This window comes from Erwinia sorbitola (genome assembly GCF_009738185.1).
GTDB lineage: Bacteria > Pseudomonadota > Gammaproteobacteria > Enterobacterales > Enterobacteriaceae > Erwinia > Erwinia sorbitola.
Genome location: NZ_CP046509.1, coordinates 2,684,124 through 2,741,794 on the forward strand (window position 1 = coordinate 2,684,124; position 57,671 = coordinate 2,741,794).

The following is a 57,671-nucleotide window of genomic DNA, read 5'->3' on the forward strand; positions in this document are numbered from 1 at the left end:
CTCAATGGTCATACCCGGTCGCCACTGATCTCGCGGTTTCAGTTGGATGGTGGTTTCCATCATCTCCAGCGGTGCCGGATCGGTTGCGGTTTCCGCCCGGCCCGCCTTGCCAAACACCGTAGCGACTTCCGGAACGGTTTTGATCAGCTTATCCGTGGTCTGCAACAGCACGGCTGCCTGTGCGGGTGAGACGCCCGGCAGCGTCGACGGCATATAGAGCAGATCCCCTTCGTTAATTTCCGGCAGGAACTCTCCGCCCAGCTTACCAATCGGCCATAGCACGCTAAACATCGACAGCGCGGCCACCAGCAGCGTCATCTTCGGCCAGTGCAGTACCTTAAGCAGCAGCGGATGGTAGATGCGAATCAGAAAACGGTTCAGCGGATTACGGTTTTCCTGCGGGATTTTCCCTCTGATCCAGTAGCCCATCAGCACCGGAATGACCGTAATCGCCAGCAGTGCGGCCCCCGCCATGGCGTAGGTTTTGGTAAATGCCAGCGGGCCAAACAGCCGCCCTTCCTGCCCTTCAAGGGTGAAAATCGGGATAAACGAGAGGGTGATAATCAGCAGGCAGATAAACAGCGCCGGGCCAACTTCCACCGCAGCATCGGTGATCACCTTCCAGCGGGTTTCCGAAACCAGCTGCTCGCCAGGGTGCTTATGCTGCCACTCTTCCAGCCGTTTATGGGCATTTTCAATCATCACGATGGCGGCATCCACCATCGCCCCGACGGCAATAGCAATCCCCCCCAGCGACATGATATTGGCGTTCAGGCCCTGGAAGTGCATGATAATAAACGCGATGCACAGCCCCAGCGGGAGCGAGATAATCGCCACCAGCGCAGAGCGCAGATGCCAGAGGAACAGCGCACAGACCACGGCAACCACAAGGAACTCTTCCAGCAGTTTATAGCTCAGGTTATCAATGGCGCGGTCAATCAGCTGGCTGCGATCGTAGGTGGTGACGACCTCAACCCCCGGCGGCAGACTGCCTTTCAGCGCCTCCAGCTTCTCTTTAACCGCTGAAATGACCTGCCGCGCATTTTTACCTGAACGCAGGATCACCACGCCTCCGGCCACCTCACCTTCACCATCCAGCTCGGCGATACCCCGGCGCATTTCCGGCCCAATCTGCACCCGCGCCACATCGCGCAGATAGACAGGGATATTCTTCTCACTGGCTTTGACCACAATATTGTTAAAGTCGTCGAGGCTTGCCAGGTAACCGCTGGCGCGAACCATATACTCAGCTTCGGCAATCTCTACCGAAGAGCCGCCCGCCTCCTGATTCGCCGCGTTCAGCGCCTGATTGACTTCAGGCAGCGTAACGCCAAACTGCACCAGCTTCATCGGGTCAACCTGGATCTGATACTGTTTGACCACGCCGCCGACTGACGCCACTTCCGCCACATTGGGGATGGTTTTCAGCTCATATTTAAGGAACCAGTCCTGCAACGAACGGAGTTCCGCCAGATCGTGTTTGCCGCTGCGATCCAGGAGCGCATATTCAAAAATCCAGCCGACCCCGGTGGCATCCGGCCCGATTTCGGCGCGCGCCCCGGCCGGCAGCTTATCCTGAACCTGGCTGAGATACTCCAGCACGCGGGATCTGGCCCAGTACAGATCCGTGCCGTCTTCAAAAATCACATAGACGTACGAATCACCGAACTGTGAGAAGCCGCGTACGGTTTTGGCCCCGGGAACGGACAACATGGTTGTCGTCAGCGGCCAGGTGACCTGATTTTCCACTATCTGCGGAGCCTGCCCCGGATAGCTGGTTTTAATAATCACCTGCACATCGGAGAGGTCGGGCAGCGCATCAACCGGGGTGTTGGCAATAGTCCAGGCCCCCCACAGGCTGAGAAACAGCGCGCCGAACATTACCAGAAAACGGTTGGCTACAGAGCGCCTGATAATCCATTCAATCATTGCTCTCTCCTCAGTGGCCGCTGTGCTGATGGGCTGAATGGTCTGCCATTCCCGGCATATCAGGCATCACATGTGTATCCGGCATCGCGTGTGTGTCCGGCATCGCGTGGGACTGCATATCATGCGCCCCCGTCATCGTGTGATCGTGCACTTCAGGCATCTGGTGCGTATGGTTGTCCGCCTGACGCATCCGCTCCAGCGCGCCGGAGATGCTCGCTTCCGAGTCAATCAGGAACAGGCCGTTCATCACTACCGACTCCCCCTCCGCCAGACCGGCGCTGATGCCCGTCTGCTGTTGCGATTCATGCTGAACCTTGACCGCCCTGGGGACAAAACGGCCTTCAGCATCAACGGTAATCACCCGCTGTTCACTGCCGTTATCAATCACCGCCTGCGACGGGATCAGCAGCATCTGCTGGCTGCGGGCATTGAGCGTCAGGTAGGCGTTCATACCCGGCTTCAGCAATTCTGCTTTATTATCCACCTGCAATCGAACCTCCAGCGTTCGGGTTTGCGGGTCAACGCTCGGCAGCACCTGCCATTTCTCTATAGTGAATGTCGTCTCAGGATGGGCGGGTACGGAAATTTCGAACTGTGGGGAGTCCTGTAATAACCAGGCCACCGAGGCCGGGAGTGCTGCGCTGATCCACACCGGATCCATGCCCTGAATGCGTGCCACAACGCTCTCTTTGGAAATATTCATCCCGCTGCGCAGATCGAAAGCGGTGATCACCCCGTCAATCGGTGCTTTTATGGTAAAGCGGGTCTGGATCTGGCGCGTCTGGCGAAAGCGCTGGATATCGTCTTCAGGCATGCCGCCGAGTCGCAGGCGCTCCAGCACCCCTTTCAACTGAGCCGCAGAGCCGCCGGTACTGGAAAGCAGCAGATATTCACTCTGCGCCTCGACCCACTCAGGCAGGGTGATTTCTGCCAGCGGAGTCCCTTTTTTAACTTTGTCTCCCACCGTCAGCGGGTACACTCTTTCAATAAAACCCGCCGATCGCGCCTGCACAATCACAAACTGATAGTCGTTAAAGCTGACGGTAGCGGGAAGCGTTTGTCTGTACGTCAGCTGTCCACGCTGAACTTTTGCCGTTTTCACCCCGAGGTTTTGTACCTGAGTGGGATCGATGCGCACTCCTGCGCTGTTTTCAGCGCCGCCTTCATCGGCGTATTTCGGCACTAAATCCATATCCATAAACGGAGATTTTCCCGGCTTATCGAAGCGGGTATCAGGTTTCATCGGGTCGTACCAGAACAGGACTTTACGTTCAGCTGGCGCATCTTCCGTTTTATGCGTAGCAAAAATTGAGGGATATGCCGCCATTGTAATCAGCCCCCCTGCCAGCAGGCCGAGCAGCCCCACCGTGGTATATTTGAATTTTACAGACATCATGTGTAATTCCATTCAACAAGACAGAAACCGGGCGATGTGCCGCAGCAGAGCACCACATCGAATAATTATTTTTATCCTCAGCTGGCTTATTCAGCCCAGCCGCCGCCTAACGCGGTGAACAGCGCGACTTCATTCACGTCACGGGCATAAATCAGATCGAGGATGTTCTGCCGTGTGGCAAACAGCGATCGCTCCGCATCCAGCACTTCGATATAGCTGACCGAGCCGCTGGCGTAGAGCCCCTTCGCCCGTAACAGCGTGATATTCAGTGAGTCGAGATAGCGTTGCTGTGCGGCCAGCTGCCCGCTGAGGCTTTCCCTCTGAGCGAGCGCATCCGCCACCTCTTTGAAGGCGTTCTGAATTTTCTGCTCATAGGTCACTACTGACTGCTGCTGGCGCACTTCGGCCAGCGTCAGGTTGGCTCTGTTACGCCCGGCGTTAAACAGCGGGATATCAATCCTGGGAGCGAAACGCCACAGGCCACTTCCGGCAGTAAACAGGTCGGATAGCTGCGGGCTGGTGGCTTCGATGCCACCGGTCAGGGAGATGCTGGGGAAGAAAGCGGCACGGGCAGCGCCGATATTAGCCTCTGCGGCCTGAAGCTGATGTTCGGCGGCGAGGATATCCGGCCGTTGCAGCAGGATGTCGGATGAGAGATTAGCTGGCAGTTTCACCGGATTGAGCGCCTGTTCAGCCGGAGCTTGCCGTGCCGCTTCGCTGTAGCGGCCCACCACCAGCTGAAGGGCACTGTTTGCCAGCGCCTGCTCCCCTTCTCGTTTGGCGATCTCCGCCTGGGTGCTTTCGATGGCTCCCCGCGCCTGTTCCACGGCCAGTAAGGTGGTGCTGCCGGTGATCAGCTGTTGCCCGACAAAAGCATACGATTGCTGGTAGTTCTTCAGCGCCTCACGGGCGATGCTTAACTGCCCGTCAGCCAGCCGTTGACTGAAATAGCGCTGTGAGACATCAGCCACCAGCAGAATATGTACCGCGCGCTGCGTCTCTTCACTGGCAAAGAAATTCTGCCGTTCCGCTTCGCTCATATTCTTCAGCCTGCCGAAGAAATCCAGCTCAAAGCTGAGTTCTCCGCCCGCCGAATATTCCCGGCTGGTGCCGCGCTGAGAATTAAGACCGCTCTGCCAGTCGAGGCCGGATTTAGCATTCAGCTGCGGATAGCGGTCAGCATCGGTCACATTGTAGCGCGCGCGTGCCTCCTGAACATTGAGCGCCGCCATTCTCACATCGCGGTTATAGCGCAGGGCGTCGCTAATCAGCGTCTGTACCTTATGATCGCTAAAGAAGTTCCGCCAGCCGGTATTCTGATAGCCTGCGGTTACCGGCACCAGCCCATTATGCGAACGGGAAAATTGCTGCGGAACCGGGCTCTCCGGGCGCTGATGATCGGGCGCCAGGGAAGTACAGCCCGCCAGAATAAGCGTGGTACAGAGAGTCAGCTGTTTTAAGGTCAACATGGTGCTTTACGTCCAGAAAAAACGGGTTAAGTCATGCAAATGCATCACCAATCAGGATGAAAATGAGATTAACCAGGTGACTCTGTTCGACGGGTGACTGCTTAATGACAAAACGGTCATTTTCAGTTTAATTCGTTGATATCGCACTGCCGGTCACTAAAATGGCAGCATAATTTCGACATTTCCGAGGACGCGTGAAAATACTTATCGTTGAAGATGAAGTGAAAACCGGCGAATACCTCAGTAAAGGATTAACTGAGGCCGGTTTTGTTGTCGACCTGGCTGATAACGGGTTAAACGGCTACCACCTGGCCATGACGGCGGATTACGATCTGATTGTGCTGGATATTATGCTGCCCGATGTTAACGGCTGGGATATTGTCAAAATGCTGCGGGCGGCCAATAAAGGCATGCCGGTATTACTGCTGTCGGCGCTGGGCACCATTGAGCACCGGGTAAAAGGCCTGGAGCTTGGGGCGGATGATTATCTGGTTAAGCCTTTTGCTTTTGCCGAGCTGCTGGCGCGGGTGAGAACCCTGCTGCGCCGGGGGGCGGCGGTGATCGTCGAAAGCCAGTTTCAGGTGGCGGATCTCTCCCTCGATCTGGTGTCGCGCAAAGTGATGCGTAAAGGCAACCGTATTACCCTCACCAGTAAAGAGTTTACCCTGCTGGAGTTCTTTATCCGCCATCAGGGCGAAGTGCTGCCGCGTTCGCTGATTGCTTCGCAGGTCTGGGATATGAACTTTGACAGCGATACCAACGCCATTGATGTGGCGGTAAAGCGCCTGCGCGCCAAAATGGATAATGACTATGAACCCAAGTTAATTCACACCGTGCGCGGCGTTGGCTATGTGCTTGAGGTGCCCGATGCGGATTAGCTGGCAGCACCGCCCTTTCTCTCTCGCCACCCGTCTGACCTTCTTTATCAGCCTGTCAACGACGGTGGCTTTTGTCGCTTTTACCTGGATGATGCTGCACTCGGTAGAGCAGCATTTTGCCGAGCAGGATATCAACGATCTACAGCAAATCAGCATGACGCTGGAAAATATCCTGAAAACACCGGACACCCCTGAACAGCAAAAAGTTGCACGCCTGAGTGACGCGCTCAAGAGCTATCGCAATATCTCGGTACTGCTGAAAAATCAGCAGCAGCAGGTGCTGTATCACTCCCATGACGGGCCAGATTTACTGAGCGTCCCGGAGCTACCCCAGGCTGCCGGGGAGCAGGTTATTGTCTGGTCAGGGGTGAATAAAAACCACGAGGCCCACGGCGGCGGCCCCACCACCTGGCGGCTGATTAACGCCAAGGTGACCAGTAGTGAAAACGGTAAAGCGGTGAGCTATCACATGCAGATTGCGCTCTCCATCGATTTTCATCTGCACTATATCAATCAGCTTAAACACAATCTGGTGCTGATCGCCGCCGCCATCAGCCTGATGATTATCATTATTGTGTTAATCGCCGTGCATAAAGGGCATCAGCCTTTGCGCAACGTCAGCCAGAAAATTAAAAATATCAGCTCTGAAAATCTTGATGTCAGACTCGATCCACGGCGGGTACCAATTGAGCTGGAGCAGCTGGTCATCTCTTTTAATCAGATGCTGGCACGCATTGAAGATGTTTTTACCCGCCAGGCCAATTTTTCCGCTGATATCGCCCATGAGATCAGAACGCCGATAACCAACCTGGTTACGCAGACCGAGATCGCCCTGAGCCAGCGCAGAACAGAGCAAGAGCTGGAGGATGTGCTCTATTCAAATCTGGAGGAGTATCACCGCATGGCCAAAATGGTCAGCGATATGCTGTTTCTCGCCCAGGCGGACAATAACCAGCTTATTCCTGAACGCTCGCTGCTGGATCTGCGTTCAGAAACGCTAAAGGTGTTTGAATTTTTTGAAGCCTGGGCGGAAGAGCAGGAAGTCAGTCTCACCCTCGAAGGCAGCCCGGCCCTTATTGAAGGGGATCCGCTAATGCTGCGCCGTGTGATTAATAATCTGCTGTCCAACGCCATCCGCCACACGCCGCGCGGTATGGCGGTTACCGTCAGCATCAGCTCCCGCCATGCATGGGTTGACCTGACCGTGGAAAATCCAGGCCCGCCCATCCCGCCGGAACATCTGCCAAGGGTATTTGACCGCTTTTATCGCGTCGACCCCTCACGGCAAAGAAAAAGTGAGGGCAGCGGCATCGGGCTGGCGATCGTAAAATCTATTGTCACCGCTCATCAGGGGAAAATCAGCGTGGCCTCCGATGCGGTTTCCACGCGCTTTACCCTCTCCTTCCCCCGCTACCGCCAGCAGGCCGGCTAGCCAAGGCGGCTGGCTATCATTCGTAACTGTTCAGCGATCTGTTTGAGATCCTGCTGCTGCTGCCCGAATGCCGCCGTAGAGCTGCGTATCACCAGCCGCGCAGGCAGAATGGAGGACGAACGGCTGTGATCGTCTTCGCTGGCCTGCAAAATGCGCTGTACCGCCTCTTTGCCCTGTAAGTCGAGATCCAGAGAAACGGTGGTTAATGCCGGGTGGAAAAACGCACTCTCATAGGTGTCATCATAGCCCACCACCGACACCTGCCCCGGCACCGTCACGCCGCGCTGATGCAGTGCGCTGAGTACGCCTAATGCCATCTGATCGTTCCCTACCAGCAGCGCGCTGAAATCCGGGGTTTCACGCAGCATCTGTAATATTCCGCTGTAACCGCTCTGAGCATCCCAGTTGCCGTGAATCACGCTGACGGGCTTGAGGCCGTAACTCTCCAGGGTTTCCAGCCAGCTCTTCAGCCGCAGCCTTGCTGATACCGAATCTGCCGGGCCTGCCAGCAGCGCAAATTCGCGGTGCCCCTGCTCATAGAGATACTTCACGCTGGCACGGGTGCCGTCAGCCGGATTAAACGAGACGTTAAATACCGAGCAGTACGGATCGACGTCGAGAAACAGACAGATAATGTCCTGGTTCTCCTGCACGATGCGCTCGGCACAGTCGGTCTCCAGCGGTACGTTAATAATCACCTTATCCACCAGCTGTGACTTCAGCTCGTTGATAGAAACCTGCAAACTTTGATTGACGTTCTCATCAATCATGGCGATCAGCACCTGATAGTCCGCCGCGTTAGCATAACGTTTGATCGCCGCCGCCACCTGGGAGGGAGCATGCAGCGCCAGCGAAGTGGTCACCAGGCCAAGGGTGGTGCTCTGCTTACCCACCAGCTGTTGCGCCAGACGATTCGGCACATAGCGCAGCTCCTCAATCGCCTTTGTTACCTTGCTGCGCGTACCTTCCGAGACGTTTGCAGACTTATTCAGCACCCGGGAAACCGTCTGATATGACACCCCTGCGTGACGGGCGACATCCTCCAGGGTGGCGCTTTTTGATTTCATGTTTCTCTTCCCTGTTTACCGATGCCGGAATTGTATCACAGCGCGAATGCTGACCAGGTTAAGTCGGTCACACTGTGATAAATACATACAAAAGTCAGACGTTCACATACACAATTCGGTGATCAACCTCACCAATCGTTACAATTTACGGCTAAATACTTGCACTAAATCACACAATTTCGACACTCCATTTGCGTGAAGTTCATCTCCGGGCGTTTACTGTCGCCAACGTGTGAACGTATGACAAATATAAACAGAGGGTGAGATGAACACAAGACTAACAGCTACCGCTGTGGCACTTGCCGCAGCACTGACTTCTCCTGCGTTGTATGCCGCTATTGATAACATCGACTTTCACGGCTATCTGCGCGGTGGCGTGGGCGTTTCACGCGACGGAGGCATAGAAGAGTGGCAGAAAAATAAAATTGGTCGTCTGGGTAACGAAGCCGATACCTACGGGGAAGTCGAGCTGGGCAGCGAAGTGTACAAAAAGGATGATGTCAGTTTCTATGTTGATTCCATGGTCAGCATGTTCTCTGACGGCTCTAACGATAATGAAACCACCTTTGGTGACGATGCGCAGTTCGGCCTGCGTCAGCTGAACCTGCAAATTAAAGGCCTGATCCCGGGAGATAAAAATGCGGTGATCTGGGGCGGTAAACGTTACTACCAGCGCCACGACCTGCATATCATTGATACCAAATACTGGAACATCTCCGGTTCAGGTGCCGGTATTGAAAACTACACCGTTGGCCCGGGGGCGGTTTCCGTTGCCTGGATCCGGGGTGACGCCAACGATGTGGATTACCGCACCGATGGTGATAACGACGTCAATATCAACTATCTGGACGTACGTTATGCGGGCTGGAAGCCGTGGAACGGCGCATGGACGGAGTTTGGTGTTGACTATGCCATGCCAAACCCAACCAACAAGCAGGAAGAGTACGGCGGCTTATACGAAGCCGATAACGGCGTTATGCTCACCGGTGAAGTCAGCCAGGATATGTGGGGCGGCTATCAGAAGCTGGTGCTGCAATACGCCAATAAAGGACTGGCGCAGAATATGATTTCACAGGGCGGCGGCTGGTACGATATGTGGAATGATACCCGCGATGCCAAAGGCTACCGTGTTATCAACACCGGCCTGCTGCCGGTCACCGACAGATTTTCGCTGAATCAGGTGCTGACCTGGGGCTCGGCGGACAACATTACCGCCTTCACCGATAAGAGCACCCTGCTGTCAGTAGTGGGCCGCGCACAGTATCAGTTTACCGACTATGTCCGCGCTATCGGTGAAGCAGGCAGTTTCTGGCAGAAAGACGAAAACAAAGACGGCAGCGACTACAAGCAGGCGGGACAGAAATATACCCTGGCTCTTGGTCTGGCTGCCGGCCCGGAGTTTATGTCACGTCCTGAGCTGCGCATCTTCACCTCTTATCTGAATGACTCAGAACAGGGCCACAGCTTCCAGGACGGCACCGCCAGCAACACCTGGAACTTCGGTGTGCAGGTTGAAGCCTGGTGGTAATACGCTAATCAACGCCTTCATCATCATTGGATAAGTACTGGATCGTCATTTTGGATAACCGTCACCGGTTATCCATTTTTTTTATGGCTGACGGAAAAAACGAGCTTCCATCAGCTCACGCAGCCGATCGGACTGAGTGCCAAAAATAGCATGCACCTCATGGCCGAGTATCACTACACCAATCGCCCCCGCCTGCTGTAACCCATGGGTATCGACCGCTGACAGTGATTTCACCGTTACCCGCAGCCGGGTCAGACAGGCATCCACCTGCACGATATTTTCACGCCCGCCAAAACAGGTCATCAGGCGATCCAGCAGCTCGCTCTCATCGCTGGCGGCTTCGCCCGCTGCCGTCTCGCGGCTGAAGTATTGCTTAAAAAGTTTCAGACTTACCATAGTTTCAGCTCCTCTCAGATATAAAAAAAGCGGGCTTACGCCCGCTGGTTAAACTGCTGGTTACAACGGCGCGCGCAGCACGCGACAGCCCCACGGCGGCAGCGTCAGAGCACCTGATAGCGGCGTACCCTCTATCAGATCGCTGATCCCCTGCGGCAGGGTGAGCGTCTGCACCCGCTCGGTGAAGTTTTGCAGGAAAATAAACGACTGTTCGCCATCGGTACGGCGATGGGCAGTAACCCCTGGCGGGAAGTCCACTGCCAGCGCACGCGGCAGTGCCAGCTTCGTTATCAGTGCGCCGTAGAAATCACGGTGGAAAGCACGGTCGTTACGGGAAGCGATATACCAGGCCTGACCTGCACCGACGCTGTTAACCGTCAGCGCCGGTTTACCGGCATAGAAATCGCTCTGGTAGACCGCCAGCGCGCTGGCCCCTTCCAGATGAATATGTTCACAAAGCTCACGCGCCTGCCAGGCACCCTGGAGACCCAGCGCATTGCCTTCGATGGCACGCACTCCGTTGGACTCTTCGTCCGTCAGGCTGTCGATCTCTTCCGCCCAGATCCCCAGCAGCGGACGCAGCGGCCCCGGGAATCCGCCCAGATAGCAGAGGTCGCTCTCGTTGACCACCCCCGTCCAGTAGCTGGCAACAAACTGCCCGCCCCGACGCAGATGCTGCTCCACACGTTCAGCAAAGCCGTCGCGCACCATATAGAGCATCGGCGCGATCACCAGTTCATAGCCGCTGAGATCGGCATCGGCATTAATCACATCTACCGCCACACCCTGCTCCCAGAAGGCACGGTAATGCTCGGCCACGGTGCGTTCATAGTGCAGACCAATATTGCGCGGTCCCTGGGCGTTATCCATCGCCCAGCGGCTTTCCCAGTCAAAGATAATCGCCACTTTTGCTTCTACACGGCTGCCCAGCACCGGCGTCATCGCCGCCAGCATCCGGCCCAGTTCGGACACTTCACGCCCGATACGCGTATCAATATGGCCGACGTGATCCACCACCGCACCGTGGAATTTCTCCACCGAGCCACGGCTTTTACGCCACTGGAAATACTGCACCGCATCCGCACCGTGTGCCACAGCCTGCAATGAAGAGAGAATATGCATTCCCGGCTTTTTCAGCTTACTGGTGGGCTGCCAGTTAGTCGCGCCAGGAGTGGACTCCATCAGCACAAAGGGCTTGCCCTGCTTCAGGGTGCGCATCAGATCGTGATACATGGCGGTATAACAGGCGAGCGTGGTTTCATCCTTCTCGTTATGCCAGGTGGGATAACTGTCCCAGGAGATAAAATCAATCGCCTGCGACAGCTTCCAGTAGTCGTAGTCGTAGAAATATTCCATAAAGTTAGTGGTAGCGGGCAGCTCAGGATTCACCGCTTTCAGCGGTTTAATCTCTTCGGCGCAGAAGTCGGTGACCTGGTCGGTCATAAAGCGACGCCAGTCGAGATTCAGCCCGTGAATGGAGACTTCCCCCTGCGGCGCGGGTGAAGCAATCTGCGACCAGTCGCTGTAGGTGTGGCTCCAGAAATCGCTCCACCAGGCGTGATTAAGCTGCTCAAGGGTGCCATAGCGGCGCTGTAACCAGCCGCGAAATGCCTGCTGACAGCGGTCGCAGTGGCACTCTCCGCCATACTCATTCGAGATATGCCAGCCAATAATCGCCGGATGATGAGCATAGCGCTCCGCCAGCTGGCGGTTGATCGCCTGCACTTTTTGCCGATACACCGGCGAGGTCATGCAGTGATTATGCCGCCCGCCGTGCAGCGCTGGCACCCGGTCACGTCCGACACGCAGTACTTCAGGATATTTTTGCGACATCCAGGCCGGGCGAGCGCCACTTGGCGTGGCGAGAAATACATGAATAGATTTCTCATGCAGTTTTTCCAGCACATTATCCAGCCAGCCAAAATCATAACGCCCCTCTTCCGGCTCCAGTTTTGCCCAACTGAAAATCCCGACGGACATCACATTGCAGTGTGCCTGCTGCATCATTTCGACGTCTTTATCAATGATACCCGGCGTGTTTGCCCACTGTTCGGGATTGTAGTCGGCACCATGCAGCAGCGTGGTCACTCCGGCTGACAGCGGTGGAAATTTATTCATACCTGTTCCTCAAAGGTGTCAAAGACACCGGCCCGCAGGCCGGCGAATTAATGAAAAGCCTGCACTGACGGCAACACTTTGCCTTTGCAGTCAAACAGCGCCTGATTCTCACGCGCATTACCCTGTTTCCACTCGTCATGGATATACTTCATCCCTTCCGGCGTGGCCCAGGTGTTGCCCGCAGCGGGGATCCATGTCGGTTCCCAATACACCACGCCCTTGCCACGATGGTTGGGCACTGCCAGTACTGCCTGGATCAGATCGTGCAGATAGGCCGCCTGGCCCGCGACGCTGGCCGGGTAACCACCGTCTTTCTCTTCTTTCGCCTGGAAGCTGTTTTCGGCGCTGTCGCAATTTTCCAGCGTGTAACCGTAGGCTGCTTCCACCACCATCACGTCTTTCTGATAGCGCTGGCTGATATCGTCCATATTGGCTTTCAGCGCGCTGATCGGCCCATTCCAGTAGGTGTACATCGACAGGCCGATAACATCGAACGGCACCTGACGACGGGTAATTTCATCGAACCACCAGCGGAACATGTCATTTTTAGTGCCCTCCGCCAGGTGCAGCATAATTTTCACCTGAGACGGGTCGCTGAGATTCTCACGCAGGCCCGAAATACCGGCTTTCAGCAGCGCGGCCAGACGGTCAAACTCACCGCCGTTCTGCCCCCAGCTTTTGCCTTCCGGCCACAGCATCCCGCCGTTCAGTTCGTTGCCGATCTGCACGATTTCCGGCAGCACCCCTTCCGCCTTAAAGCGCGCTATGGTGTCGCGGGTGTAATCATGAACACGTGTTTCCAGCTGCGGGAAGGTGAGTTTTTCCCATGCTTTCGGTTTGAACTGTTTGCCCGGATCCGTCCAGAAATCGCTGTAGTGCAGATCCAGCAGGATTTGCATGCCCGCCGCTTTGGCACGCTTCGCCAGCGCCAGGGTGGTGTTGAGATCGTTGGTGCCGCCGCCGTAGGCTTTGCCGTTAGCGTCGTAAGGGTCAACCCACAGACGCAGACGAATAGTGTTGATGCCGTTGGCCTTCAGAATGGCAATCGGATCCTGTAACTGGTTGCTGGCGTTGTAGAATTTCGCGCCCTGCTTTTCCAGTTCCGCCAGCGTGGAGATATCAGCCCCTTTCACAAATCCGGCAGGCACCGGCCCGGTTGGGCTGACCAGCGGCGTATTCGCGGCGAAAAGAGGCGTCGCCCAGGCCAGCGCCAGGGCGAGTAATAACGTTTTTGGTCTCATGATTTATCCCTTTGTACTTCCCGAGGTCAGGCCGGAAACGAAGTATTTCTGTAACGCCAGATAGAGGATGGCCACCGGAACGGCAATCAGCACCGCGCCCGCAGCGTAGGTGGTGTAACTGGCACCCATTTTTTGCGATACCAGGTTGTACAGCCCGATGGGCAGTGTGAACTGCTCAGGGCTGCGTAAAATGGTGCTGGAGAGGATGAAATCTCCCAGCGGCCCGGTGAAGGAGAACAGCGCGACGACCGCCAGAATCGGCTTCGACAGCGGCATAATAATCTCGATAAAGATGCGGAAGTTCCCGGCCCCGTCCATGCGCGCGGACTCATCCAGATCCTTCGGAATGGCATCCAGATATCCCTTCATCAGGTAGGTATTCATCGGGATCATGCCGCCAACATAAATCAGCACCAGCGCCAGATGACTGTTAATTAATCCCAGCAGCTGCGACAGCACAAAGATGGCAATCAGCGCCGAGAACTGCGGGATCATCTGCAACAGCAGGAACAGCATCAGGCCGTTCTGCCGCCCTTTAAAGCGAAAGCGCGAAAATGCATAGGCAGTGCAGCTGACGCTGATTAAGGTCAGCACCATGGTAAAGAAGCTGATTTTCATCGAGTTCCAGTACCAAGTCAGGTACGGCACCGTGCCGTTAAACAGATCGCGATAGTGCTGTAATGAGGCATTCTCCGGCACAATCGAACTACTCAGCAGGCTGTTGCCTGCGTTCAGTGAGGCTCCCACCGTCCACACCAGCGGATAGATAATGATGGTCGATACCATCAGCACCACCAGCCAGGTGAGCGACAGGCGCACCCATTTTTCGCGTTTAATACTTACCGACTTCGCCATAACTGTTCCCTTACGCCATCTCATCTTGTTTAAACGATTTGGTGGCGCGGAACTGCCACAGCGCCAGACCGACCACAAAGATCGACAGCAAAATCGTAATGGTTGCGGCAATTGCATATTGCGACGACGACATCGTCAGTTTGTAGATCCACGAGACCAGAATGTCGGTGCCACCCGCGTTCGAACCCGCCACTGCCGGGCCGCCGTTGTTGAACAGATAAATGATATTGAAGTTGTTAAAGTTGAAGGTGTACTGGGTGATAATAATGGGCGCAATGGCATACATAACCAGCGGCAGCGTGATGGTACGCAGACGCGTCCAGGCGCTGGCACCGTCCATCATTGCCGCTTCGTACAGATCGTCAGGGATCGCCTGCAATACGCCGGTAGTCATGGCGAAAACAAACGGGAATCCAAGCCAGGTCTGCATCATGATCAGCGCAGTTTTGGTCCAGAACGGGTCAGTCATCCACGCCTTCGGTGCAATGCCGAAGAAGTCGAGAATCGCGTTATTGATCACGCCAAAACTGTCGTTAAACATACCGGCAAATACCAGAATGGTGACAAAACCCGGCACCGCCCATGGCAGGATAAAAATGGTGCGGATCAGCGGCTTAAAGCGCAGATCTTTCTGGTTCACCAGGATAGCCAGCATCACGCCGACGCTACACTGTAGCGTGGTCGCCAGCAGCGTCCAGACCACCGTCCATTGCAGCACGTCGAAGAAGGTAGAGCGCCAGATAGAGAGGGTGAAGATATTGACAAAGTTCTTCAGCCCTACCCAATCCACCAGCTTCGCAGGCGGCGTGTGATAGAGGTTATAGTTGGTAAAGGCGATAGCGAAACCAAACAGAATGGGAAACACCACCACAAAGACCAGCAGGATAAACCCGGGGGTGATCATCAGGTACGGGAACCCTTCGCGCAGCAGGATCTGGTACTGCTTTCGCACGCCGTGCAGCTGTTGCCCCGCATCGCGACGGCAGCCGTTCAGCCATGCATCGCGTACCGACAGCCCCCAAATCGCTACGCCAAAGGCGATGATCAGCACGCTGATAATCCCCTCGGCCAGTAAAAAGATGGAGTTATCGCGGGGGACTTCTTCCCCCAGCGTTGCCAGCCCCCACAGCCCCTGCTGGAGGAAATTATGAAATACACCGATAAAGCTGGTGAGCAGGATCAGGAAACAGAGTCCTTTTGCCCACTGACGGTGGTAGAACTGGCCAAAACCGGGTAACAGCGCCAGCATTACCCCGGTCAGGGCATGCTGTCGTGAGCGCTTGTTAAGCATCAGTTTTTCACTGGGGGAAATCATCACAGAATCATCCTTCTTTATTCGGGCCGCCGGGCGACAAAAGCTTACTGATTGCTGGCCTGCATAGCGTCAATCTGCATGGTGATCTGCTTCACGGCATTATCCAGCGCCACTTTTGGCTCCTGCTTACCGGTTACACTCAGTTCCAGAGCGGCATTAGCGGGCACCCACACTTCCTGCATTTCCGGTACGCCCGGCATAGCAACGGCGCGCGCTGCCTGAACCGCTACAGCATTGGCTTTCTCATCGTTTTTGATTACCGGATCGTTCATCAGCGCAATAACCGGCGGGATTTCCTGAGTTTTCTGGAAGCGTTCTTTCACGTACTGTGGCTGGTTAATGAACTGGATAAACTGCTGCGCCAGCGTTTTGTCCTGACTCCAGGTGGAAACCACATAGCCCTTCACGCCGAGGAAGGAGCTCATCGGTTTGCCGTTAGCCAGCTCGGGGAGTGGCGCAACGCCATAGTTTATGCCTGCCGCCTGATAGGGCTGGAATGCCCAGGGGCCGTTGATCACCGCCGCCGCTTTTTTCTCAGTAAACAGTGAGTCGATGGCGTTCAGGCCGTTATCCCCGAGGATACCCGCAGGCAGCAGGCCCTGAGTGAAAAAGCTCTTCAGATAGGTAACAGCCTCAACGCTGCCCGGGGTGTTCAGCCCGATATCATGGGTGTTCAGTCCGCCCTTACCGTCTTTACCAAAGATATAGCCGCCCATCGGTGCGATAGCGCCCCAGCTGTAGTAAATCTGGTCAAATTTGGCCAGCAGACCATACTTTTTCGCCTCACGCTGTTTCTGTGAGAAGACGCGGTAATCTTCCAGGGTTTTCAGCGGAGAAGGCAGCAGGTCTTTGTTGTAGATCAGCACCAGGGTTTCCACTGCTTTAGGAACGCCCCAGACCACTTTATTCTGGGTAAAGGCGGCCATCGCCGAGGGGGTATAGGCCGCCTGCTGTGCGGCATCCACGGTTAACGGTGACAGCAAGCCCTGCACCACCGCAGCGCCGAGCTGGTCATTAGGGATCACCAGTACATCTGGGCCGATACCGGCCGGGCCATCCAGGCGCAGCTTCTCGATCTGCTGGGCAAACGGCATTTCCTGCACTTTCACTTCTACGTTAAATTGCTTCTGGAAATCAGCAATGGCGGTTTTAATGCCATCTGATTTTTTAATATCTTCCCAAACGGTGAGCTGCTGGGCTGCCTGTGCGGCCTGCCCAAGAATCAAAGCTGACAGAAGCAAAGTGATGCGGGTTTTGACTTTCATTGCTGACCTCATGTGAAGGTATAACATTTGTCTGTTTTTTATGCCGCTGAATTTCTTACCAACAGTACGCAAGGCCCGGATTATGCAACTTGCAGAAGGGAGAGTGTCACAGCGCGTCGATGTCATACGCTACGCGGAAGCGCGCATCCTCTCCACCCTGTTGTCGCTAATATGTGATCGGTATTACAGAAATCAAAATCGGCTATAGGGTGCTGTGCATCAGGGGTTTATAGTCACGCCAGACGCCACAAGGGTTCGCGTGATGCAATGGTAAATTGTAATACGTAATACATTTTTCATTAAAACCCCCTTTTCGATGAGGATCCGCATGTCCAGCATCAGACTAAGAAACGTAGGTAAGCGTTTTGGTAAAACAGAAACGCTCAATAATATTCAACTGGATATTGAAGACGGCGAATTTACCGTTTTTGTCGGCCCCTCCGGCTGCGGAAAATCCACTCTGCTGCGGCTGATTGCCGGGCTGGAGGAGGTGAGCGACGGTGAGATCCTGATCGGCGATGTCGTGGTAAATGATGTTGCGCCTGCCCATCGTGGCGTGGCGATGGTGTTTCAGTCCTATGCGCTTTATCCGCATATGACGGTAGCGGAGAATATGGGCTACGGGCTGAAGGTTAACGGCGTTGCCAAAGATAAGATCCGTCATCAGGTGGAGATGGTGTCGAAGACGCTGCAACTCTCCCATCTGCTGGATCGCAAGCCGAAGGAGCTTTCCGGCGGACAGCGCCAGCGTGTGGCCATCGGCCGGGCGATTGTGCGTAATCCGCAGGTATTTATGTTTGATGAGCCGCTGTCGAATCTCGATGCGGAGCTGCGCGTCGATATGCGTCTGCATATAGCCAAGCTGCATCAGGAGCTGAAAACCACCATGGTTTATGTCACTCACGATCAGGTGGAAGCCATGACGCTGGCCGATAAAATCGTGGTGATGAACTACGGTAAGCTGGAGCAGGTTGGCTCGCCGATGGAGCTTTATTACAACCCGGTGAACCGCTTCGTTGCGGGCTTTATCGGTTCGCCAAAGATGAATTTCCTGCCAGCATGCGTACAGCATTGCAGCCCGCAGGGGCTGATTGTCACTGTGAATGAGGGGGCGAATACGCTGACTCTGCCCGCGCCGCAGCGTTTACTGCAACCGGGTGATGAAGTGACGCTGGGCATCCGCCCGGAGCATCTGCGCGTTAACAGCGATGCCCCACTTCAGCTGGATTTCCACTGTGAAGTGGTGGAGAGACTGGGCAACAATACCTATCTGTTCGGCCAGGTTTATGGCAATGACGGCTTTAAAATGCTGCTGCCTGGAGATGTTCATTTCCGCCCTTACCAGATGCTGCGCCCGGCGTTTTACCCACACCAGTGCATGGTATTCGACCAGGACGGCTTACGCATCAGTAACGAGATCCCCCTGCCGCAGGATCAGGCTGCCTGAGTGCGGTAACCCTGATGCGGCGTGACCGTATCAGGGAGGTTACCGGCGTGCTCAGGCAGGTCTCATGCCGGGCGCGGGTCTGACAGCACCCTCAGCCCGCCGTCAGAACCAGGCTTCCCACATCGCACCCACATTAAATGAGTCCAGCTGGGTATTATCGTCGCTGCCGTTAATCCGTGCGGTGCGTTTATTATCCACTTCGCCACCGGTAACGTAGAAGCGCAGCATCGGGCGGAACTCCGGCCCCATGGCGATGGACACGTTCTGCGACAGCGTCAGCTTCCAGCCGTGGTTATCACCGCCCTGATCGTAATCTACGCGTTGATAGCCCGCTTCCAGCCAGGTTGAGTGCACGTCATTCCACCAGTACATTGGCCGCACAATGGCCCCGTAGTTACGGCGGTCGTCACTGCTGTCGGCGTTGTTTGAGTAGTCGTGGAACGCCAGCAGATACTCCACCTGCGCCTGCCGGGTAAACTTGTAGTTTCCTTCAAAGCTGGCGTAAATCGCCGTCAGCTCATCGGTTTTATTGAATACGCTGTTATCTGCATTATTTGAGTAACGGGTAATCACTTTATTCACGCTATTCTCACCGGTATGACTGAGCACCACGCCACCCTGCCAGGCCTTCAGACGCTCTTCGCTCTCCACCGCTTTTGAGTCAAAGCCATAGTTGGCGTACAGCTCCAGATCGAGCGGGCCAACCTTCATACCGTGGATCTTGGACGTTACCGCATAGTTACCTTTATCGCCGGTGCCGGAACCACCGGTACAGGTGATCCGCGAGGGGTTGGCTTCATCTGACAGTACTTGCGGGTCGCAGGATTCAACCGCCGCCACCGTTGCCACATCAAACTTCACGCCGCCGATATCAAAGTTTTTTACCCCGGCACCCTGGCCATCATGGTTCATCCAGAAGTAGTCGTTGATCCCCTGCTGCGGACGCTGATGGAAATCTCGCCCGGCCCAGAGATAGGCATTGGGGTTTGACTCAAACAGGTTGGTCACCCCTGCGTAGGCTTTCTTGAGGTTTACCTCGTCGCCCCAGTGGTCGATCATGACGTTAACGTCCCAGATTGCGCCGCTATTACTTTTGAAGGCTTTGGAGAGCTGGAATTCGCCGCCGTTGCCTTCGTTACCCAGACGGCCAATGGCCGAGGCACCGTTATAGGAGCCATCCACGCCGACAAATTTCTGGTCGCCGCCCTGGAACTGCGCACCGTAGCGGGCGTAGCCGGTAAACTGCACGCCAAACGGGATCGCCATATCCGGCGACTGCGCGGTAGTTTGTGGTTCGGTAATCACATCGGCTTTTTTCGCCACGGCCTTGTCTGCTTTGGCCTGGCGTTCTGCCAGCGCTTTATCAACGGCGTGGTCAATTTTGGCCTGACGTTCCGCCAGCGCTTTATCCACCGCTTTTGCCACGATGGCGTCAATCTGTTCCTGAGTAAATTCTTGTGCTACCACCGATCCAGAGCAAAGCGCGGCCATGACCGCCAGTGTGACTGGCAATTGATTGAATATTTTCATGATTATCTCAATATTACCCACCCCACTCTCTGTGCGTCACAATGCCGCGCAGAGAATAGTGCGTGAATGATGTTATTTTGGATAATAGTCGTCTTATAATGGTTTAAACAACACCAACCCCGCCACCAAAATAAGATGATCTCTTTATAATTTATAAGGGCACAGTCGAATTAAATTATTCCGGTATTTAATATTCCTCTCTGATTTCAATTAAGGGTTATTAGCGCTGGTAAAGATGGATTATCTCTTCAGATAATTCACGTGCCAGCAGCGAGGTCATCAGATGATCCTGTGCATGCACCATAATTAAGGTCATCGGCTGACGGCCTTCTCCGGCATCCTGCTCAATCAGTTTGGTCTGCATCTGATGGGCCTGGCGGGAGAAGCCATCCGCCTCCAGCAGCAGCGCTTTCGCCCTGGGAATATCGCCGCCGCGTGCGGCGTGCAGCGCTTCAAAGCAGAGGCTGCGCGACTGCCCGGCGTTAACGATGATCTCCATCACCGCCTCTTCTAACTCAATCATTGTTATCACCCTCTTCATTAAAACCATTATCAACGGCGGTGCGTGCAAACCACTCTCCGCTTTTTTTCACCGTGCGCTGCTGGGTCGCCAAATCAAGCTGGACAAAACCATAGCGATTTTTATAAGCGTTACACCATGACCAGTTATCAATAAACGTCCACATGTGATAGCCGAGGCACTGGCTCCCTTCACTGATACCTTTATGCAGCCACTTCAGATGCCCGGTCACAAACTCAATGCGATATTGATCATTAATCTGACCATTCTGATTAAATCGCTGTTCATTCTCCACGCCCATTCCGTTTTCTGAAATAAAGCAGCGGGGATTATCATAATTAACGCGCAGATTAGTCAGAATATCGTAAATACCCGGCTCATAAATTTCCCAGCCGCGATAGGGATTCATTTTGCGCCCTGGCATTTCGTAGTTATCAAATAACCACTCCGGCATAAACGGTGATTGCAGATTAACTGCACTATCGCGGCACTTCACCCGACGCGGCTGATAGTAGTTAATGCCGAGCAGATCGATTTTACCGTCGGCGATCAATTCGGCGTCTCCTGGCTGGCAGGCTGGCAGCTGATCGTAGCTTTGCAGCAGCGCCACCAGATCTGCCGGATACTCACCGCGCAGCACCGGGTCAAGGAAGCTGCGGTTAAACAGCAGGTCTGCATGGTGTGCCGCTTTTACATCCGCCGGATGCTGCGAGCGCGGATAGGACGGCGTCAGGTTCAGCACAATGCCAATCTCACCCGGGTACTGCCCGGCGCGAAACGCACGTACCGCCTGCGCATGGGCCAGCACCGTATGGTAGGCCGCCGTGGCAGCGCGTTTGAAATCCACCACGTTGGGATAATGGAAGTCGTAAAGATAGCCGCCCTCCACCGGTACAATCGGCTCGTTAAAGGTGAACCAGTGCAGTACGCGATCGCCAAACAGCTCAAAACAGAGGCGCGCATAGCGGCTGAAGGCCTCCACCACCGCTCTGCTCTCCCAGCCACCCTGCTGCTGCATCACCAGCGGCATATCAAAATGGAATAGCGTGATAAATGGCTTAATGCCCTGTGCCAGCAGTTCATCAATCACATTATTGTAAAACGCCACCGCCTGCGGGTTGACCTCCCCGGTGCCATCGGGGATCAGCCGTGACCAGCTGATAGACGTGCGGAAACTGTTATGATTGAGCTGCTTCAGCAGGGCAATATCTTCGCGCCAGTGCTGGTAAAACGTGGAGGTATCCTGCGGCCCCACCTGCTGGTGAAAGCGCGTTGGCTGCTGCTGATACCATCTATCCCAGGTGGTTTCCCCACGGGCATCCGGCTGGCTCTCCCCTTCTGTTTGCAGCGCGGAACTGGCGCTGCCCCACCAGAATGCTTCAGGAAATTGATATTTCATCGATTCACTCTCCATATTGATCAGTTACTGCTGACGGTTCCGGTCAGCGGTGCGCTGGCCTGCGCTTTTTGCGCTTCAGTTTTCATTAATGAGCGCTCGTAGGCACGCAGGAATGGCAGATACATCAGCGCCGACATCACCATACAGATGACGCACATCACCACCGGGCTTAAGGCCCAGTTAGCTGCCCAGGAGGCACCAATTGGCGCAGGCGTTGTCCACGGCGTCAGCGAGACGACCTGTGCCAGCCAGCCAAGACGGGTGGCACCATAGGCGAGACAGGCGTTCACCATCGGTACGCACACGAACGGGATAAACAGCATCGGGTTCATGATGATTGGTGCGCCAAACAGGATAGGCTCATTGATATTAAAGAAGCTCGGCACCACGCCCATTTTGCCGATAGTCCGCAGATGGGTAACGCGACTGCGCAGCAGCAGGAAGGCCAGCGGTAACGTTGACCCCACGCCGCCGATCAGCAGATAGTGATCCCAGAAACCCTGCAAGTAGATATGCGGTAACGCCGCTCCGGCAGCCAGCGCAGCCTGGTTGGCCGAGAGATTCGCCATCCAGAATGGATTCATAATCCCGGTCACAATCAGCGCACCGTGGATCCCGGCAAACCAGAAAATCTGGCACAGCAGCACCGACAGCAGAATCGCAGGCAGTGAATCAGACGCGGATACCAGCGGCTCCAGCAGATGCATTATCGCCTGCGGCATAATCATCCCGGTTTGCGCAGCGATAAACAGATTCAGCGGATGCAGCGTGCCCATCACCACCACTACCGGGATCAGAATTTCAAAAGAGCGCGCCACACCGGTCGGCACCTCTTTCGGCAGGCGAATGGTAATGTTGTTCTGCTTCAGCCAGGCGTAGATCCGCGTTGAGTAGATAGCGGTGATCAGCGCGGTGAAGATCCCCTGCCCGGAGAGATATTGGGTAGAGATATGGCCGTCCGCATAGGGCGCAGCCACCAGCAAGAAGGCCATAAATGCCAGCAGACCGGACATTACCGGATCAAGATTAAACTGCCGTCCGAGGCTGGCTCCAATGCCAACGGAGATGAAAAAAGTCATTACCCCCATACTCAGGTTAAACGGCAGCATCAGCTGCTCACGGTAGGTCAGCGAGAAATCCAGCCAGGCGCGGGCAAAGCTGTTGGTGGTTTCTGCCGAGAACGGCGGGAAGATAAACACCAGCATAAATGAGCCGATGATCATAAACGGCAGCGCCGCGGTAAATCCGTCGCGGATAGCGATAACATATTTTTGCTGGCCCAGACGCCCCGCCAGCGGGGTGATTGATTGCTCAATCACAGCAATCATTGACTGATATAACGAACTCATATGAACACCTTTTAGTGTGCCGCGTTAATCAGCGACAGCGCGAAGTCCAGCACCTTGTCACCGCGCTGCATTCCGTAGTCCATTGGCTCAATGGGCTGAACGGGAATGCCGTGAGTGGCAGCCTTTTCCGACAATGTTTTCAGCATATATTTAACCTGTGGTCCCAGCAGCACCACCTGATAGCGCGGGAATTCAGTTTCAAATTCCGCCACACCATACGCCTCAATTTCGACCGGTATTCCTCTTTCATTGGCTGATTCGACCATTTTTCTCACCAGCAGACTGGTGGACATCCCGGCAGAGCAACACAGCATAATCCTGTACATCGATTGTCGTCCTCAAATGTAATGAAACGTGAATACAGAAACGATTGGACACCATACGGAAACCGTTTTCCATTTAACTAAAACAGAAGTGTGACACTCATCATAAAGGTGTTCGTTATAGGGTTTTTTCCTGGATTGCCGTCACAAAAAATAGTGCTATATGGATAACTTTTGAGGTGATATGGAAATTCGGTTTCCATGGAAAAAGGAAAGCCGTATACTGGCGCTGGCGATATTCTGCGCCATTATTGATGGGTTTTTGCAGGCTATTTCGTGGTGTCAGGGGAGAAAAATGTCAACAATCAATGATGTATCGCGTTTAGCTGGGGTGTCCAAAGCCACAGTCTCACGGGTATTGAGCGGATCGCGCGGGGTCAAAGAAGCCAGCCGTCTCGCGGTGCTGAAGGCAGCAGAGGAACTCAGTTACCGCCCCAATGTCATCGCTCAGTCATTACTGTCGCAGTCAACCGGCTGCATTGGTGTGATCTGCGCGCAGGAGAACATCAACCAGACCACCGGCTATCTCTACGCGCTGGAAAAACAGTTGAGCCAGCACCAAAAGCATCTGCTCTTACGTTTTGCCAGCAGCAGAGCGGGCGTGATCAATGCGCTGGATGAGCTATCCTGCGGGCTGTGCGACGATGTGCTGATTATTGGTGCCCGGTTCCCGCTAAATATTGCCGATGACAATGTTATTCTTATTGACTGCGTCGATGCCGATACGCCAAACAGCATCCAGTTTGACCATGCGTTTGCCGCAGAAACCGCCTGTAACTATCTCATCAGCCAGGGACGACGCCAGATAGCCTTACTCCATCCGGAGTCCAGCGGCTATGCCGATCAGGTGCTGCTTGGCTATAAGCTGGCGCTGGAAAATAACTTCCTGCCGTTTAACCGCAATCTGGTGTTTATGGACTCCACCACCTCATCCGTTGCGGTACAGGTGCTGCTGAATAACGCCACTACCGTGAATTTTAACGCGCTGCTGGTGGCAGATGAGCAGGAAGCGCAGCGGGTGATCACCCAGCTTCAGGCGTTTAACAAAGCCGTGCCGGGAGACATTATGATCTTCAGCCTCGCCGGTTCGCTGGATCTGCCTGGTATCCCGTCCATTCCATCGATTGAATACTCTATGGATGCCATGGCGGCGCGCATCGTCAGCTGGCTGACGGAAAAAACCCAGGATATGCTCGGAGCCTGCGTGCTGCGCGGGGATCTGATCATTCCGGATGGCCGTAAACGTTAGCCCGGCGCCCCGGCATTCTGAAGCAGAACCGCTGTTGGTCGCTGTCAGAATGCCGGGCAACGCGGTTATTTGCCAAAACTCTCCGCTTCCTGCTGCTCCTTTTGATGATGTTCTTTGTGCGCCTGCGGATTAACCAGTTTCAGGTTATCTAAATTCAATGCCAGATCGGGATTGTCGGCGCGGCGCATTTCATGATGGACTTCAGCGTCTGGCTGCAACGGCTGGCCTGACATTTCGCAGTGAGTTGTGCCATCACGGGCGATTTTTTGCTGTTTCAACTGCTTTTGGCCGCGGCGAATGGCAACTTCACTGACGGCCCGCAGCTGTTCTGACGTTGGGTTATCACGCACCACGCTGAGACAGTCCGAAACGTGTTTTAAGCGCTCACGTTTATCCGCAGCATGTGGCTGTTCAATACGCACATCAACCTCTTTGCGCAGAGCCGGGAGGCGCACATAGTGTCTGCCACCGGCAGAAAATTTATCATCATTTTCAAGGTCAGAATAATACCGCTTTGCTCCAGGTTTGTCGGTTCCCAGCACCACGGGCAGTGACGCAATGTCCAGCGCCGTTTTCCCCTCCGCATCTCTGACCGCACAGTGAGCAATGGTGGTTTTAATTTTTTCCCCGGCGCGGGGTTTCACCGTATCCGGGGTTTGTGGAAAGTGCAGTTTCTCAATTTCGAGGGGCTTAACCACGATCTCAGAATTATTTGCCATTGTCGCAGCCTCCTTCACAGGAGAGCGCGTCAGGCTGATCCAGCAGCGGATCGTCAAATTCCAGCTGAGTCATTTCGGCATACATCTCTTGCAGACGGTGGAATGCCCGCTGGGTTCTTTCGTCACCGCAGGTATCCTGACGAAGAATAAAGGCGATACGGTTACGCCATTTTCTGGCTGCACTTGCTCCGCAATCTTGATAGAACTCATCCTTTACACCCAGCTTCTGCTTACGCTCTTTGCCATTAGCGTGCTCCAGCAGGTAATAGATGTGTTCCTGGCGGGGATTAACAAAGACCTGCTCTTCACGGATAACATGCTGCTTGATCCATTTAATATCCTTAAGCAACTCCTCATAGCTGCCCGCTGCCAGTGTTGCTGACGGAGGCAAAAAGGATTTCAGCTGTGTGACGATCTTTTCAACGGTGCCAAATTTTTCCAATTCATCGGATGTGTTAGCGCCAAAGAGTGAATTAGCCATTTTTTATCCTGCTTAGTTAGGGGGGGTAGACCTGCAAAATCAAGGTTAGAACAGAATGCTGACGGGAGTAAATAGAGGTTAAATAGCCTGTATAAATGAATTCACCCTTATGAAAAGGGACAGAATTATAAAAATGATTGATTTCATCATCCCTGCATTGTTCGATAAGCGGTAGTATGCTTAATAAAGAGCGGTTCAAAGAATATAACTGGGGCTTTTAAAATGGTTGAGCGGGAAACGGGCGAAGAACAGCAGCAAACGGGGAGTTCAGGTTGCGAAAAAAATATCGAACTTTTTTCCTTTTTAAAGCAGAAATTCGATATAGATCAAAAAAAACTGAGCAAAAGTTACAGCAACGCGCAAAAAATGGCCTGGGAACAGGTGTTGCTGTTGCTGCTATATAGCCGTCAGTTTTGCTATGGCGAGGGGTCAGAGACACGCGGAACCTGCATTCTGCCGCGTATGAAGCTTATCGCCATTACCATACAATGCTGTAACGAGATAGCCGCTAATGACGCAGATAAAACTACGGCGTTTTCCCTGCTTCATCAGATCCTGGCGTGGCTGGACTCTGGTGAGGGGTGCTTTGCTCTGGTAAAAAACCTGATAAAAGAGAGTGAACAGGATCCTGAAAGCAAGCAGAGTGAAGCCTTTGGGCGGTTGCTGCACCAAATTGAACAACATGCGGTAACCTTCCCGGCATACGGTTACAGCAAGCGGCCACTCTATTCACACTATGCGCTGTATAAGTCCCTTACCGACCCCATAGCAGCGATGCAGAAATTGCTGGCAACAGGCGATGCCGTTAATGACTCTTTGGTACCTGTCATTTTTTCATCTATCCAGAAATACCTGCATGACAGATACCATACTGCCCCTTATCACTCTTTTAAGCATACGTTGGAAAGCGAAATTTATGATGCCGGCAAGGCCATCGATTCGGCCGACGGGCTAGCTGATTTCTGCCAGCGCTACCCTGAGGCTATCGAGAAAAAAGCGCTGTTAAGTATGATCAAGGCAACGCTATTCGAACCCTTTTCATGGCGGGTACTGGATGCTTTTGATCTGTTCGCTGTGCCACAGAATGAAAAAAAGAACTTATCTTTCACCCATTCTGTTTTCCGCGATGTCTGCTCTATCAGTACGCACGACCAGGCGTTACAGCTCGGTTTCAGGAGTGGTTTACTGAAAAACCTTATCCAGCTCGGATTAATCGATGAGGTAATGAAAGAGGTTAAAGAGAAACTGCTACATTTTGCTGGCGGTAACACGCATGAGGTGTGGCGGGCAGATACCCCGGCACAGGATTATGCTCAGGCCTTCGACCAGCTTGACCGCTGGTATTATCACGGTAAAACAGAGCTGTTCAGCTCGCTGGATCAGCTGCCAAAACTCATCGGCTCGCTGATTGCTACCGACATTAAACTACGTCAGGGTTTATTTGACGACCGTTTGCGCGTCTCGCCATTGAGTCATCTGCCTGCCAGACTGTCGGCGCAGCAGATAGCAAGCCTGTCTACCTCACTGATCCACGCCTGCCTGTACCGCAATAACCCTGCGGCGTTACTGGTTACAAAAGCCTTCTCTCCCCCGTCTCTGAGGAGCACTGCTGCGGCCCAAAAAGATCTACCGGCGGAGCAGCGCCTGACGCAAGCGATTGAGGAGTTCATCCTGCTGGTAAAACACTCCTCAGCGGGAAACGGTTCAGGTTCAGTAAGTGAATATAACAACAAAATGATGGCTGAATGGGCGGATTGTTCCAATATTAAATCCGCAGTCGAACGTATAAAAAAAGCCCATAATTATCTTCTCCCTCTGGCCGGAGAAAATATCAGGGGGATCAACGCTTATCGTTATATTTTAAATCAGAGATCGCAAGGCCTCACCGGCACCGTTCCCTATCCGATTAATACACCGTTTCCCCTGCCTTTGTGGTCTTCTCTTTTTCGCTTCCAGCCTGAAGATAAACCGGCCACCGCACTCCCGGAAGCAGCAGCCGATTAAGCAGCAGCCGATCAAACTACCCGGCGAACCGGGTAGTTCTGCGTTTTACCTGCGCCAGCCAAGGCCCGGCGCCACATGCTTGAGGATAGCTTCAATGGTGTGCGCGCAGTAGTCCACGCCGAGCTGGTTCGGCACGGTTAGCAGCAGGGTGTCAGCTTCTGCGATGGCTTCATCCTGCGCCAGCTGTTTGATCAGCTGATCCGGCTCGGCGGCATAGCTACGGCCAAAGATAGCGCGCGTTTTTTCATCAAGATAACCCACCTGATCCCCTTCCCTGCCGCTGTTGCCGAAGTAGGCGCGATCCATCTCATTCACCAGCGCGAAAATACTACGACTGACTGAAACACGCGGCGTACGCGTATGCCCGGCCGCCTTCCACGCTTCCCGATAGGCGCGGATCTGCTTCGCCTGCTGTATATGGAAAGGTTCGCCGGTTTCATCATCCTTCAGCGTCGAACTTTGCAGGTTCATCCCCAGCTTCGCGGCCCATACGGCGGTCGCATTGGAACCCGCTCCCCACCAGATACGCTCGCGCAATCCTTCAGAGAACGGCTCCACGCGCAGCATCCCCGGCGGGTTAGGAAACATCGGCTGCGGGTTTGGTTTAGCAAAGCCTTCACCACGCAGCACATCAAGCAGCACTTCGGTGTGACGACGCGCCATATCAGACTCATTTTCACCTTCCGCTGGCTGATAGCCGAAATAGCGCCAGCCATCGATAACCTGTTCAGGGGATCCACGGCTGATCCCCAGCTGCAAACGGCCACCGGAGATCAGATCGGCGGCCCCGGCATCTTCCGCCATATACATCGGGTTCTCGTAACGCATATCGATAACCCCGGTACCAATCTCAATACGGCTGGTTTTCGCTCCCACGGCCGCCAGCAGCGGAAACGGTGAACTTAGCTGACGGGCAAAGTGATGAACCCGAAAGTAAGCGCCATCTGCCCCCAGCTCTTCGGCGGCGACGGCCAGATCGATCGACTGCAACAGCGCATCCGCCGCTGAACGGGTGCCAGACTGCGGTGAAGGCGTCCAGTGTCCGAATGACAAAAATCCGATACTTTTCATGGGTAATATCCTTAAGGCGATGATAAATAGCTTGAAAGCACGCTGTCTGCCAGGTCATATCACCTTTTTTTGATAACGCCTTGAGCCATCGCCAAAAACGCTCAGGGCGATACATTTGGAATAATCATAACTGTAGTGGCTGGTGAGCGTCTTATTTGTCTCAAAAACGGCGTCACTTACCGTCGCTCCACCCATCCACTGCTCCATAAACAGCGGCAGCCATCGCATGGTCAACATTGGATCCAGCGGCCACGGAGAAGAGATGACGGCGGCACAGCCATTGTCGAGCAGTTCTTTCGCCAGGCCAATGGTGGTTGCCGCTTCCGGATGATTATCAAAACGCCCTGAGCTGCATACAAACAGGATCACCACCCCACACTGACGTAAACGGGATGAAAATGTGCTGAAATCAATCCGCAGATCGCCTTCATCGCTGATACTTCTGAACACATGTTCTGCATCCGTTACGCCGCCGTGAGCGCCAATAATCACCAGCTCTGAATTTTCAAATCCTACCGGCAGTGCACTGTCGCCATTATGAGCCACATTCCATTTATCAAAAACGCCCCCTTCCTGTGAAAATTCATCAGCCATGGCTTTTAACGTCTGCCCCGCCAGATCGGCAGTCGATATCCAGCTGACCAGATTGCCGTTAGTTTTCACCGGCGTGCGGCGGGTCTGTTCCAGCCATGCCAGCGACGGTGCGCAGGAGATGGCGGCCTGGGTTCCGGCCAGCCCCGACGGAAGGGGTATCAGATTAGGCACCAGCGACTGAAGCTGGACATCTAAAATAAGCACGCTTTTTTCGTGGAAATCAAAATCGAAGCGGATAAATTCCGTGCTATCAAAAAAGAGATTGGGGGTGGTCTCCGCATCATAGAAACCATATTGATATGGGAATTCCTTTTTCCATTGATTGAACGCGGCAAAATCAAAATGCCACAGGGAGGAGTCTATTTCCTGCCCGTCCATACCGGGTAACCAGCACAGCAGCGTCCCGTGTTTATGATCATCAAGAACCAGCAGATAGACGGCTACCTTATTTTCCAGCGCACAGGCTGCGGCATAGTCTGCGGGGGCATCAATGCGCTCATAGCGGGGGTAAGGGTTACTGTAGAGATACTCGCTGTGCAGCGAATAGGAGCTATCCGTTAACAGCTCTGCGGCAAAAGCACGATCCTGTAATGGCATATCAGGGTTACGGCGCAGTAATAAAGCAGCGTAAATGTGCAGCGAGTTGTCATCCCAGGCCCTGTCTCCGGCACTGCGTGATGATGATGAGATCAAATTATAGAGGGCAAAAAGGTTGTTAATATTACTTTCGCGATAAAAGGCAGTGAAGGCATTTAACAGCTTATCCGGAATATTCATCGCATCGCTGATGGATATCATCTGTTCCAGCACCGCCTTAAAATCATCATCTGCTGTATAATTGTTGACGGCTAACACATCAGCAATTTGCAGTGACAGGGTGAGTATCGGTGAGAGATTATCCGCATGCACGACCTCTTCTGAAGCAATACCTGTTGCCAGGCTGACCACTTTTTCAGCGATTTCACTATCAAAAACATCATCGCTACACAGCTGATTAAAACAGAGTGTAAGATCCATAAAATCATAGATTTTTTTATTTTTGATATACAAATTATTATTGAATTCTTGCAGGATGCGACGCGAAAAAGTGACAGCGTCACGTGCGAAGTTTACCGCCTTAGTATCGCGAAAAATTCTTACAGCAAGATTAGAATAGGTGAAAAATTCATCAATGGTCATCTCGCTTCCTGACATGGCACAGTTGAGATAGACCATTGCCGGGTGATTGTTGCCCTGACGTTGATAAATCTCTGCTGCGGCCAGCCATGCATGACGCTGACGCTGAGGGTCATCGCCCGCCAGTTGAAGTGCCTGCTCGGCCAAATCACGCGCCGCCTGAGCATATCCCTGGAGCGACAGCACCGCCCCAACATTTTTAATAATATCCAGATCCTGATAGCAAGGAGCAGCTAAACTGGCAGCGCTGTTGGCAATGGAGATCAGGGCATTAATATTATTTATTTCCCTCTCATTTTGCAGATCGCCGGCCATTTTAAGCATCAGGATATGAAGCCCTTGCAGGAACGCCCGCAGTTCAGCGCGGTCACCGGTCAAAATATCCGCAGGAACCAGGTGTTTTCCTGCTAAAACAACTCCAATGCGGTCATAATAATTCAGCGCATCTTCCACTTTGCTCATCACGGTCTCAAGAGGCATGGTTACCGATGCTTGCGGCTCCGCGTGACTCAGGTTTAATTCCCTGCCAGAAAATTGATTGCGGGTGATCAAAATAAGCAAAAAATGTCCAAAAGAGTGCGACACATCCCAGCTGAATCTGTCGATAAAACGTTCCCGCAGATAAGGGTTGACTGAGAGATGCGACAGTTTATCAATACTTTTTTTCGTAAAACTGATTATCGCCTCACTGACAATATCAGCCTGTTTTTTATCCTCATCGGTATTGGATTTTTTCCGATTAAAAAACCATTTCTTCAGAATACGATCGCTATTGTTGATAAAGGTCTCATCATCCAGCACCGGCTCATAGAATAGTGAAACGGCAATCGCAGTCAGGTAATCCTGATGTTTTACCGCCCACGTCGAGGCAATGTGATTAAGAAAATGGACAGTATCGGGATCATTGATATCTTGTGTCTGAAGGAATGCCACAATATCGCCATCGCCTTGCTTAAGCCATGTTATAAACTGAAGTAATAGCTGATGTTTCTTCTGACTGAGTTCATCATCACGCAGGGAAAAAAGTTCGGCGGCGCGCTGGTAGTTCTCCTCTCTTAGTGCAGAGTTGATATCTCTGTAATTCAGCACCAGAGATCCGGGATAGCTCTTCTCCAGTTTTTTGATCAGTTCAGCTGAGATATCGCTGCACCCCGCCAGCCCGGCAAGCTGTACTCCCTTTTCAATCTCATCCTGATCTGCCAGTTCCTCTGCAATTTTCTTCAGAATTTTTCTCGCCGCAGGATAACTTTCCGCCCCTACACAGACATCCACCATATTCAAACCAGAGTGCGTCGAGAAATCGCTGTCGATGTCCAGATTTTTGAGCATTTCATGCAAATGGAAGGCGTACATTTTATTATTGTTATTATTAAACTCATTGAAGATTTGAATAAATACAAATTTTGGATCTTTAATTTCCTTGCATCTTTCAATAGCCTCTTTTGCGCTGTTGATGTGGTTATCTTTAAGGAAATCCTGCGCCTCATTAATAGCATCAAACATCTTCTGATGACGTTCACCGCCAGCATAGAAGTCAAAAATAGAAAGCCTTTTTATATCATTAACAAAGGTATTGAAATCATCAGATGCGACAACAGGAGCGAGCCTACTATGGCAGGCAACATAACCTTTTTTGGTGAACTTATCATCGCCGGTTTTGAGGACATTCAGCAAATCGACGATCTGCTGCTTATCCTGCGGAAATCCGGGCTGATTAAATCTTTTTTCAAAAAATGTTTCACTGCCTGAAAACTTCTCTGCATCAAAGATAATACAGGCGCTCTTATCCGGCTGCTGATTAATACGGACAATCAGCTCTTGAATGTCTGCGGAGATCTTTTCTAACAGAATAAACTCTGCCAGACCATGATTTCTCAGGCTAAGATTAATATTTTCAACAAAAGGGTGTAGCGAGTTAACGACATCATCGTCGACGCAGTAAAAATAGAGTTTGCTATACAGCCTTTCACCACTTTCGCTAAACGCAATATAGTAAAGTTTATGGGTTATATGGAGTAAATAATCACGAAAATGAAAATCATGAATAAAATGTAAATCCAGGTCGCTATAGCCAGGAGGATTGATATCAAAATATGATCCAAAACAGCTATTAAAAATATCACTGAGCTCTTTGCTTTGTTCCATGCCCGTAATCCTTTATAAATCTCATGAAAGATGCATAAGATAAATTTATCAGAACAGCCCGAAAAATGTCTATAAATCTGCGCGCTCCAGCGGTTGACAAGGATTGTAATCAAAAATCAAATATCGTATAACAGGCTCCTCCGAGGGGTGTCCTGTGATGGGCTGAGATGGCGTAAGCCGAACCCTTTGAACCTGATCTGGGTCATGCCAGCGAAGGGACGGGTTGGCAGTCACCTCTGCCTGTTCACACCTCCGCCTGCCCGGATCTCCACTTAACTGAGGGGATTCTGTGTCTTATCGTATTCAACCTGTAGATTTCAGCCACGGCCTGTACGGACGTTTACGCCAGCAGGCGGGAAATGACTGGCAGGACTACGTTGCACATCCGTTTATTCAGCAACTTGCCCTGGGCACGCTGCCTGAACGCGCTTTCCGCCGCTATCTGACTCAGGATTATCTGTTCCTGATCCACTTTGCCCGTGCTTACGCCCTGCTGGTAAGCAAGCTGCGCACGCTGCCGGAGATGCGTGCTGCCACCGCCTCGCTAAATGCCATTGTCGCCGAACTGCCGCTGCACCTGGCCTACTGCGAAAGCTGGGGCATGAGCGAAGCGCAGATGATGAGTGAAGCGGAAGCAGCGGAAACCATGAATTACACCCGCTATGTACTGGATATCGGCCACTCTGGCGATGCCCTCGATCTGCTGGTAGCGCTGCTGCCGTGCGTTGCAGGTTATGCGGAGATTGGCCTGCGCCTGCTGCACGACCCCGGGACGCTGCTGGAAGGCAGCCCTTATGCCTCCTGGATCCGTAACTACGGCGATGCTGACTACCTTAACGGCGTGCGTGCTGCCCTCGATCTGCTGGAAAGCGTTGCCCGCCAGCGCGGGGCGGAGAGTCGCTTTAGTGAACTGTCTGAGATTTTCGTCACTGCCACGCGTCTGGAATCCGCCTTCTGGCAGATGGGACTTAACGCGGCCACCCCGACGTGATGGCGATTCACTCCGTTACCCCGCCCGGTATTCAGGTGCGCGATCTGACGCTGTGCTTCGGCCAGCGTCAGATCTTCGGCCCCCTCAGCTTTGATATCCCGGCCGGGCGTTTTGTCTCCTTGCTGGGTGCCAGCGGTAGCGGTAAAACCAGCCTGCTGAAGATTATCGCCGGGCTGGCAGCACCTGCATCCGGCACGGTGTGCGGCAGTGACGGCCTGCCGCTGCCGGGCCGTATCGCCTATATGGGGCAAAAAGATCTGCTCTATCCGTGGCTGTCGATTATCGACAACATCACCCTTGGTGCGCGCCTGCGTCGGGAAAAAGCTGATGCCGGGTGGGCGACACATCTGCTGGAACGCGTCGGGCTGCAAGGTCACGCAGATGACCATCCGGCCGCACTTTCAGGAGGGATGCGACAGCGTGCGGCGATTGCCCGTACGCTGTATGAACGCCAGCCGATTGTGCTGATGGATGAGCCGTTCTCGGCGCTGGATACGCTGACGCGGGCGAAGATTCAGACGCTGGCCGCCGAGCTGCTGGCCGACCATACCGTACTGCTGATCACACATGACCCGATGGAAGCCTGTCGTCTGAGCCATCATCTGCTGGTGCTCTCAGGCGCTCCTGCCGCGATAGATGACACTCATACCATTGGCGGCCTGCCGCCCCGCGCCGCAGACGATGCCGAACTGCTGAAAAGCCAGGGCGAGCTGATGCAGCAGCTGCTAAGGGCCGCAGAATGAGCAGTAAGATCACAACCAGCGCCCGCGGGCTGATCATATTCATCGGGCTGCTATTGCTATGGTGGCTGGCGACGTTAAGCGATATTCCCGCCTTTCTGCTGCCTTCACCCGCCGCTGTTGCCCGCGCCCTGTGGAATGGCCGCGCTTTTCTCGCTTATCACAGTCTGATTACCGCCTCGGAGGTGCTGATCGGACTGGTGCTGGGGGTGATGCTTGGCTCGCTTCTGGCGGTCGGCATGATTATCTTCCCCCGCCTGCAACGCTGGCTGATGCCGCTGGTGCTGACCAGCCAGGCGATCCCGGTATTTGCCCTCGCGCCGCTGCTGGTGCTGTGGTTTGGCTTTGGTATCAGCGCCAAAGTGGCGATGGCAGTGCTGGTCATTTTCTTTCCGGTTACCTCATCTTTCTTTGACGGTATGAGGCGGGTAAATCAGGACTATCTCGATCTGGCCCGCACCATGGGCGCTTCGCGCTGGTCGCAGCTGCGGCATATTCGCCTGATGGCCGCCCTGCCCGCTTTTGGCTCCGGCCTGCGTATGGCCGCCGCCGTGGCACCGATTGGCGCAATTATTGGCGAATGGGTGGGATCCGCTGAGGGACTGGGCTACGTCATGCTGAATGCCAATGCGCGGATGCAGACCGACCAGTGTTTCGCCGCGCTGTTTATCCTGGTGCTGATGACCGTATTACTCTGGGCGACTGTCGATGCCCTGCTTCACCGCCTGATTAACTGGGCACCTGAATAAGCGTTAATGACATTAAAATAATAAGGAATAGAGTATGTTAAAGAAAACCTGCGCTGCACTACTGCTCTGCGGAACCTTTACCTCACCGGCCTTCGCCAGTGAAAAGCTGACGCTGGTACTCGACTGGTATATCAACCCGGATCACGCGCCAATAATGGTCGCCGATCAGATCGGTGCCTTTAAAGCCGAGGGGCTGGATGTGAAGATTATTCCGCCATCGGATCCTTCCCTGCCGCCGCGCCTGGTGGCGGCTAAACAGGCCGATCTGGCTATTACCTATCAACCACAGCTGCACTTCTTCGCGGATGAAGGCCTGCCGCTGGTTCGCGTTGGCACCCTGATCAATTCGCCGCTCAATACTGTGATAACGCTGGATAAAAGCATCACCTCCCCGGCGGGCCTCAAAGGCAAGAAAATTGGTTATTCCGTCAGCGGAATTGAGCAGGCCACGCTCAACACCATGCTCCAGCAGGAAAACATCAGCCTTAAAGATACCCATCTGATTAACGTCAATTTCCAGCTTTCCAGTGCGCTGCTGGCGGGTCAGGTTGATGCGGTAATTGGCGGCTACCGTAATATTGAAGCGCAGGAGCTGAAGCTCCAGGGAAAAGATCCGGTGGTGTTTAACGTGGAAGATTACGGAGTTCCCGCTTATGACGAGCTGGTGATTGTCGCTAATCGCGATAACGTTAATGCAATAAAAGTGAAGAAATTCCTCACTGCATTGAAGAAGGGCAATGATTATTTGCAGGCGCACCCTGATGCGAGCTGGCAGCTGTTCGCTAAAGCACACCCGGAGCTGAACACCGAACTGAACCATATTGCCTGGCAGAAAACCCTGCCGTTGTTCGCGAAAGATCCGGCACATCTCGATGTAAAACGTTACGAAGCCTACGAGCAGTTCTTATTTGATAATAAGCTGATTAAGAAAATGACTCCCGTAGCGCAATACGCGGTAGAACTACGCTGAAAATGGGGCCAACCATGGGTAAACCCCGACCACATGGCTAACACTTTAGCCCGGACGCGCTGACGTCCGGCTATTGCTGGCCTGTACGGGTAAACCGGTGAAAACATGAGTTCATCGGGTCACACTTTTGCTGCGGAATACCACGCCGTTTTACCCGCCTGTACTGAAAAATCCATTAATACTTTTGTGGTATACCGATAACTCCTGTTTAAGTTACGTTTAACGAAACGTGAACAAAAATGATAATAATTATCATCTATCGACTGGCAGGGATATTTGTACCATGACTATGCTTAAAACCTTACCCGCTCTGTTGTTGGCTGCCATGCCTTCACTGGCGCTAGCCACCACCTATCCGCTCACCGTGACCGATATGGACGGGCAAAAAGTGGTGATCAACCATGAACCCCAGCGGGTAATATTGCAGGACGGACGTGAAATCCTGAGTCTGGCATTGCTGGATCGCGATAACCCATTCCGCCGGGTGGTCTCCTGGAATAACCTGATGAAAAAACAGGATACTGGCAGCTGGAATATGCTGAAGAAACGCTGGCCCGAGGCGGAAAAAATTCTCGATATGGGCTTTTCCGATCAGGGAGAAGTGAATCTGGAAACGGTCATCGCTAAACATCCCGATTTGATGATTGCCCAACTGCGTGCCAAACCTGCCCTGAAGCAGACAGGCGTACTGACGCAACTCAGCGCGCTAAATATTCCGGTGCTGTTTGTCGATGATGAGCTGCACCCGGTACAAAATACGGCTGCCAGCGTGACCCTGCTGGGTAAAGTGCTGAACCAGGAAGCCAATGCCAAAGCGTATACCGACTTTTACACGCAGAAGCTGAACGCCGTGCAGGCGGCCGTCAAAGATGTCTCGCCTAAGCCTGTCGTGTTTGTTGAGCCTATTGCCGGCGTTGGCGGCGGCGGCGAATCATGCTGCTTCACTCACGGGCATAACGGCTGGGGGGCGCTGATTGAAGCTACCGGAGCGAAAAATATTGGATCCGATCTGCTGCCCGGGACCAGCGGCACCGTAGCGGTAGAGAAAGTTATCAGTCTGAACCCGGATTACTACGTGATGAGCGGCTCAAAGCGCGGCGGTAAAGGCAACGCGGTGATCCCCCTGGGTTACAACACCGGGATAAGCGAAATTAAAGCCAGCTTCGATCGTCTGCGCGACCGCACTGGCGTGAAGGATATCCCGGCCGTCAAGGCAGGCAAAGTTGCAGCGGTGTATCACCACTTCTATAACCATCCTTACAACATTATTGGCATCGAAATGCTGGCGAAAGACTTCTATCCGCAACAGTTCAGCCATGTTGACCCTCTCGCTGACTATCACCAGATTATCCGTACCTTTACCAAACTGCCGGATGAGCCAATTAATATCGAATATCACCCGCAGTAATCTCCGTCCTGTCACGGCGATCCGCGCTGGCTACCGGCGCGGTCGTAACGCTTACTGCTGCAATCCCCGGTAATCCTGCTTTCCTTCCTGCGAAGCCGCTTCCAGTATGACGCTGAATATCTGCTAATAGCACTATTTGCCCATCCCTCCTCAAGCAATAACACGTAACTATCTGCTCGCACTTTCTTTTAAAACAGGCAGTTATCATAAAATGACACCAAACATCATTCGAAAGATAGCCTCTTGCCTTACTGTTGCATTTAAACTACACTCGGGAACATCAAGGATGAAATATCAGCTACTGCACTACCGGGATCATCGCGGAAACATTCCTCTGAAAAGATGGTTTCAGACGCTGAAAAATATGCGCATGATAGCCAGAATGAATACCCGCCTGAACCGGGCAGCTGAAGGGCATTTTGGCGACCATCGTTACTTACGTGACGGTATCTGGGAAATGCGCATCCATGAAGGGCCGGGATATCGGATTTATTATGCTGTGCAGCAACGCACAATCGTGCTGCTGCTGACCGGCGGCGATAAATCAACGCAAGAGGCGGATATCTCCAGGGCAATAGACTACTGGGACGATTTTCAATCGAGGTAAGGATATGCACAATAAAGCGATTGAGCATGACAGCGCTGTTATCGAAATGATTCGTGAGAATCCGGGATACGCGCAGGTCTACCTGCAAACAGCACTGGAAGAAATTTATGAGGACGGCGGTATCGGTGCCTTCCTTACTGCGCTGCGCCACGTGGTGAATGCCCGCGGCGGTATCAGCGAAATAGCAGCAAAGTCCGGCCTGTCACGCGAGCAGCTATACCGCACGCTCTCCGTTAAAGGTAACCCTACTATTAAAACCCTCACTGCGATTACTCGCGCAGCAGGTGTCCGCCTTTTTGAAGCGCCTGCCAGCGGCGCAAGTTAACCCGCGTTGCATTCGCAGGGGCATGCTGTGGCCTCTCACCTGAACAATGCTGACAATCTCACGGCATTCTGTGAGATTGTCAGCGACCAGTTACGGCAACACTGCCTCCGAAGATAGCCCACACGGATACTGTATCTCGCCGAAATGGATTCGACGATGGCTGATACGCTCGATTAATGCCTCATCGTGGCTGACCACCAGCAGGGCACAGTTTTGTTCTGCGGCCACCTCCACCAGCAGCTCAATGGTTTGCTGCTGTGTCAGCAGATCAAGGCGCGAGGTGGGTTCGTCGGCAAACAGAAAGACCGGATCCAGCAGCAGTACGCGCAGCAGAGCAAAACGCTGCAACTCGCCGCCCGATATCTCATCAGGATAACGATCCAGCAGCAGCGGTCGCAGCCTGAGCCGCGCCATCAGCAACGCAATGCGTTCACCGTTGAGATTATGACGTTTTACCACATCATTCAGCGCCTGACGCAGCGTCACGCGGGGTGCAAAGGCCGACGGCGGATCCTGGAAGATCTTCTGGTATTTCACCGCCGCCAGCGTGCGATCGCGCACCACATCACCGCTATCAGCGGCCAGCAGCCCGAGCAGAATATCGCCAAAGCTGCTCTTGCCGCAGCCGCTTGGCCCGGTAATGCCAATCACCTCCCCGGCATGAACGCGTAGCGACTGACCGCTGAACAGCTGTCGCCCGCCGCGGGCTTTACTCAGATTATGCGCTTCCAGTACTATCTGAGGCCCATGCGCTTTAGGTTGGCGAGCTGGCCAGCGTGCCGGATCTGCCGCCAGCAGCGCCTGAGTATAAGGATGCTGCGGCTCAGTCAGTACCTGCTGTGCACTGCCTCGCTCGACAATTTCCCCACGCATCATCACCGCCACTTCGCCACCAATCTGCCGGGCCAGCTCAATATCGTGGGTGATAGTCAGCAGTCCGCCTCCTGCACGCACTTCCTCCAGCAGCAGCGCGATAACTTCATTACGACGCGCCACATCCAGCCCCTTGGTGGGCTCATCGGCTACAATAATATTGGCGCCTCCAGCTCGCGCGGCGGCAAAAGCGACACGCTGCGCCATTCCGCCGGAAAGCGCCTGCGGCAGGCGGTCGGCAGCATCCGCCACACCCAACGCCGCCAGATCGCACAGGGCAGCATCCCGGGCCGGCGCTTTTTTCATGGCGCGCAGAAAACGGTAGCTCTCCGCCACCTGCTCTCCTGCACGCATGGTCGGATCAAGCGCCAGCCAGGGTTCCTGCGGCAAAATTCCCAGCCGGTGGCCCCAGAGCGCACGCGCCGGACGGCTTGCCAGCGGCAGCGTCTGGCCATCTGTGTGCAGCTGACCGCAGGCAATCAGCCCCGGAGGAAGCGTGCCAATTACCGCCTGGGCCAGCAGGCTTTTACCAGATCCCGTTTCGCCTAACAGCGTAAACGGCTGACCGGCGCGCAGTGAAAATGACAGCGGCTGTACCGCCAGGTCACCGCCGTGGACGGCCACCTGTTCTATATCCATCAGCATCATGCTTTCTCTCTTCCTGCCAGCAGCAGCAGGCTTAATACCAGTAAAAACACCACCATCACCGGCTGCAACAGCGCATAGGGCGCTTCTTCATAATACGGCAGCAGTTCAGTCATCATCAGCCCCAGTTCCGGCGTGGGCGGCCGGACGCCAACGCTAACAAAACCCAGCGCCGCAATCGCCATAATTGCGCTGGCAGCACCAAATGCCGCCACGGTCAGCACCACCGGAGCCATCTCCGGCCATAGATGGCGGCGGAAGATCAGCCAGGGACTCAGACCGAGCAGGCGCGAAGCCTGTACCGCAGGTGAAAGAAGTAATGGACGGGCAATCGCACGGCTGATACGGAAATACTCTACCCATAGCAGCAGCGAAATCCCGATGTAGAGCATCAGGGCGGAGTCCGGCACCAGCGCGGTTAATAGCAGCACCAGCAGCAATCCCGGCAGCGCAAGAAACGTATCGGCGAGCAGCGAAACGCCGCGATCAACCGCACCGCCGCGCCAGGCCGCCAGCACTCCGAGCAGAATGCCGGGGATCATCGCGCTCAGAACGCTTATCAGTGCCAGCCCCAGCGACAGGCGGATCGCCGCGGTCAGACGGGCAAACAGCGAACGCCCGAGATGATCATAACCAAAGGGTGCGCTGAGATCGGGCCATTGCAGCGCCAGCATCAGTTTTTGCCGCAGCGGATCCTGTGGCCACAGCAGCGGCAGGACAAAAGCAAATACCACCAGCAGTAACAGCAGCCCCGCTCCGGCGCGCTGCGCCAGCGAACTGCGGCGCACAATATTCATCATCATGGGTTTTTCCTCCGCGGATCCAGCCAGTAACAGAGCCCGTCACTCAGCGTATTAAGCAGAACAAACATCAGCCCCATAATCAGAGCCGTTCCCTGAATCATCGGTACATCACGGGCGAAAATTGCATGTACCAGCGCGTGACCGATACCCGGCCAGGCAAACAGCGTTTCCACCACTATCACGCCTTCAATCAGGTAGATAAACTGCACGCTGAGATACGTCACCAGCGGCACGCTGACGTTACGCAGCCCGTGCTGCCAAAAAAGCTGAGACTCTGTCAGCCCTTTAGTGCGGCCAAACTGATACCAGGCTGAATCTGTTACCTGACGCATAGCATTACGCGCCACCCGGCTGGAAACCGCCGCCAGCCCGAGCGCCAGCGTCAGCGCAGGCAGCAGCACATGCTGCACCTCCCCATAGCCAGCTGCGGGCAGCCAGCCAAGGCCCAGAGCAAAAATCAGTACCAGAATCAGCCCCAGCACAAAATGCGGTAGCGCGCGCAGGGAGGTGGAGATCGCCAGCAGCAGACGATCCAGTTTTCCGCCGGGAGCAAGCCCGGCCAGGATCCCCAGCGGCGGGCCGAGCAGCAGTGACAGCAGCAGTGCCACCGCCGCCAGCAGCAGAGTCTGCCCCAGCTGATGGTTAATCTCTTCCATCACCGGCGCACCCGACACCAGCGAATTGCCAGGATTAACGTGCAGCAGCTGGATAAACCAGTCCGCCAGCGCCTGCCAGGCCGGGCGATCCAGCCCCAGCTCCTGCTGAACCGCGCTGGCCGCAGAGGCGTCAACACGGTCGTAGCCATAACGCCCGGCGGCGATACGCCAGGCAATATCCCCCGGCAGAGAACGCATCAGCACAAAGGTAAGGCTCCCTACTAACAGCGCCACCATACCGGCCTGCAACAGGCGGTAGCCAAGTATCCGGATCATTCACTCCACCTCATGTTCTCCAGCCCGAAAGTGCGCTCGAAGGGGTCGAGTGTGGCTCCGCTCAGACGTTTTGATACGGCGGCCGTCTGCTGATACCAGGCTACCGGAATCGCCGGCAGCTCAGTTTGCAGGATGCGCGTCAGCTGCTGGCGTTCAGTCTGGCTTTTTGCCACATTGCGACCCTGTACTAAGTCGGCCAGGGTTTGATTAAAGGTGGCGTTGCTCCAGTTCATGGCCCCCCAGTCTCCGCCCTGCGGCGCATAGTCCTGTAACAGCGTACCAAGCAGATCCGGCGTCAGCGCAAAGTTACGAGCAACCAGTGCCAGCTCCAGCGTACCGTCATGATGTTTTGCGGCGATTTCCCCAGAGTTGGTGGTGTTGATTGTCAGCTGAATTCCCACATCCCTGAGCTGCTGCTGGATAGCGGCAGCAATCAGCGGCAGCTCAGGACGATCCGGATAGGTAGTCAGCGTCAGTGTGAACGGCTGGCCATTGCGTTGCAGAATGCCATCGGCACCCGTTTTCCAGCCGAGCTCCTCCAGCAGCGCCTGTGCCTGCTGCGGCTGATAGACCAGCGGGGTCAGGCCGGGGTTATGCCACTGAGCGACAGAGGGAGGGAAAAGCTGATCGGCCGCAGCCGGATAGCGCAGAATGGCGCGCGCAATACCCTGGCGATCGAGGGCCATACTTAAGGCCTGGCGCACGCGCGCATCATTCAGTAACGGGTGCCCTGCGTTCACCTTCAACAGCACGCTACGCGGAATTGAGACCGCCATCAGCTCTATTTTGCGGTTGTTTTTCAGGCGGCTGCGGCTGGCGGGATCGAGATTTAACACCATATCGGCGTTACCACTCTCGGCCAGCAGTGCACGGGTTTCAGCACGGCCAACAGCCATATAGCTGGCCTGTTCGATGGCGGGCGCATGGCCCCAGTAGTCGTGAAAACGTGTCACTGTCAGCTTCTGCGGCGCCTGAAGTGACGTCAGGCGATACGGGCCGCTGCCAATAATCTGCACCACTTTATGTGAGTTGTCATACGAGGCGGGCGCAAGGATCTGAGCGCGGTTCTCTGCCAGCATACTGAGCAATGGCGTAAATGGCTGGCTAAGGGTGATCAGCACCTGTCCATTCTCAGCACGGATAGCGGTAACAGGGGCTTTATCCAGCAGGCCTGGCTTACTGCGTGATACCTCCAGCGCGTTCACTACGCTTTCCGCACTTAATGCACTGCCATCATGGAATTTTACGCCCGGGCGCAGGGTAAAGCGCCATAGCCGGCCGTTGTCGGAAACGCTCCAGTTCGTCGCCAGACCTGGCAGCGGCTGACCGCTGCTGTCGGCATTGACCAGGGTTTCAACAATCGACATTTTTAAGAAGATATCGCCAGAGAGCGTGGGATCGGTGCCTTTGATTTCAAAAGGGGCAACCAGCGTGGCGATGCGCTCAGGGGCGGCGCTGGCCGGGAGAGCAGCCGCAGCCAGCATCAAAACCAGCAGCGGCGGGCGTACAAATTTTTGCATCAGTGTATCAATCCTTTATCCAGAGAAATGGAACAACGCAGGCTGCCGCCCGCGCTGCGGATGATAACTGTTACTTTATAACATTACAATTGGCAATCTGTGGTTACAATTCCCCCACTTTCATGGGGGAATATTCTCAGGATTGCCGCAGGTTACTGGCAGGCGTCGGTGGATAGACCACGTCCACTTCACCGTCCAGCGGCATTACCGGTGAGGTCATTTTCCCCTGCCCTTCACCATATTTATGCTGCAGTGCGCGCTGCATTTCATGAAGGATTTCACCATCCAGTTTGTAGTGGCGCAGATAGATCCACAGGGTAAGAATAAAGAACAGCAGCGGCAGGCCAATCATAATTCCCTGCATACCCATAATGGTATTCGCCGACTGCTGTACGCCAGGCACATAGCCCACCACGCCAAGCATCACACCTATCAGCAGCCCGGCAAATGCCGCTCCGGCTTTCACCACCATGGTCTGAACTGAGAAAGCGATGCTCTCAATGCGCACGCCGAGGGCGTAGTCGCCGTAGTCCACGGTATCTGCCACCATAATGACCAGCATCACCCAGAAGAAGGCTCCGCCAATATTAACCAGAATGCCGGATAGCGAAATCAGCGTTGCACTTTGTGGGGCGTAGATACCCACTGCCAGCAGCAGCAGACAGCTCATCACCGGCAGTACCGAGGCACTGATCCAGATTGCCCGCCGTGAGAAGCGCGCCACCAGTTTCGGGAAGCAGAGAATCGCAATCAGATTGGCGATCCCGGCGTACATCATGTACCAGGGGAACAGCTCCGCCCGGCCTACTACATAGGTAAAGTAGTAGATGGCAAACGCGGTAATAACGTTATGCGCCAGGTTCCATGCCAGCGCCATCAGCAGCAGCGCGAACAGCGGTCGGTTGAGGAAAATCATACTGAGAACGGCTTTAATGGTGGTCTGTTCTGCGCTATTCGGCACGGCGGAGGAGGAGTACTTCTCCTCGATATTACGCAGCGTAATAATCGCCGAGAGAATAAAGAACACCACCAGGATGAGCGAGAACAGCATAAACCCCTGGCCTTTATTGCCATCACCGAGGTAGTTCACCAGCGGCAGGCCGATCACACCGGTGGTGTACCCCGCCAGACTGGCAAAGAAACGCGGCCAGGGGATCAGCGCTTCACGTTCGCGCTTATCGAGGGTGATACACGGCACCAGAGACCAGAACGGCACATCCATCAGGGTATAGGTAAAGCCCCACAGCAGGTAGGTGGCCCAGATCCAGGCAATCAGCGCCCCGCCCTCAAAATGATGGGCACAAAATACCGACACCAGCACCACCGAATTGCTCAGGGTACCAATAAGTATCCAGGGCTTAAACTTACCCCACCGGGTGCGGGTACGTTCGACAATCCAGCCCATCACCGGGTCAAAGAAAGCATCCAGAATTCGTGCCACCAGAAACAGCGAGGCCACCATACTGACTGATACCCCGACCACATCGGTGTAGTAGTACATCAGGTACATATAGATAATGCCGATGGCAAAATCCTTGCCGAAAGCACCCAGCCCGTAGCTGATTTTTGTTTTTACTGAAACCGTCATCGCGATCCATCCCCGCCAGTGTCATCGTAAATGGCGGCCTCCGCTGAGGTCGCCACAAGCCAAAGATCTGCTTCCGTTACAGGAATTAACGATATGCGGGCAGCCAGTCGCCGTGAGCGGCGATCAGTTCATCGCAAAGTTTTACCGTGTCATCTATCGACAGCTCGGCGGAGGTGTGCGGATCAAGCAGCGCAGCGTGATAAATATGCTCTTTTTTCTGCGTCACAGCGGCCTCAATGGTTAAGAGCTGGGTATTAATATTGGTGCGATTGAGCGCTGCCAGCTGCGGTGGCAAATCGCCAACATAGCAAGGTGTGACACCCTGCCCGTCCACCAGGCATGGCACTTCCACGCAGGCTTCGGCCGGCAGGTTGGTGATCAGACCATGGTTCAACACGTTACCGCCAATTTTGTACGGCACGTCGGTCTCCATCGCCTCTATCATCCAGGAGGCGTATTCGTGGCTGCGGGCGTGGCTGAGGTTCTCATTTTGCGTCAGCTTATCGCGCTGCTGGTGCCAGCGATCGATCTGCTCAATACAACGACGCGGATACTCATCCAGCGGAATATTAAAGCGCTCAATCAGCTCAGGATAATGACGCTTGATCCAGTACGGCATATATTCCGCATTGTGTTCGGATGACTCGGTAACGTAGTAGCCAAATACGCGCATGATTTCGTGACGCACCATATCGTCGTGCTTTTCGGTCAGGGCCAGCGCACGGCGTTTGATCTCCGGATAGATATCCTCACCATCGCGGGTGATATTCAGCAGCCAGGCCATATGGTTAATTCCGGCGATCTGCCATTTCACCCCGTCAGTGGACATATCAACGGATTTAAGCAGGGTTTCGGCGCAGACCTGCACGCTGTGGCATAAGCCAACGGTTTTGATGCCCGTGTGTCTGAGCATCGCTCCGGTCAGTGACGCCATCGGATTGGTGTAGTTCAGCAGCCAGGCATCCGGACAGACCTCCTCCATATCGCGGGCAAAATCCAGCATCACCGGAATGGTGCGCAGGGCGCGGAAGATGCCGCCAATGCCGAGGGTGTCAGCAATGGTCTGGCGCAGGCCATATTTTTTAGCAATTTCAAAGTCAGTAATCGTACAGGGATCGTAGCCGCCAACCTGAATGGCATTAATCACATAGCTGGCCCCCTGTAACGCACGGCGACGCTGTTCCACACCGGCATATTTCTCAATGCGCGCTTTCCCCTGGCAGAGATTGGCGTTGAGATTATTCAGCATCTGCCACGAGTCATTAAGGCGTTCTGCATCAATATCATACAGAGCGATATCCACCTGCTGCAACGCGGGCGTCGCCAGAATATCTCCCAGTACATTTTTCGCAAATACCGTACTGCCTGCCCCAAGAAATGTAATTTTCATTGCCTATCCTTCTGAACCAGTGAGATGAAGTTGCACTCACTCTAGGCAGCGTGCGTTCGCCTGCCTATGTCATTTTTTGACATTGATATGGTGAAAAACGACTGCCAGATTGAACTGTGATCTGGCTCGCTAATTACCGGCTCTGGTAGTCAAAATAAAGGTGCGATATCACAAACTGATATAATCCGGTGCTGTCCTGTGAAGATAAGCTGCTGTAATAAGATGAAAATAAACAGGAAGACGTCATGCAAAAAGATATTCACCCCGATGATATCGCCCAGTTTGGACTGAATATTTATCAGTACGGCCATGAAGTCTGCGCCAGTCAGCACAGCTATGGCCCGGCGGTACGCCAGCATTATCTTTTACATTATGTGATAAGCGGCGGTGGGACGTTATTCAGTGGCAATCAGCGCTGGCCGGTGCGTCAGGGAGAAGCGTTTCTTATCCATCCACACGAAATCACCACCTACACCGCAGATAAGCAGCGACCATGGGAATATATGTGGGTGGAAATGGACGGGTTAATTGCTGTGCGCAGCCTGGAGAAATGCGGGTTACGCCGCGATATGCCGGTCTACCGGCCAAAAGAGAATGGTTTACCCTGCCCGGTCTATCCCTGGCTGCAACAGCTGATGGCGCAGGATCCGGTACATTCGCTGCGCATCGCCGGGCTGACCTGTCTGTTCCTTGATGCGCTGATCGCTAACGCGCGCCACGCGGGGAGCGATGACTCAAGCTGCGGGAATAAGCATCTGGACAGTGCGATACAGTTTATTGAGCGCCACTATCATCGTAACCTCACTATTGGCGAAGTCGCCGACTACTGTAATATCGACCGCAGCTACCTTAGCCGTCTTTTTCAACAACAGTTTGGCTATGGGCCGAAACAATACCTGCTGTTGCTGCGGATGGAGGTTGCTACCTCGCTGCTATCCGATCCTGGCCTGCCAATAAAAGTTATCGCTTATTCACTGGGTTACACCAGCCAGATGCAGTTTGCTAAGGTATTTCAACTCCATTTTCGCTGCTCTCCCACCCAGTGGCGGCGCGAGAGAGCCTGTCCGGCCTGATAAGCGGCTGAGATTCTGCCATACTCTCTGGCACTGCCCGGCTCCGGGCCGGATTATTGTCACCGTGAGGCGCCCGATGAATACTGAACTCAGCCCATCCCCTGCCTACAGCCAGCTGCATACCGCACTGATGGAACAGCGTTCCCGGGTGCAGTCAGCTGAGGTGATTCAAACCATAAATCGCGCTTTACTTGCCGGGGAGCGGGTCAGCGCAGCGTTTTATGACCTCAGCCTGCTTAAGCTATTGCAGCAGCGCAAAATCCAACCGCTGATTACCCCTGAAACCGGGGACGAGATAGCGGCCTTTATTGCCGAGCTGAAACCGGTAATACCTGCAACGCTCGACGATGAAACCCAGTTTTGTGAGTTGCAGCAGCGGGTGAACCATCTGAGTGAGCATTTTCACTGGCAGTATGCCAGCCTGCCGCTGGTGCAGAATGCCCTGTTTGTACGCACCTGGCAGCACTGGCAGCAGACGCTGGAGACGCTGTTTAGCGCCGGAGATAACGCCACGGTATTTGCCCGTCTTGAGCAGGTAATAAGGGATTCCAGCGGTAAAATACCGGTACTGGGAGAGGCGCGTGAACTCTATCGCGCGCTGGAGGGGCTACTGGTGAGCTGTCGACAAAAAGCATCAGAGAACAGCGCTGAAGAGGATGCGCTGGCGGGATATGTTGCCGCTACGGATATTGCCACCCGGGGGATTATCACCTTCGGTGCCACCGCCGAGACAGTATTACGCGGCCGCCCGTTACCAACAGAAGCCGAGCTGAAAAACCGCATTAAGCAGCTTCACACCAGCGTTACTGACCGCACTCACCCGTGGTTTTCAACCCTGTAATTCCGGTTGCATCGTCGCCATCGCCGAATTATCCACCAGGAGCAGAGCATCCTGTTATCTGGAAGTATACAGAGAGCGCTCCAGGCGCTACTCTGGCGGCGGTTTCCACAGAGAATTATGGATATAGACTCGCTATGCCAGCCCCCGTCAAACGCAAGAACGATCCGGAAGGTTTAAAGAAACGCATCCTCGCCAGCGCCCTCACCACCTTTGCCGCCTATGGTCTCCAGGGGGCGCGCATGGAACAGATTGCCGAGGATGCGCAGACCACCAAACGCATGGTGGTTTATCACTTCACCAATAAAGAACAGCTCTATATCGACGTGCTGCATATGGTTTACCGCGAGATCCGCCAGCATGAAAGCGGGCTGAATCTGGCGCAGATGTCGCCAACTCAGGCGATTGCCCGTCTGGCCGAGGCCAGCTTCGACTACCATATTTCACATCCCGACTTTATGCGTCTGATCTGTAGCGAAAACCTGATGCGCGGCCGCTATATCAGCCAGTCAGCAACCATCAAGATGCTGAATCAAAGTGCGCTGGATGTGCTGGATGCGGTGCTGAGTCGCGGTAAGCAGAATGGCGAGTTCGATGCTAAGGTAGCGACGGTGGATGTTCACCGCCTGATCAGCAGCATCAGCTTCCACAACGTTGCTAACCATTACACCTTTAATGCCCTCTTTGGCGGCAACGAAACCGAGCAGCAGAGCATTGCGCGCAACCGGCAGCTGGTGGTCGATGCCACGCTGCGCTATCTGCGCCCGACGGCTTAAATCTGTACAAGAGTTTTTGCCTCGTACAAATAAATCGTCCCGTTATGCAGCTATAACGGGCTTTTTCGTCTACGCTTAATGCTGGCTTAACCCTCCCTTTTTCTTTATCCATTCATCCGTTATTGTCCTGAACAGGAGCTGTCGATGACTCGCGAACCCTCCGGCTATCCACGCCGTCAGCCGCATCTTTCGCCCCATGAGACTTCCTTATGGAACTGGGCGCAGAACGCCACGCTGGCAAAAAAAACCCAGCAGGCCTGCCCCGCCAGCGAAAGCGATCTCCAGATTCTGCTGCAGCATCATCGCGGTCAGGTACGCGTGATGGGTCGCCGCATGTCCCCCGGCCGGATGCTGGCAGTCGGTGAAAACGACGACTTGCTGATCGATACCTCAGCACTGCGGGGCTTTATCAGCAGCGATGAGCACAGCGCGACCTTCGCTGGCGGCACGCCGCTGCACGAGGTGTATGAACAGCTGAAAGCGATGGGCCGGATTCTCCCCGCATCGCCGGGAGTGATTGATGCACAGACCCTCGCCGGGGCGCTGGCTACCGGCACCCACGGCCAGGGCTTACAGCAGAGCAGCATCGGTGATGAGGCTCTGAGCATCCGCATGGTGCTGGCTGATGGCCGCATTGAGACGTTTGATCGGCAACATCCCTGGTTTCCTGCGGTACAGCTCGGCCTCGGCTGCCTTGGCGTTGTAACGGCGGTAACGCTGCGTACCCAGCCCGCGAAGGTTTACACCTGTTTTAAAACAGCCGTCAGTGCAGATACGCTGGAGAGCGACCTGCTGACGTGGAACCGTGATTACGTGATGAGCAAAGCCTGGTGGTTCCCTGAGGAGAACCAGGTGCACGTATGGGCAGCCCGTGAAGCCAATGCGGAAGAGCAGGCGCAGTATCAGGCAAATCACGGCGATCTGGTCGAGCAGCAGCAGACCAGCGATGCGATGAACCAGACCATCGACCAGACGCTGGAGCATATGCGCAGCGATACGCAAATCACCGATGAGAACGGCAAACCCTTCCGCACCGTGACCCGCTTTAAAGACTTTTCCGACGTCACCGGTGATGTCTATCAGGTGTTCTGCCGGGGTATTGCTACCCCGCAGATTAATGTTGAAATTGCGATCCCGCTGGCACGGGCCGGAGCGGTTATCGCCCGTATAAAACGCTGGCATGCGGAGACGCAGCCGCATATGCACTATCCGGTGATCCTGCGCTGTACCGGGGCATCCGAAAGCTGGCTCAGTCCCGCTTACCAGCAGGAGAGCTGCTTCTTTGGCTTTGTAATTTACTACGCTGAAGATGGTTCACTCTCTCCGGAAGGGGTGGCGTTTTTGCGGGCGGTGGAAAAGCTGCTGGCGGAAGAAGGGGGACGTCCGCACTGGGGGAAATATTTCGATGCCTCGCTGTATAACTGGGCGAAAATCTATCCGCAGTGGCAGGCCTTTTCTCAGGTACGCGAAGCGCTGGATCCTCAGCATACCTTCGGCAATGATTTCAGCCAGCGGCTGCTGGATCAGGGAGCAGAGCAATGAAAGCATGGGCAACACTACTGACGCAGCCTGATTATCTTATCGGCGTTCGCGCTTTGCAGGCATCGCTGCTTGCCGCAGGCACCCGCTATCCACTGGTGGTGATGGTGACAGAGAATATTGATGGCCCCGCGCGCCAGCAGCTGGAGCAGGAAGGCTGCCTGCTGCGTGACGTTGCACCGCTGCGCCCGAATCCGCAGTTGCAGGAGAGCTACGCCAATGCGCGTTTTTCTGAGGTTTGGACCAAGCTGGCAGCCTGGACGCTGACAGAGTTCGAACGCGTGGCTTTTCTCGATGCGGATATGCTGGTAACGCAGAATATGGATGAGCTGTTTTCCCTGCCGCTGGCTGACGGTAATATCGCTGCCTGCCACGCCTGCCGCTGTAATCCCAACAGGATTGCCAGCTATCCGCCGGATTGGGTGCCGGAAAACTGTTTCTACAGCTGGTGCGAAGGCGTGGATAATGTTGAGCAGCCTGGCAAGGTTGATAACTACCTCAACGGAGGCTTTCTGCTGCTGACGCCCGATCGTGGGGTGTTTGATCGGATGCTGGCACAGCTGGCCGCACTGGACGATCTCTCTGCTTATCTGTTTGCCGAGCAGGATTTTCTTAACCAGTTCTATCTTGGACGCTGGCAGCCGCTGCCGTATATCTACAACGCACTGAAAACCCTGCCCCATCAGCACCCGCACATTTGGGATCAAGAGCGGGTGAAGAATATCCATTACATTATTGATAAACCCTGGGAGAAACAGCCCGAACCAGGCGACCGCTACTACGCGTTAAATCAGCGCTGGTGGCAGGTGGGTGCCAGGCTTTAATCTGCACCGGTAAATGGCCGGATTGAGCTGGCATCGCGCGGCAGAGAACGACGCATGATCAGGCCAGCATAAAAGGACGCTGGCCGTTTAAGGTTGGCTCAGTCCGGCTATCTCTCCGGCACAAACAGCGGGACGGGCTGTCCGCTGATATAGCGCTTGCGCAGCTTCGCAGAGATATGATCCATCACCATTACAATCACTACCATAATCAGAGTGATAAACATCACCACATCCCAGTTCCACAGGCGCATATTCTCCGCATAAACCAGCCCAATGCCCCCTGCTCCTACAAACCCCAGCACCGCGGCTGAACGGGTATTTGACTCAATCTGGTAGAGGCTGAGGGCGAGAAAAGCGGGGAACGACTGAGTAAAAATAGCGTAGCGATGCTTTTGCAACGTGTTCGCCCCCACCGCATTCAGCCCGCGACCCGGCGAGCGCTCCACCGCTTCGTGCCCTTCGGCATACAGTTTTCCCAGCAGACCGACGTCCTGCATAATAATCGCCAGTACCCCGGCCAGCGGCCCCATGCCCACGGCGCGTACGAAAATCAGCCCCCAAATCGCCATATCTATACCGCGCAGGATATCCAGAATACGACGCACCAGCAGCGCAACCGGCCGCAGCAGCGGAGATGCCATTACGTTGCGGGCGGCAAGAAATGAGAGCGGCAGTGCCAGCAGCGTAGCGGTCAGCGTCCCGGCAAAGACGATGGCGATGGTGATAAATATCTGGCTGAAGTAATAGGCGAACGGCCAGTTCGCCACATCATGCCAGACAAACATGCGCATAAAGTAGTGCGCCAGCTGGCCTAAACCGAGGGTCAACTGTGACCAGCTGATACCAAACTGGGTAAAGAAAAAAACGTAATAGAGCAGGATCGCCGCCGCAATCAGCCCGACACGTCGCAGATAGCTACGCTGTATCGTAAACAGCGCCTGATGCTGCTGTTTCATCCCTTCCAGCCTGTCACTGCCAATTAATCCAATCATGTACGGTTTCCTTCCACAACGCGCCGACGCACCCGTCCGGAGAACATATCCAGCAGCGAGACCACCACAATAATCAACAGCAGCGTCATGCTCACCTGATCGTAACGGTCGAGTTTGATATTGGTCATCAGCTCCTGGCCGATACCCCCGGCGCCCACCAGCCCAAGAATGGTGGACTGACGGAAATTAACCTCAAGGCGCATAAAGCCATAGGAGAGGAAGATCGGCTTCACCTGCGGCCACAGGGCAAAACGCATGCGCTGTAATGCCGAAGCCCCAACGCCGGTCAGTCCTCGCACCGGTTTGTCCGATGCGCTCTCTATCGCCTCATAAAACAGCTTGGTCAGGCTGCCGATGGTGTGCAGCGCCAGCGCCAGAAAACCAGGGATCACGCCGATGCCGAACGCCATCACAAACATGACCGCCCATGCCAGCTCCGGCATGGTGCGCAGAAACGCCACCGCCGTGCGAATGGCGAAACTCAGAGTGCGCGGAGTCTGGGTATTGCTGGCCGCAAAAAAGGCCAGCACCCCCGCCACCATCACCGACACCAGCGTGGCAGCCAGCGCCAGCTGTAGCGTTTCCCAAATCAGCGGCAGCTGAATATGCAGACGATAGCCCCAGTAAGCCAGCGAACCTTCGGTATGGCCGTCGGCAAACAGCAGGGAAAAGTGGAGTACCGGGATGGTTTCAGCCAGGTAATCGAAAAAGTGCGGCAGCGACACCCAGATAGTGTGCAGATTAAATTCAGCCATATGGCCGGAGGCAAGATAGAGCACCAGCAGGGTTAAAGACCACAGCAGCGTGTCGCGCTTCTGTTTGCCGCGTATCTGCTGGTAATAGCGTTCAAAATCGGGATGCGTCATGCGGATACCTGAGTGCAGGGCCGGCCGCAGCCAGCCCTTATCAGTGGAGAAGAGAACGGGTAATTAACGTGCTTTTGTCAGCGCACGCTTCATATCGATAATCGCCTGATAATCAGCCACGGTTGCCGGGCCGATGTGTTGAGCACCGCCGACGGCTTTGATAAAGCAGCTGTGCTGTTCGGTATCCAGCTTTTTAATGGCGGCGATCAGCTTCGCCTTAAAGTCAGCGGGCAGCTTGTTGCTGACCAGCACCGGGCCGTTCGGGATCAGCGGCGACTGCCAGATAATACGGATTTTCTTCATCAGATCCGGTTGACCCGCGCGGATCATGCGGGTGAACGCGCCGCTGGTGTAGCCGGTGTTGTAATCACCGATCATCGACGCCCAGGTCACCGCACCGTCAAACTGACCGTTCAGCACGCCCAGCACATCCTGCTCGTGGCCGCCGGAGAAAGTTACGCTGGAGAAGTGGCCGTGATATTTATCGTCCACCGATCCGCCAAACTCTTTTTTAAAGCTCTCATTGGGGATCAGGAAGCCCGAGGTGGAGTCGGGATCCGCCATACCGAAAGATTTACCCTTCAGATCGGCCAGCGTTTTGTACGGGCTGTCGGCTTTTACCACCACTACCGAATGATAACCGCGAGATTTATCGGCATCATCCACCACAATTCCCACCACATCCACGGCTTTCGGGTCATTGATATAGACCGATGCGTAGGATGACGGTGACATACTCAGCACCATATCCACTTTGCCGCCGATCAGGCCCTGAATCACGCCAGAGTAGTCAGAAGAGTTACGCAGTTTAGTATCAACATTCAGCTCTTTATCGAAGAACTCTTTCACGCACTGGTTATCGCCGATCTGCTGCGTGGCGTTCTGCCCGCCGAGAATGCCTAAGTTCAGCTCTTTTGGTGCGTCAGCTGCATAAACGTTTGCTGCCATAACACTACTGATTACCGCTGCGAGAAGTATTTTTTTCATTGCTGAGTTCCGTGTCCCATAAAAGTGTTATTACCCGTCATTCCTGGCGCTGTGGCGTCAGGCGTGATGGGGATCGTTAAGTTGAGAGTTTTCGTCGCCGTACAATAAATGCAGATGATCATCAGTCAGTTCTGACGGATGGCCGTCAAACACAATGCGGCCCTTAGCAACGCCAATGGCACGCGTACAATACTCTTTCACCAGCTCTACCGAGTGCAGATTGACCATCACGCTGATGCCGTTACCACTTACCTGACGCAGCACATCCATAATGCGGCGGGTATTTTTTGGATCGAGGGAGGCTACCGGCTCGTCGGCCAGCAATATTTTGGGGTTCTGCATCAGGGCACGGCAGATCGCTACCCGCTGCATCTGCCCGCCGGAGAGGTTTTCCGCACGCTGCAAAGCCTGCGGCAGCATGTTCAGCCACTCCAGCAGCCCGATGGCACGGGCGCGATCTTCATCGGTGAAGATTTTAAAAAATGATTTTAGCGTCGAGGTCTGACTCAGGCGGCCGAGCAGAACATTGGTGAGCACATCCAGCCGCGGTACCAGGCAGAAGTCCTGAAAAATCATGCCGCAATCGCTGCGCCACTGGCGCATTTGCCGGGTGTTCAGCTCAACGATGTTCTGCTGTTTACCATCTTCATTAAAATGCAGGACAGCCCCTTCGCTGGCCGGGAGGGTGCCATTCAGCACATGCAGCAGGGTGGATTTTCCTGCGCCGCTGCGGCCAATCACCGCCACCAGCTCACCCGCGTGCAGGTCAAAGTTGATATCCTGCAACACCCGTGCCTGCGTGCCGTAAGCTTTTCCCAGCCCCTGTACTGCCAGCACTTTTGCACGGTGTTTTTCGTGCGGCAGCGCCTGCTGCTGGTGGGCAATTTTTAATAGTGCCTGTGCCATGAGTGATCCGTTATCAGGTTACGCGTTATCCGCTGTGCGCCCTATTAACCACGTGTGCGATGAAAGTTTAATGACAAAGGAGTGATGGAAGCGTGACAGGTGAAATTTTGCCACGCCAGGGAAGCGTATTCAGGGAGTTAATTATTGCCGGAAATCGTTGCAGATGGTTTCGTTTTACCAACTGGTGGGCAGATGCAGGCGCAAGGCCTGCCTTGTTCTGAGCTGTTTTGAGCTGTCCTGCGCTGATGGGGCATTTATCTCACAGCCGCCCCCTCCCTTGCGCTAATAACGCTGAAAAACCCTTTAATGTTTCACTTAATGCTCCATCATTACTCAACGTCACACATTCTGCCGCTACCGGCCCGGCGGCACGCTGCAACCGCTGGATAATAGCCGTTTCATCCTCGCGGCCACGCTGGCGCAGGCGGCCGGCCAGAACTTCCGCCGACACCTGCAAACAGACCGGCAATAGCCGATCGCCATAGCGCTGCCGCGCAGCCGCCAGATGAAGCCTGGAGCCGTTGACTACCACATCCAGCCCGTTGGCCAGCCACTGGTCGATCTCAATACCCAGCGCATAGTAAAACTGGTGTGCCTGCCAGCTCAGGGCGAACAAACCATAATCACGCCGCCGCCGGAATTCATGTTCGCTCAGGGCAATATGGTTCTCGCCCCCGGCGCTGGCACTGCGGGTGATATAGCGATGGGCAATCACCAGCCGTTCCGGCGCACATTCGCGCAATGCCAGCAGCAGGCTGTCCTTGCCGGAGCCGGAAGGCCCCATCAGCCAGATCAGCCGCCCCATCAGAATACCTTCCTGCCCTGCGCCCAGACGCCGGAGACATAGACCTGGTCACGATGCTGGCGCACCAGCACCAGATCGGCGCGTTTCCCCTCGTCAATCACGCCGCGATCGTCAAGACCAATGGCGCGGGCGGGGTTACGTGTTACCAGCGCCACCGCCGCAGGTAATGTCATGCTGTTACGATCGTCAGCGGCAAGGCGGAAAGCCGCGTCCAGCAGGCTGGCAGGGTAGTAATCCGAAGATAGAATATCCAGCAGGCCAAGCTGTGCCAGTTCGCTGGCGGCGACGTTGCCGGAGTGCGAACCGCCGCGCACGATATTTGGTGCGCCCATCAGCACCTGCAAACCCATCTCGCGTGAGGCATATGCCGCATCTTCGGTGGTGGGAAATTCGGCGATAACGCTGCCTACTGCTTTTGACTCCACCACATGCTCACAGGTGGCGTCATCATGGCTGGCAAGCGGGATATGATACTGTCGGCACCAGGCGGAGATCGCCTCGCGGTTTGGCGCTGACCAGCGTGCGGCAAGGCGCAGCTGATCGGCCTGATACTCATCAAGCTGCCGATCGCTGAGTTGATATTTGCCGCCAAAATAGGTGCGCCATGCCGCCAGCGACACGTACTGACGCTGGCCGGGTGAGTGATCCATCAGCGATACCAGCGACAGCGCCGGGTTACACATCAGCTGCTCAAACAGCGGCAGCGTGGAATCGTGGGGCAGTTCACAGCGCAGATGCAGCCGATGCTCGGCGCGGTTCAGACCGTGCTTATGCGCATGGCGAATGGCATCGATCATCTTATTGAGATTCTCCATGCGGTGGCCGCCGTCGCGCACATCGCCCACGCCAATCGCGTCCAGCACCGTGGTGATACCGCTGGCGATAATCAACGCATCATGGCTGCTCATCGCCGAGTGTGCGGGCCAGTCCACCTTAGGGCGCGGGGTAAAAAACTTATCCAGATTATCAGTATGCAGCTCCACCATACCGGGCATCAGCCAGCCGCCCTCGCCGTCAATGGCCGACGGCAGCTGGCTTTGCGTATCGGAAAAAGCGCGGATCACGCCGTTTTCGCAGGCCAGCGATCCTGCAACCACTTCATTTTCCAGGATCAGTTTTACGTTGTTGATGATCATTCGGCGCACTCCAGAGCAACAGGTTGCATCACATGCAGGCGGTCAGCGATCCGATCGCGCACCGCGTTATCATGAAAAATACCGACTATGGCCGCACCGCGCTGGCGAGCTTCCTCAATCAGCGTAACCACGGCGGCGCTGTTGGCAGCATCAAGGGAGGCGGTTGGCTCATCCAGCAGCAGAATCGGCGAGTCAGCAATAAAACCACGGGCAATATTGACCCGCTGCTGCTCACCGCCGGAAAAGGTGGACGGTGCCAGCGCCCAAAGTCGCGATGGCACGTTGAGGCGACTGAGCAGCGCTCTGGCACGCTCTTCGCTCTCGTCTCGCGCTACGCCACGCTCCAGCAGCGGCTGCATCACCACTTCCAGCGTCGAGATACGCGGGATCACACGCAGAAACTGGCTGACCCAGCCGATGGTTTCGCGGCGAATGCTGAGGATCTGCCGCGCCGGAGCGCTCACCAGATCCACCCACTGCTGCTGATGCTCA

50 protein-coding genes and 1 riboswitch (2 of these 51 cut by a window edge) are annotated in these 57,671 nt (G+C 54.6%); of the genes, 18 read left to right on the forward strand and 32 right to left on the reverse strand.

All coding sequences use genetic code 11. The features are described 5' to 3' along the window. The 3 genes from GN242_RS12025 to GN242_RS12035 all read right to left on the reverse strand — a co-directional run. On the reverse strand, positions 1 to 1,929 hold the 5' portion of the coding sequence (locus tag GN242_RS12025) for a CusA/CzcA family heavy metal efflux RND transporter (RefSeq protein WP_154750871.1). It extends 1,236 nt beyond the left edge of the window; the window shows 1,929 of its 3,165 coding nt (coding positions 1-1,929); the start codon lies at positions 1,927 to 1,929; its stop codon lies beyond the left edge, outside the window. A gap of 10 nt (positions 1,930 to 1,939) precedes the next feature. Further along, complete coding sequence (locus GN242_RS12030) at positions 1,940 to 3,325, reverse strand: efflux RND transporter periplasmic adaptor subunit (protein ID WP_154750870.1); 1,386 nt, start codon at positions 3,323 to 3,325, stop codon at positions 1,940 to 1,942. 86 nt (positions 3,326 to 3,411) lie between these two features. Beyond that, the gene (locus GN242_RS12035; protein WP_154750869.1) at positions 3,412 to 4,794 is read right to left on the reverse strand and encodes a Cu(I)/Ag(I) efflux RND transporter outer membrane protein; all 1,383 of its coding nucleotides are present in this window, start codon (positions 4,792 to 4,794) and stop codon (positions 3,412 to 3,414) included. 194 nt (positions 4,795 to 4,988) lie between these two features. Between GN242_RS12035 and GN242_RS12040 the strand changes: the two genes are divergently transcribed. Together GN242_RS12040 and GN242_RS12045 are read left to right on the forward strand one after the other, a co-directional pair. Further along, positions 4,989 to 5,672, forward strand: a complete 684-nt coding sequence (locus GN242_RS12040; protein ID WP_156287547.1) for a copper/silver response regulator transcription factor — start codon at positions 4,989 to 4,991, stop codon at positions 5,670 to 5,672. Then, positions 5,662 to 7,104: a Cu(+)/Ag(+) sensor histidine kinase gene (locus GN242_RS12045; protein WP_154750868.1), complete on the forward strand. Its 1,443-nt coding sequence runs from the start codon at positions 5,662 to 5,664 to the stop codon at positions 7,102 to 7,104. Before GN242_RS12040 ends, GN242_RS12045 begins: the two co-directional genes overlap by 11 nt. Here GN242_RS12045 and GN242_RS12050 read toward each other — a convergent pair. Further along, on the reverse strand, positions 7,101 to 8,171 hold the full coding sequence (locus GN242_RS12050; RefSeq protein ID WP_154750867.1) for a LacI family DNA-binding transcriptional regulator: 1,071 nt from the start codon (positions 8,169 to 8,171) through the stop codon (positions 7,101 to 7,103). The genes GN242_RS12045 and GN242_RS12050 overlap by 4 nt on opposite strands. 265 nt (positions 8,172 to 8,436) lie before the next feature. Between GN242_RS12050 and GN242_RS12055 the strand changes: the two genes are divergently transcribed. Beyond that, positions 8,437 to 9,699, forward strand: a complete 1,263-nt coding sequence (locus tag GN242_RS12055; RefSeq protein WP_154750866.1) for a maltoporin — start codon at positions 8,437 to 8,439, stop codon at positions 9,697 to 9,699. 81 nt (positions 9,700 to 9,780) lie between these two features. Here the strand turns inward: GN242_RS12055 and GN242_RS12060 are convergent, their stop codons facing one another. Genes GN242_RS12060 through GN242_RS12085 form a run of 6 tightly spaced genes read right to left on the reverse strand, consistent with a single transcriptional unit; the run spans position 9,781 to position 16,889 of the window. After that, positions 9,781 to 10,095, reverse strand: coding sequence for a PTS sugar transporter subunit IIB (locus GN242_RS12060; protein WP_154750865.1), 315 nt, complete (start codon positions 10,093 to 10,095; stop codon positions 9,781 to 9,783). 60 nt (positions 10,096 to 10,155) lie between these two features. Continuing rightward, positions 10,156 to 12,213 (reverse strand): beta-galactosidase, encoded by a 2,058-nt coding sequence (locus GN242_RS12065; RefSeq protein ID WP_156287548.1) that lies wholly within the window; start codon positions 12,211 to 12,213, stop codon positions 10,156 to 10,158. A gap of 47 nt (positions 12,214 to 12,260) precedes the next feature. Continuing rightward, positions 12,261 to 13,454, reverse strand: coding sequence for a glycoside hydrolase family 53 protein (locus tag GN242_RS12070; protein ID WP_154750863.1), 1,194 nt, complete (start codon positions 13,452 to 13,454; stop codon positions 12,261 to 12,263). A 3-nt stretch (positions 13,455 to 13,457) separates the two neighbouring features. Continuing rightward, positions 13,458 to 14,309 (reverse strand): sugar ABC transporter permease, encoded by an 852-nt coding sequence (locus GN242_RS12075; RefSeq protein ID WP_154750862.1) that lies wholly within the window; start codon positions 14,307 to 14,309, stop codon positions 13,458 to 13,460. 10 nt (positions 14,310 to 14,319) lie between these two features. Further along, positions 14,320 to 15,627: a carbohydrate ABC transporter permease gene (locus tag GN242_RS12080; RefSeq protein ID WP_156287549.1), complete on the reverse strand. Its 1,308-nt coding sequence runs from the start codon at positions 15,625 to 15,627 to the stop codon at positions 14,320 to 14,322. A gap of 41 nt (positions 15,628 to 15,668) precedes the next feature. Beyond that, on the reverse strand, positions 15,669 to 16,889 hold the full coding sequence (locus GN242_RS12085) for an extracellular solute-binding protein (RefSeq protein WP_154750861.1): 1,221 nt from the start codon (positions 16,887 to 16,889) through the stop codon (positions 15,669 to 15,671). Positions 16,890 to 17,217: 328 nt separating this feature from the next. Between GN242_RS12085 and GN242_RS12090 the strand changes: the two genes are divergently transcribed. Then, on the forward strand, positions 17,218 to 18,336 hold the full coding sequence (locus GN242_RS12090) for an ABC transporter ATP-binding protein (RefSeq protein ID WP_154750860.1): 1,119 nt from the start codon (positions 17,218 to 17,220) through the stop codon (positions 18,334 to 18,336). A 102-nt stretch (positions 18,337 to 18,438) separates the two neighbouring features. On the opposite strand, the gene GN242_RS12095 is transcribed toward GN242_RS12090, so the two are convergent. From GN242_RS12095 to GN242_RS12115, 5 genes are all read right to left on the reverse strand, one after another. Continuing rightward, positions 18,439 to 19,866 (reverse strand): carbohydrate porin, encoded by a 1,428-nt coding sequence (locus GN242_RS12095; RefSeq protein WP_156287550.1) that lies wholly within the window; start codon positions 19,864 to 19,866, stop codon positions 18,439 to 18,441. A gap of 220 nt (positions 19,867 to 20,086) precedes the next feature. Next, positions 20,087 to 20,389 carry a PTS lactose/cellobiose transporter subunit IIA gene (locus tag GN242_RS12100; protein ID WP_154750858.1) on the reverse strand — a complete coding sequence of 101 codons (303 nt, stop codon included), beginning with the start codon at positions 20,387 to 20,389 and terminating at the stop codon, positions 20,087 to 20,089. Further along, positions 20,382 to 21,785, reverse strand: coding sequence for a 6-phospho-beta-glucosidase GmuD (gene gmuD / locus GN242_RS12105; RefSeq protein ID WP_154750857.1), 1,404 nt, complete (start codon positions 21,783 to 21,785; stop codon positions 20,382 to 20,384). The genes GN242_RS12100 and gmuD overlap by 8 nt, the downstream gene beginning before the upstream one ends. 20 nt (positions 21,786 to 21,805) lie before the next feature. Beyond that, a complete protein-coding gene (locus GN242_RS12110) occupies positions 21,806 to 23,134 on the reverse strand; it encodes a PTS sugar transporter subunit IIC (protein WP_156287551.1) in 1,329 nt (442 codons plus the stop codon). Positions 23,135 to 23,145: 11 nt separating this feature from the next. Continuing rightward, positions 23,146 to 23,460 (reverse strand): PTS sugar transporter subunit IIB, encoded by a 315-nt coding sequence (locus GN242_RS12115; RefSeq protein ID WP_156287552.1) that lies wholly within the window; start codon positions 23,458 to 23,460, stop codon positions 23,146 to 23,148. A gap of 292 nt (positions 23,461 to 23,752) precedes the next feature. Between GN242_RS12115 and GN242_RS12120 the strand changes: the two genes are divergently transcribed. Beyond that, entirely contained in the window at positions 23,753 to 24,706 is a 954-nt protein-coding gene (locus tag GN242_RS12120; protein WP_154750854.1) for a LacI family DNA-binding transcriptional regulator, read from the forward strand. A 65-nt stretch (positions 24,707 to 24,771) separates the two neighbouring features. Here the strand turns inward: GN242_RS12120 and GN242_RS12125 are convergent, their stop codons facing one another. Further along, positions 24,772 to 25,425: a hypothetical protein gene (locus tag GN242_RS12125; RefSeq protein ID WP_156287553.1), complete on the reverse strand. Its 654-nt coding sequence runs from the start codon at positions 25,423 to 25,425 to the stop codon at positions 24,772 to 24,774. After that, on the reverse strand, positions 25,415 to 25,906 hold the full coding sequence (locus tag GN242_RS12130; RefSeq protein WP_156287554.1) for a hypothetical protein: 492 nt from the start codon (positions 25,904 to 25,906) through the stop codon (positions 25,415 to 25,417). Before GN242_RS12130 ends, GN242_RS12125 begins: the two co-directional genes overlap by 11 nt. 366 nt (positions 25,907 to 26,272) lie before the next feature. Between GN242_RS12130 and GN242_RS12135 the strand changes: the two genes are divergently transcribed. After that, positions 26,273 to 27,910: a hypothetical protein gene (locus tag GN242_RS12135; RefSeq protein WP_156287555.1), complete on the forward strand. Its 1,638-nt coding sequence runs from the start codon at positions 26,273 to 26,275 to the stop codon at positions 27,908 to 27,910. Between the two features lie 45 nt (positions 27,911 to 27,955). On the opposite strand, the gene GN242_RS12140 is transcribed toward GN242_RS12135, so the two are convergent. Together GN242_RS12140 and GN242_RS12145 are read right to left on the reverse strand one after the other, a co-directional pair. Beyond that, entirely contained in the window at positions 27,956 to 28,981 is a 1,026-nt protein-coding gene (locus GN242_RS12140) for an LLM class flavin-dependent oxidoreductase (protein WP_156287556.1), read from the reverse strand. Between the two features lie 54 nt (positions 28,982 to 29,035). Then, positions 29,036 to 32,896, reverse strand: coding sequence for a CHAT domain-containing protein (locus tag GN242_RS12145; protein ID WP_156287557.1), 3,861 nt, complete (start codon positions 32,894 to 32,896; stop codon positions 29,036 to 29,038). A gap of 133 nt (positions 32,897 to 33,029) precedes the next feature. Beyond that, positions 33,030 to 33,132: riboswitch (TPP riboswitch) on the forward strand. Between the two features lie 53 nt (positions 33,133 to 33,185). Between GN242_RS12145 and tenA the strand changes: the two genes are divergently transcribed. From tenA to GN242_RS12180, 7 genes are all read left to right on the forward strand, one after another. Next, positions 33,186 to 33,887 (forward strand): thiaminase II, encoded by a 702-nt coding sequence (tenA, locus tag GN242_RS12150; protein ID WP_374189526.1) that lies wholly within the window; start codon positions 33,186 to 33,188, stop codon positions 33,885 to 33,887. After that, positions 33,887 to 34,630: an ABC transporter ATP-binding protein gene (locus tag GN242_RS12155; protein ID WP_156288266.1), complete on the forward strand. Its 744-nt coding sequence runs from the start codon at positions 33,887 to 33,889 to the stop codon at positions 34,628 to 34,630. The genes tenA and GN242_RS12155 overlap by 1 nt, the downstream gene beginning before the upstream one ends. Next, positions 34,627 to 35,376 carry an ABC transporter permease gene (locus tag GN242_RS12160; protein WP_154750848.1) on the forward strand — a complete coding sequence of 250 codons (750 nt, stop codon included), beginning with the start codon at positions 34,627 to 34,629 and terminating at the stop codon, positions 35,374 to 35,376. The genes GN242_RS12155 and GN242_RS12160 overlap by 4 nt, the downstream gene beginning before the upstream one ends. Before the next feature lie 34 nt (positions 35,377 to 35,410). Further along, positions 35,411 to 36,346, forward strand: coding sequence for an ABC transporter substrate-binding protein (locus GN242_RS12165; protein WP_154750847.1), 936 nt, complete (start codon positions 35,411 to 35,413; stop codon positions 36,344 to 36,346). A gap of 283 nt (positions 36,347 to 36,629) precedes the next feature. Continuing rightward, positions 36,630 to 37,754 (forward strand): ABC transporter substrate-binding protein, encoded by a 1,125-nt coding sequence (locus tag GN242_RS12170; protein WP_154750846.1) that lies wholly within the window; start codon positions 36,630 to 36,632, stop codon positions 37,752 to 37,754. A gap of 211 nt (positions 37,755 to 37,965) precedes the next feature. Continuing rightward, a complete protein-coding gene (locus GN242_RS12175) occupies positions 37,966 to 38,361 on the forward strand; it encodes a type II toxin-antitoxin system RelE/ParE family toxin (RefSeq protein WP_231617092.1) in 396 nt (131 codons plus the stop codon). Between the two features lie 4 nt (positions 38,362 to 38,365). Next, the gene (locus tag GN242_RS12180) at positions 38,366 to 38,686 is read left to right on the forward strand and encodes an addiction module antidote protein (protein WP_230320629.1); all 321 of its coding nucleotides are present in this window, start codon (positions 38,366 to 38,368) and stop codon (positions 38,684 to 38,686) included. A 90-nt stretch (positions 38,687 to 38,776) separates the two neighbouring features. On the opposite strand, the gene GN242_RS12185 is transcribed toward GN242_RS12180, so the two are convergent. The 6 genes from GN242_RS12185 to GN242_RS12210 all read right to left on the reverse strand — a co-directional run bounded on the left by GN242_RS12185 (position 38,777) and on the right by GN242_RS12210 (position 46,437). Next, positions 38,777 to 40,207 carry an ABC transporter ATP-binding protein gene (locus GN242_RS12185; protein ID WP_156287558.1) on the reverse strand — a complete coding sequence of 477 codons (1,431 nt, stop codon included), beginning with the start codon at positions 40,205 to 40,207 and terminating at the stop codon, positions 38,777 to 38,779. After that, complete coding sequence (locus GN242_RS12190) at positions 40,204 to 41,007, reverse strand: ABC transporter permease (RefSeq protein WP_374189810.1); 804 nt, start codon at positions 41,005 to 41,007, stop codon at positions 40,204 to 40,206. Before GN242_RS12190 ends, GN242_RS12185 begins: the two co-directional genes overlap by 4 nt. Beyond that, positions 41,004 to 41,939: an ABC transporter permease gene (locus tag GN242_RS12195; protein ID WP_154750843.1), complete on the reverse strand. Its 936-nt coding sequence runs from the start codon at positions 41,937 to 41,939 to the stop codon at positions 41,004 to 41,006. The genes GN242_RS12190 and GN242_RS12195 overlap by 4 nt, the downstream gene beginning before the upstream one ends. Beyond that, entirely contained in the window at positions 41,936 to 43,459 is a 1,524-nt protein-coding gene (locus GN242_RS12200; RefSeq protein ID WP_156287559.1) for an ABC transporter substrate-binding protein, read from the reverse strand. The genes GN242_RS12195 and GN242_RS12200 overlap by 4 nt, the downstream gene beginning before the upstream one ends. Positions 43,460 to 43,595: 136 nt before the next feature. Beyond that, complete coding sequence (melB, locus tag GN242_RS12205) at positions 43,596 to 45,047, reverse strand: melibiose:sodium transporter MelB (RefSeq protein WP_154750841.1); 1,452 nt, start codon at positions 45,045 to 45,047, stop codon at positions 43,596 to 43,598. Between the two features lie 85 nt (positions 45,048 to 45,132). After that, a complete protein-coding gene (locus GN242_RS12210; RefSeq protein WP_156287560.1) occupies positions 45,133 to 46,437 on the reverse strand; it encodes an alpha-glucosidase/alpha-galactosidase in 1,305 nt (434 codons plus the stop codon). A 245-nt stretch (positions 46,438 to 46,682) separates the two neighbouring features. Between GN242_RS12210 and GN242_RS12215 the strand changes: the two genes are divergently transcribed. The 5 genes from GN242_RS12215 (at position 46,683) to GN242_RS12235 (ending at position 51,487) form a co-directional block, all read left to right on the forward strand. Continuing rightward, positions 46,683 to 47,510 carry an AraC family transcriptional regulator gene (locus tag GN242_RS12215; RefSeq protein ID WP_156287561.1) on the forward strand — a complete coding sequence of 276 codons (828 nt, stop codon included), beginning with the start codon at positions 46,683 to 46,685 and terminating at the stop codon, positions 47,508 to 47,510. A gap of 76 nt (positions 47,511 to 47,586) precedes the next feature. After that, positions 47,587 to 48,351, forward strand: coding sequence for a hypothetical protein (locus GN242_RS12220; protein WP_154750838.1), 765 nt, complete (start codon positions 47,587 to 47,589; stop codon positions 48,349 to 48,351). Positions 48,352 to 48,485: 134 nt separating this feature from the next. Further along, positions 48,486 to 49,124, forward strand: coding sequence for a TetR/AcrR family transcriptional regulator (locus GN242_RS12225; protein WP_154750837.1), 639 nt, complete (start codon positions 48,486 to 48,488; stop codon positions 49,122 to 49,124). Positions 49,125 to 49,268: 144 nt separating this feature from the next. Beyond that, entirely contained in the window at positions 49,269 to 50,666 is a 1,398-nt protein-coding gene (locus tag GN242_RS12230) for a D-arabinono-1,4-lactone oxidase (RefSeq protein ID WP_156287562.1), read from the forward strand. Continuing rightward, entirely contained in the window at positions 50,663 to 51,487 is an 825-nt protein-coding gene (locus GN242_RS12235; protein ID WP_156287563.1) for a glycosyltransferase family 8 protein, read from the forward strand. Before GN242_RS12230 ends, GN242_RS12235 begins: the two co-directional genes overlap by 4 nt. Positions 51,488 to 51,594: 107 nt before the next feature. Here GN242_RS12235 and phnE (GN242_RS12240) read toward each other — a convergent pair whose 3' ends face one another. From phnE (GN242_RS12240) to phnL, 7 genes are all read right to left on the reverse strand, one after another. After that, complete coding sequence (gene phnE, locus GN242_RS12240) at positions 51,595 to 52,479, reverse strand: phosphonate ABC transporter, permease protein PhnE (protein ID WP_156287564.1); 885 nt, start codon at positions 52,477 to 52,479, stop codon at positions 51,595 to 51,597. After that, positions 52,476 to 53,345: a phosphonate ABC transporter, permease protein PhnE gene (gene phnE / locus GN242_RS12245; protein WP_154750833.1), complete on the reverse strand. Its 870-nt coding sequence runs from the start codon at positions 53,343 to 53,345 to the stop codon at positions 52,476 to 52,478. The genes phnE (GN242_RS12240) and phnE (GN242_RS12245) overlap by 4 nt, the downstream gene beginning before the upstream one ends. A 63-nt stretch (positions 53,346 to 53,408) precedes the next feature. After that, positions 53,409 to 54,332 (reverse strand): phosphonate ABC transporter substrate-binding protein, encoded by a 924-nt coding sequence (phnD, locus tag GN242_RS12250; protein WP_154750832.1) that lies wholly within the window; start codon positions 54,330 to 54,332, stop codon positions 53,409 to 53,411. A 57-nt stretch (positions 54,333 to 54,389) separates the two neighbouring features. Then, complete coding sequence (phnC, locus tag GN242_RS12255) at positions 54,390 to 55,238, reverse strand: phosphonate ABC transporter ATP-binding protein (protein WP_154750831.1); 849 nt, start codon at positions 55,236 to 55,238, stop codon at positions 54,390 to 54,392. Positions 55,239 to 55,497: 259 nt separating this feature from the next. After that, positions 55,498 to 56,043, reverse strand: coding sequence for a ribose 1,5-bisphosphokinase (phnN, locus tag GN242_RS12260; RefSeq protein ID WP_156287565.1), 546 nt, complete (start codon positions 56,041 to 56,043; stop codon positions 55,498 to 55,500). Continuing rightward, a complete protein-coding gene (phnM, locus tag GN242_RS12265) occupies positions 56,043 to 57,179 on the reverse strand; it encodes an alpha-D-ribose 1-methylphosphonate 5-triphosphate diphosphatase (RefSeq protein WP_156287566.1) in 1,137 nt (378 codons plus the stop codon). The genes phnN and phnM overlap by 1 nt, the downstream gene beginning before the upstream one ends. After that, positions 57,176 to 57,671, reverse strand: partial view of a phosphonate C-P lyase system protein PhnL gene (gene phnL / locus GN242_RS12270; protein WP_154750828.1) — the 3' portion only. It continues 209 nt past the right edge of the window; only the last 496 of its 705 coding nucleotides appear in the window; the start codon falls outside the window, past its right edge; its stop codon occupies positions 57,176 to 57,178. Before phnL ends, phnM begins: the two co-directional genes overlap by 4 nt.

What these genes read in the sequence shown, in the direction of transcription:
- GN242_RS12030 (WP_154750870.1), bottom strand. Translation starts at nt 3,325, where the DNA reads ATGATGTCTGTAAAATTCAAATATACCACGGTGGGGCTGCTCGGCCTG.
- GN242_RS12035 (WP_154750869.1), bottom strand. Translation starts at nt 4,794, where the DNA reads ATGTTGACCTTAAAACAGCTGACTCTCTGTACCACGCTTATTCTGGCG.
- GN242_RS12045 (WP_154750868.1), top strand. Translation starts at nt 5,662, where the DNA reads ATGCGGATTAGCTGGCAGCACCGCCCTTTCTCTCTCGCCACCCGTCTG.
- GN242_RS12050 (WP_154750867.1), bottom strand. Translation starts at nt 8,171, where the DNA reads ATGAAATCAAAAAGCGCCACCCTGGAGGATGTCGCCCGTCACGCAGGG.
- GN242_RS12055 (WP_154750866.1), top strand. Translation starts at nt 8,437, where the DNA reads ATGAACACAAGACTAACAGCTACCGCTGTGGCACTTGCCGCAGCACTG.
- GN242_RS12060 (WP_154750865.1), bottom strand. Translation starts at nt 10,095, where the DNA reads ATGGTAAGTCTGAAACTTTTTAAGCAATACTTCAGCCGCGAGACGGCA.
- GN242_RS12065 (WP_156287548.1), bottom strand. Translation starts at nt 12,213, where the DNA reads ATGAATAAATTTCCACCGCTGTCAGCCGGAGTGACCACGCTGCTGCAT.
- GN242_RS12070 (WP_154750863.1), bottom strand. Translation starts at nt 13,454, where the DNA reads ATGAGACCAAAAACGTTATTACTCGCCCTGGCGCTGGCCTGGGCGACG.
- GN242_RS12075 (WP_154750862.1), bottom strand. Translation starts at nt 14,309, where the DNA reads ATGGCGAAGTCGGTAAGTATTAAACGCGAAAAATGGGTGCGCCTGTCG.
- GN242_RS12085 (WP_154750861.1), bottom strand. Translation starts at nt 16,889, where the DNA reads ATGAAAGTCAAAACCCGCATCACTTTGCTTCTGTCAGCTTTGATTCTT.
- GN242_RS12090 (WP_154750860.1), top strand. Translation starts at nt 17,218, where the DNA reads ATGTCCAGCATCAGACTAAGAAACGTAGGTAAGCGTTTTGGTAAAACA.
- GN242_RS12095 (WP_156287550.1), bottom strand. Translation starts at nt 19,866, where the DNA reads ATGAAAATATTCAATCAATTGCCAGTCACACTGGCGGTCATGGCCGCG.
- GN242_RS12100 (WP_154750858.1), bottom strand. Translation starts at nt 20,389, where the DNA reads ATGATTGAGTTAGAAGAGGCGGTGATGGAGATCATCGTTAACGCCGGG.
- gmuD (WP_154750857.1), bottom strand. Translation starts at nt 21,785, where the DNA reads ATGAAATATCAATTTCCTGAAGCATTCTGGTGGGGCAGCGCCAGTTCC.
- GN242_RS12110 (WP_156287551.1), bottom strand. Translation starts at nt 23,134, where the DNA reads ATGAGTTCGTTATATCAGTCAATGATTGCTGTGATTGAGCAATCAATC.
- GN242_RS12115 (WP_156287552.1), bottom strand. Translation starts at nt 23,460, where the DNA reads ATGTACAGGATTATGCTGTGTTGCTCTGCCGGGATGTCCACCAGTCTG.
- GN242_RS12120 (WP_154750854.1), top strand. Translation starts at nt 23,753, where the DNA reads ATGTCAACAATCAATGATGTATCGCGTTTAGCTGGGGTGTCCAAAGCC.
- GN242_RS12125 (WP_156287553.1), bottom strand. Translation starts at nt 25,425, where the DNA reads ATGGCAAATAATTCTGAGATCGTGGTTAAGCCCCTCGAAATTGAGAAA.
- GN242_RS12130 (WP_156287554.1), bottom strand. Translation starts at nt 25,906, where the DNA reads ATGGCTAATTCACTCTTTGGCGCTAACACATCCGATGAATTGGAAAAA.
- GN242_RS12135 (WP_156287555.1), top strand. Translation starts at nt 26,273, where the DNA reads ATGGCCTGGGAACAGGTGTTGCTGTTGCTGCTATATAGCCGTCAGTTT.
- GN242_RS12140 (WP_156287556.1), bottom strand. Translation starts at nt 28,981, where the DNA reads ATGAAAAGTATCGGATTTTTGTCATTCGGACACTGGACGCCTTCACCG.
- GN242_RS12145 (WP_156287557.1), bottom strand. Translation starts at nt 32,896, where the DNA reads ATGGAACAAAGCAAAGAGCTCAGTGATATTTTTAATAGCTGTTTTGGA.
- GN242_RS12155 (WP_156288266.1), top strand. Translation starts at nt 33,887, where the DNA reads ATGGCGATTCACTCCGTTACCCCGCCCGGTATTCAGGTGCGCGATCTG.
- GN242_RS12160 (WP_154750848.1), top strand. Translation starts at nt 34,627, where the DNA reads ATGAGCAGTAAGATCACAACCAGCGCCCGCGGGCTGATCATATTCATC.
- GN242_RS12165 (WP_154750847.1), top strand. Translation starts at nt 35,411, where the DNA reads ATGTTAAAGAAAACCTGCGCTGCACTACTGCTCTGCGGAACCTTTACC.
- GN242_RS12170 (WP_154750846.1), top strand. Translation starts at nt 36,630, where the DNA reads ATGACTATGCTTAAAACCTTACCCGCTCTGTTGTTGGCTGCCATGCCT.
- GN242_RS12175 (WP_231617092.1), top strand. Translation starts at nt 37,966, where the DNA reads ATGACACCAAACATCATTCGAAAGATAGCCTCTTGCCTTACTGTTGCA.
- GN242_RS12180 (WP_230320629.1), top strand. Translation starts at nt 38,366, where the DNA reads ATGCACAATAAAGCGATTGAGCATGACAGCGCTGTTATCGAAATGATT.
- GN242_RS12185 (WP_156287558.1), bottom strand. Translation starts at nt 40,207, where the DNA reads ATGATGCTGATGGATATAGAACAGGTGGCCGTCCACGGCGGTGACCTG.
- GN242_RS12190 (WP_374189810.1), bottom strand. Translation starts at nt 41,007, where the DNA reads ATGATGATGAATATTGTGCGCCGCAGTTCGCTGGCGCAGCGCGCCGGA.
- GN242_RS12195 (WP_154750843.1), bottom strand. Translation starts at nt 41,939, where the DNA reads ATGATCCGGATACTTGGCTACCGCCTGTTGCAGGCCGGTATGGTGGCG.
- GN242_RS12200 (WP_156287559.1), bottom strand. Translation starts at nt 43,459, where the DNA reads ATGCAAAAATTTGTACGCCCGCCGCTGCTGGTTTTGATGCTGGCTGCG.
- melB (WP_154750841.1), bottom strand. Translation starts at nt 45,047, where the DNA reads ATGACGGTTTCAGTAAAAACAAAAATCAGCTACGGGCTGGGTGCTTTC.
- GN242_RS12210 (WP_156287560.1), bottom strand. Translation starts at nt 46,437, where the DNA reads ATGAAAATTACATTTCTTGGGGCAGGCAGTACGGTATTTGCGAAAAAT.
- GN242_RS12215 (WP_156287561.1), top strand. Translation starts at nt 46,683, where the DNA reads ATGCAAAAAGATATTCACCCCGATGATATCGCCCAGTTTGGACTGAAT.
- GN242_RS12220 (WP_154750838.1), top strand. Translation starts at nt 47,587, where the DNA reads ATGAATACTGAACTCAGCCCATCCCCTGCCTACAGCCAGCTGCATACC.
- GN242_RS12225 (WP_154750837.1), top strand. Translation starts at nt 48,486, where the DNA reads ATGCCAGCCCCCGTCAAACGCAAGAACGATCCGGAAGGTTTAAAGAAA.
- GN242_RS12230 (WP_156287562.1), top strand. Translation starts at nt 49,269, where the DNA reads ATGACTCGCGAACCCTCCGGCTATCCACGCCGTCAGCCGCATCTTTCG.
- GN242_RS12235 (WP_156287563.1), top strand. Translation starts at nt 50,663, where the DNA reads ATGAAAGCATGGGCAACACTACTGACGCAGCCTGATTATCTTATCGGC.
- phnE (WP_156287564.1), bottom strand. Translation starts at nt 52,479, where the DNA reads ATGATTGGATTAATTGGCAGTGACAGGCTGGAAGGGATGAAACAGCAG.
- phnE (WP_154750833.1), bottom strand. Translation starts at nt 53,345, where the DNA reads ATGACGCATCCCGATTTTGAACGCTATTACCAGCAGATACGCGGCAAA.
- phnD (WP_154750832.1), bottom strand. Translation starts at nt 54,332, where the DNA reads ATGAAAAAAATACTTCTCGCAGCGGTAATCAGTAGTGTTATGGCAGCA.
- phnC (WP_154750831.1), bottom strand. Translation starts at nt 55,238, where the DNA reads ATGGCACAGGCACTATTAAAAATTGCCCACCAGCAGCAGGCGCTGCCG.
- phnN (WP_156287565.1), bottom strand. Translation starts at nt 56,043, where the DNA reads ATGGGGCGGCTGATCTGGCTGATGGGGCCTTCCGGCTCCGGCAAGGAC.
- phnM (WP_156287566.1), bottom strand. Translation starts at nt 57,179, where the DNA reads ATGATCATCAACAACGTAAAACTGATCCTGGAAAATGAAGTGGTTGCA.